Source organism: Rhizobium sp. LjRoot98, from assembly GCF_964252935.1.
Classification (GTDB): domain Bacteria; phylum Pseudomonadota; class Alphaproteobacteria; order Rhizobiales; family Rhizobiaceae; genus Pararhizobium.
In genome coordinates, this window is record NZ_CAXUPW020000018.1 from 1 (window position 1) to 48,013 (window position 48,013).

At 57.9% G+C, this 48,013-nt stretch carries 49 protein-coding genes; 9 read left to right on the forward strand and 40 right to left on the reverse strand.

Annotated elements, in window-relative coordinates; all coding sequences use genetic code 11:
• From ACSQ3J_RS28920 to ACSQ3J_RS28985, 14 genes are all read right to left on the reverse strand, one after another.
• Positions 1–729, reverse strand: a 729-nt coding sequence (locus ACSQ3J_RS28920; RefSeq protein WP_436040846.1) for an ATPase, T2SS/T4P/T4SS family, incomplete at its 3' end; no start/stop codon positions are given.
• Entirely contained in the window at positions 726–2,150 is a 1,425-nt protein-coding gene (gene virB10, locus ACSQ3J_RS28925; protein WP_436040847.1) for a type IV secretion system protein VirB10, read from the reverse strand. The genes ACSQ3J_RS28920 and virB10, both read right to left, overlap by 4 nt.
• Entirely contained in the window at positions 2,147–2,929 is a 783-nt protein-coding gene (locus tag ACSQ3J_RS28930; RefSeq protein ID WP_436040848.1) for a TrbG/VirB9 family P-type conjugative transfer protein, read from the reverse strand. Before ACSQ3J_RS28930 ends, virB10 begins: the two co-directional genes overlap by 4 nt.
• The gene (locus ACSQ3J_RS28935) at positions 2,929–3,663 is read right to left on the reverse strand and encodes a virB8 family protein (RefSeq protein WP_436040849.1); all 735 of its coding nucleotides are present in this window, start codon (positions 3,661–3,663) and stop codon (positions 2,929–2,931) included. The genes ACSQ3J_RS28930 and ACSQ3J_RS28935 overlap by 1 nt, the downstream gene beginning before the upstream one ends.
• Before the next feature lie 173 nt (positions 3,664–3,836).
• The gene (locus ACSQ3J_RS28940; RefSeq protein WP_436040850.1) at positions 3,837–4,208 is read right to left on the reverse strand and encodes a hypothetical protein; all 372 of its coding nucleotides are present in this window, start codon (positions 4,206–4,208) and stop codon (positions 3,837–3,839) included.
• Positions 4,209–4,222: 14 nt separating this feature from the next.
• A complete protein-coding gene (locus ACSQ3J_RS28945) occupies positions 4,223–4,501 on the reverse strand; it encodes a hypothetical protein (protein ID WP_436040851.1) in 279 nt (92 codons plus the stop codon).
• Positions 4,502–4,512: 11 nt separating this feature from the next.
• Positions 4,513–5,532, reverse strand: a complete 1,020-nt coding sequence (locus ACSQ3J_RS28950; RefSeq protein WP_436040852.1) for a type IV secretion system protein — start codon at positions 5,530–5,532, stop codon at positions 4,513–4,515.
• A 4-nt stretch (positions 5,533–5,536) separates the two neighbouring features.
• On the reverse strand, positions 5,537–5,710 hold the full coding sequence (locus ACSQ3J_RS28955; protein WP_436040853.1) for a hypothetical protein: 174 nt from the start codon (positions 5,708–5,710) through the stop codon (positions 5,537–5,539).
• Positions 5,711–5,716: 6 nt separating this feature from the next.
• Entirely contained in the window at positions 5,717–6,433 is a 717-nt protein-coding gene (locus ACSQ3J_RS28960) for a type IV secretion system protein (protein ID WP_436040854.1), read from the reverse strand.
• An 11-nt stretch (positions 6,434–6,444) separates the two neighbouring features.
• Positions 6,445–7,611, reverse strand: a complete 1,167-nt coding sequence (locus tag ACSQ3J_RS28965) for a transglycosylase SLT domain-containing protein (protein ID WP_436040855.1) — start codon at positions 7,609–7,611, stop codon at positions 6,445–6,447.
• Entirely contained in the window at positions 7,604–10,015 is a 2,412-nt protein-coding gene (locus tag ACSQ3J_RS28970) for a VirB4 family type IV secretion/conjugal transfer ATPase (protein ID WP_436040856.1), read from the reverse strand. The genes ACSQ3J_RS28965 and ACSQ3J_RS28970 overlap by 8 nt, the downstream gene beginning before the upstream one ends.
• The gene (locus ACSQ3J_RS28975) at positions 10,012–10,302 is read right to left on the reverse strand and encodes a type IV secretion system protein VirB3 (RefSeq protein WP_436040857.1); all 291 of its coding nucleotides are present in this window, start codon (positions 10,300–10,302) and stop codon (positions 10,012–10,014) included. The genes ACSQ3J_RS28970 and ACSQ3J_RS28975 overlap by 4 nt, the downstream gene beginning before the upstream one ends.
• A gap of 1 nt (position 10,303) precedes the next feature.
• Complete coding sequence (locus tag ACSQ3J_RS28980; protein WP_436040858.1) at positions 10,304–10,627, reverse strand: TrbC/VirB2 family protein; 324 nt, start codon at positions 10,625–10,627, stop codon at positions 10,304–10,306.
• A gap of 47 nt (positions 10,628–10,674) precedes the next feature.
• Entirely contained in the window at positions 10,675–11,232 is a 558-nt protein-coding gene (locus ACSQ3J_RS28985) for a lytic transglycosylase domain-containing protein (protein WP_060504445.1), read from the reverse strand.
• Between the two features lie 87 nt (positions 11,233–11,319).
• On the opposite strand from ACSQ3J_RS28985, the gene ACSQ3J_RS28990 reads away from it, so the two are divergent.
• Complete coding sequence (locus tag ACSQ3J_RS28990) at positions 11,320–11,937, forward strand: hypothetical protein (RefSeq protein WP_436040859.1); 618 nt, start codon at positions 11,320–11,322, stop codon at positions 11,935–11,937.
• A complete protein-coding gene (locus ACSQ3J_RS28995) occupies positions 11,927–12,436 on the forward strand; it encodes a thermonuclease family protein (RefSeq protein ID WP_436040860.1) in 510 nt (169 codons plus the stop codon). Before ACSQ3J_RS28990 ends, ACSQ3J_RS28995 begins: the two co-directional genes overlap by 11 nt.
• On the opposite strand, the gene ACSQ3J_RS29000 is transcribed toward ACSQ3J_RS28995, so the two are convergent.
• The 8 genes from ACSQ3J_RS29000 to ACSQ3J_RS29035 all read right to left on the reverse strand — a co-directional run bounded on the left by ACSQ3J_RS29000 (position 12,437) and on the right by ACSQ3J_RS29035 (position 21,447).
• Positions 12,437–12,643, reverse strand: coding sequence for a hypothetical protein (locus tag ACSQ3J_RS29000; RefSeq protein ID WP_060504448.1), 207 nt, complete (start codon positions 12,641–12,643; stop codon positions 12,437–12,439).
• A gap of 606 nt (positions 12,644–13,249) precedes the next feature.
• Positions 13,250–13,981, reverse strand: coding sequence for a helix-turn-helix transcriptional regulator (locus ACSQ3J_RS29005; RefSeq protein ID WP_436040861.1), 732 nt, complete (start codon positions 13,979–13,981; stop codon positions 13,250–13,252).
• 85 nt (positions 13,982–14,066) lie between these two features.
• Positions 14,067–14,729 (reverse strand): acyl-homoserine-lactone synthase, encoded by a 663-nt coding sequence (locus ACSQ3J_RS29010; RefSeq protein WP_436040862.1) that lies wholly within the window; start codon positions 14,727–14,729, stop codon positions 14,067–14,069.
• 276 nt (positions 14,730–15,005) lie between these two features.
• Complete coding sequence (locus tag ACSQ3J_RS29015; RefSeq protein WP_436040863.1) at positions 15,006–16,241, reverse strand: CapA family protein; 1,236 nt, start codon at positions 16,239–16,241, stop codon at positions 15,006–15,008.
• 69 nt (positions 16,242–16,310) lie between these two features.
• Positions 16,311–17,990, reverse strand: coding sequence for a dipeptide ABC transporter ATP-binding protein (locus ACSQ3J_RS29020; RefSeq protein ID WP_436040864.1), 1,680 nt, complete (start codon positions 17,988–17,990; stop codon positions 16,311–16,313).
• A complete protein-coding gene (locus ACSQ3J_RS29025; RefSeq protein WP_436040885.1) occupies positions 17,977–18,816 on the reverse strand; it encodes an ABC transporter permease in 840 nt (279 codons plus the stop codon). The genes ACSQ3J_RS29020 and ACSQ3J_RS29025 overlap by 14 nt, the downstream gene beginning before the upstream one ends.
• Before the next feature lie 56 nt (positions 18,817–18,872).
• Complete coding sequence (locus ACSQ3J_RS29030) at positions 18,873–19,844, reverse strand: ABC transporter permease (protein ID WP_060504607.1); 972 nt, start codon at positions 19,842–19,844, stop codon at positions 18,873–18,875.
• A 10-nt stretch (positions 19,845–19,854) separates the two neighbouring features.
• Positions 19,855–21,447 carry an ABC transporter substrate-binding protein gene (locus tag ACSQ3J_RS29035; protein WP_436040865.1) on the reverse strand — a complete coding sequence of 531 codons (1,593 nt, stop codon included), beginning with the start codon at positions 21,445–21,447 and terminating at the stop codon, positions 19,855–19,857.
• A gap of 319 nt (positions 21,448–21,766) precedes the next feature.
• Here ACSQ3J_RS29035 and ACSQ3J_RS29040 point away from each other — a divergent pair, with 319 nt between their 5' ends.
• The gene (locus tag ACSQ3J_RS29040; RefSeq protein WP_436040866.1) at positions 21,767–21,997 is read left to right on the forward strand and encodes a helix-turn-helix domain-containing protein; all 231 of its coding nucleotides are present in this window, start codon (positions 21,767–21,769) and stop codon (positions 21,995–21,997) included.
• Between the two features lie 162 nt (positions 21,998–22,159).
• On the opposite strand, the gene ACSQ3J_RS29045 is transcribed toward ACSQ3J_RS29040, so the two are convergent.
• Together ACSQ3J_RS29045 and ACSQ3J_RS29050 are read right to left on the reverse strand one after the other, a co-directional pair.
• Positions 22,160–23,398 (reverse strand): hypothetical protein, encoded by a 1,239-nt coding sequence (locus tag ACSQ3J_RS29045; RefSeq protein WP_436040867.1) that lies wholly within the window; start codon positions 23,396–23,398, stop codon positions 22,160–22,162.
• Between the two features lie 181 nt (positions 23,399–23,579).
• The gene (locus ACSQ3J_RS29050; RefSeq protein ID WP_436040868.1) at positions 23,580–24,650 is read right to left on the reverse strand and encodes a class I SAM-dependent methyltransferase; all 1,071 of its coding nucleotides are present in this window, start codon (positions 24,648–24,650) and stop codon (positions 23,580–23,582) included.
• 446 nt (positions 24,651–25,096) lie between these two features.
• On the opposite strand from ACSQ3J_RS29050, the gene ACSQ3J_RS29055 reads away from it, so the two are divergent.
• Positions 25,097–26,287, forward strand: coding sequence for an MFS transporter (locus tag ACSQ3J_RS29055; RefSeq protein WP_436040869.1), 1,191 nt, complete (start codon positions 25,097–25,099; stop codon positions 26,285–26,287).
• Positions 26,288–26,512: 225 nt separating this feature from the next.
• Positions 26,513–26,800: a DUF4143 domain-containing protein gene (locus tag ACSQ3J_RS29060; protein ID WP_436040870.1), complete on the forward strand. Its 288-nt coding sequence runs from the start codon at positions 26,513–26,515 to the stop codon at positions 26,798–26,800.
• Here ACSQ3J_RS29060 and ACSQ3J_RS29065 read toward each other — a convergent pair.
• The 6 genes from ACSQ3J_RS29065 to ACSQ3J_RS29090 are packed head-to-tail and all read right to left on the reverse strand — an operon-like array spanning position 26,762 to position 31,748.
• Positions 26,762–27,079, reverse strand: coding sequence for a hypothetical protein (locus tag ACSQ3J_RS29065; RefSeq protein WP_436040886.1), 318 nt, complete (start codon positions 27,077–27,079; stop codon positions 26,762–26,764). The genes ACSQ3J_RS29060 and ACSQ3J_RS29065 overlap by 39 nt on opposite strands.
• Complete coding sequence (locus ACSQ3J_RS29070; protein WP_436040871.1) at positions 27,076–27,291, reverse strand: hypothetical protein; 216 nt, start codon at positions 27,289–27,291, stop codon at positions 27,076–27,078. Before ACSQ3J_RS29070 ends, ACSQ3J_RS29065 begins: the two co-directional genes overlap by 4 nt.
• Positions 27,292–27,295: 4 nt before the next feature.
• Positions 27,296–27,793 carry a DUF4334 domain-containing protein gene (locus ACSQ3J_RS29075; RefSeq protein WP_436040872.1) on the reverse strand — a complete coding sequence of 166 codons (498 nt, stop codon included), beginning with the start codon at positions 27,791–27,793 and terminating at the stop codon, positions 27,296–27,298.
• Positions 27,793–28,692, reverse strand: coding sequence for a hypothetical protein (locus ACSQ3J_RS29080; RefSeq protein WP_436040873.1), 900 nt, complete (start codon positions 28,690–28,692; stop codon positions 27,793–27,795). Before ACSQ3J_RS29080 ends, ACSQ3J_RS29075 begins: the two co-directional genes overlap by 1 nt.
• Positions 28,693–28,715: 23 nt before the next feature.
• Positions 28,716–31,379 (reverse strand): DNA ligase D, encoded by a 2,664-nt coding sequence (gene ligD, locus ACSQ3J_RS29085; RefSeq protein ID WP_436040874.1) that lies wholly within the window; start codon positions 31,377–31,379, stop codon positions 28,716–28,718.
• Positions 31,380–31,439: 60 nt separating this feature from the next.
• A complete protein-coding gene (locus ACSQ3J_RS29090) occupies positions 31,440–31,748 on the reverse strand; it encodes a hypothetical protein (RefSeq protein ID WP_060504616.1) in 309 nt (102 codons plus the stop codon).
• 539 nt (positions 31,749–32,287) lie between these two features.
• Between ACSQ3J_RS29090 and ACSQ3J_RS29095 the strand changes: the two genes are divergently transcribed.
• Positions 32,288–32,788, forward strand: a complete 501-nt coding sequence (locus ACSQ3J_RS29095) for a YciE/YciF ferroxidase family protein (RefSeq protein ID WP_156397667.1) — start codon at positions 32,288–32,290, stop codon at positions 32,786–32,788.
• 78 nt (positions 32,789–32,866) lie between these two features.
• A complete protein-coding gene (gene catE / locus ACSQ3J_RS29100; RefSeq protein WP_436040875.1) occupies positions 32,867–35,056 on the forward strand; it encodes a catalase C in 2,190 nt (729 codons plus the stop codon).
• A 131-nt stretch (positions 35,057–35,187) separates the two neighbouring features.
• Here the strand turns inward: catE and ACSQ3J_RS29105 are convergent, their stop codons facing one another.
• A complete protein-coding gene (locus ACSQ3J_RS29105; RefSeq protein ID WP_060504618.1) occupies positions 35,188–35,868 on the reverse strand; it encodes a 5-formyltetrahydrofolate cyclo-ligase in 681 nt (226 codons plus the stop codon).
• A 120-nt stretch (positions 35,869–35,988) separates the two neighbouring features.
• On the opposite strand from ACSQ3J_RS29105, the gene ACSQ3J_RS29110 reads away from it, so the two are divergent.
• Positions 35,989–36,894 carry a LysR family transcriptional regulator gene (locus tag ACSQ3J_RS29110; RefSeq protein ID WP_436040876.1) on the forward strand — a complete coding sequence of 302 codons (906 nt, stop codon included), beginning with the start codon at positions 35,989–35,991 and terminating at the stop codon, positions 36,892–36,894.
• Between the two features lie 54 nt (positions 36,895–36,948).
• On the opposite strand, the gene apnL is transcribed toward ACSQ3J_RS29110, so the two are convergent.
• From apnL to ACSQ3J_RS29145, 7 genes are all read right to left on the reverse strand, one after another.
• A complete protein-coding gene (gene apnL / locus ACSQ3J_RS29115; protein WP_436040877.1) occupies positions 36,949–38,811 on the reverse strand; it encodes a D-apionate lactonase in 1,863 nt (620 codons plus the stop codon).
• Positions 38,808–39,842: a Gfo/Idh/MocA family protein gene (locus ACSQ3J_RS29120; protein ID WP_436040878.1), complete on the reverse strand. Its 1,035-nt coding sequence runs from the start codon at positions 39,840–39,842 to the stop codon at positions 38,808–38,810. The genes apnL and ACSQ3J_RS29120 overlap by 4 nt, the downstream gene beginning before the upstream one ends.
• Before the next feature lie 80 nt (positions 39,843–39,922).
• Entirely contained in the window at positions 39,923–40,987 is a 1,065-nt protein-coding gene (locus tag ACSQ3J_RS29125; RefSeq protein ID WP_060504621.1) for an ABC transporter permease, read from the reverse strand.
• On the reverse strand, positions 40,987–42,543 hold the full coding sequence (locus ACSQ3J_RS29130) for a sugar ABC transporter ATP-binding protein (RefSeq protein ID WP_436040879.1): 1,557 nt from the start codon (positions 42,541–42,543) through the stop codon (positions 40,987–40,989). The genes ACSQ3J_RS29125 and ACSQ3J_RS29130 overlap by 1 nt, the downstream gene beginning before the upstream one ends.
• A 1-nt stretch (position 42,544) precedes the next feature.
• Entirely contained in the window at positions 42,545–43,189 is a 645-nt protein-coding gene (locus ACSQ3J_RS29135) for a DUF2291 family protein (protein ID WP_436040880.1), read from the reverse strand.
• 74 nt (positions 43,190–43,263) lie between these two features.
• On the reverse strand, positions 43,264–44,205 hold the full coding sequence (locus ACSQ3J_RS29140) for a D-ribose ABC transporter substrate-binding protein (protein WP_060509872.1): 942 nt from the start codon (positions 44,203–44,205) through the stop codon (positions 43,264–43,266).
• Between the two features lie 81 nt (positions 44,206–44,286).
• Positions 44,287–45,114, reverse strand: coding sequence for a phosphogluconate dehydrogenase C-terminal domain-containing protein (locus tag ACSQ3J_RS29145; RefSeq protein ID WP_436040881.1), 828 nt, complete (start codon positions 45,112–45,114; stop codon positions 44,287–44,289).
• 560 nt (positions 45,115–45,674) lie between these two features.
• On the opposite strand from ACSQ3J_RS29145, the gene ACSQ3J_RS29150 reads away from it, so the two are divergent.
• On the forward strand, positions 45,675–45,809 hold the full coding sequence (locus tag ACSQ3J_RS29150) for a hypothetical protein (RefSeq protein ID WP_436040882.1): 135 nt from the start codon (positions 45,675–45,677) through the stop codon (positions 45,807–45,809).
• A 184-nt stretch (positions 45,810–45,993) separates the two neighbouring features.
• On the opposite strand, the gene ACSQ3J_RS29155 is transcribed toward ACSQ3J_RS29150, so the two are convergent.
• Positions 45,994–47,157 carry a polysaccharide biosynthesis/export family protein gene (locus ACSQ3J_RS29155; RefSeq protein ID WP_436040883.1) on the reverse strand — a complete coding sequence of 388 codons (1,164 nt, stop codon included), beginning with the start codon at positions 47,155–47,157 and terminating at the stop codon, positions 45,994–45,996.
• 208 nt (positions 47,158–47,365) lie between these two features.
• Positions 47,366–47,806 carry a hypothetical protein gene (locus ACSQ3J_RS29160; RefSeq protein ID WP_436040884.1) on the reverse strand — a complete coding sequence of 147 codons (441 nt, stop codon included), beginning with the start codon at positions 47,804–47,806 and terminating at the stop codon, positions 47,366–47,368.
• Positions 47,807–48,013: the final 207 nt, after the last annotated feature.

The following is a 48,013-nucleotide window of genomic DNA, read 5'->3' on the forward strand; positions in this document are numbered from 1 at the left end:
GAGCATCAACCGATCTGGACGCATCCTTAGCGAGGCTTCGAGAAGTTGCTGCTGCGTGACCTTGGCGCGGCCCTGGTCGCCTTTGGAGGCGAGTAGGGCAACGGTGTTCGGCGCGTTCGGTTTGAGTTCGCGCGTGTCCTCGATCGTGACAATGCGTTCTTCTTCCGGGATCTCCTTCAAGAGTGCATTGAGAAACGTGGTCTTGCCGGTGGACGTGCCGCCGGACACGACGATTGAGATCCGCAAGCGTACGGCGGTCCGGAGGAATTCCATGGCATCGACATCGCCTTGCATCATAGCGGCAAGCTCTTCTTCGGCGGCGGAGAGCGAGAGCTGGCGCCCGACGCGCGTATCCTCGAAAGCGCCGCGCTGCTGGTAAACGTCGAGGCCGATGTCATGAATGACCTGCTTGCGGATGGAGATGGCGCCGCCCTCTGGTGCAGCTGGTGGCAGCACGCATTGGAATCGCTCCCCCGATGGCAGCGATGCGGACAGGATCGGGTGCTCGTCATTGACGACCTGGTTGGTGGACCCGGCGACGCGCTCGCTCAACGTCCGAATCCAATCGGCCGTGAACTGCCCATCTTCGACCCGCTCCATGCTGCTCACCCCAAGGCGCTCGATGAACAGCTCTCCGGGGCGATTGACCGAGATTTCGGAGACGCGGTCATCCGAGAGAAAGGGCTTTAGCCGTTCAAGGGTTTTTTCGAGAAACGGGAACGCGCTCATTTGTAGACCGGTGCGATCGGATAATAAGGCGTGGGGTCGACATCCCGGCGGATCTGCCCACCGCGCTTCAGGCGCATCATCTCCTGGCGGACGGGATCAGCATAAAAATCGGAAAAGTCGAGGTCACGCCTGAGATAGACGATCACCGGCTCACCCTGAGCAACGTAGATCGTCGGCGGGATTTTCGAACTCTCCTTGAACGCTTCGTTAGCGATCTCCTGCAGCATGGATGAGGATTTCTCGGCGGCAATGGCGCGCGCCTCCGCGGCTGTTTGGCTGGGTTCGGTGGTGATCGTGGTGACGGCTCCGGTAACCGGATCGACGGTGGAGATGGAGCGCGCACTGTTGGTCGGAGCCTGGCCGAGGGCGGACACGTATTCCGCAGCACCACCGATCACCGAGAGCATGATCGCAGAACCAAACCGCTCCCAGAAATGCGTGTCGATGTCGCCGGTCAGGCCCGCGCGACCAAGCCGGTCGGCGCCGGGCGAGGCGATCTCGACCGACAGACCGTCGGAGCGGATCACCCGCGACCAGACGACGAAGATCCGCTTTTGGCCGCGTGCCAGCCCGGACTTGTATTCCCCGATCAGGCGAGAGCCTTTTGGGATGAGGATGCGTCCACCATCGAGCGAGCGGACGTCCTCGCGCACAACAGCGCGTACCATGCCGGGAAGATCGGTATTGATCGCCGTCTCCAGAAAACCGCGGATCATCGTCCCTTGAGCAACCAGTGCGTCGGTGCGGTCAAAGCGGGTCGCCTTGACGATGCCGGCCGTCTGCTTCTCCGATTGAGCCAAGAACGCCTTGTTTGCGTCGGTCTCGGCCCCTGGCACGCTCACGAGCTGGCCATCGTCAGCGATTGCGACCGACTGGTCGCTCGCAGGCAAACTCTCACTGTTTGACCCGTCGACAATGATTTGCTCGGAGCGCAGCCGCTCCCACCGGGCCTTTTCCTCGTCCTCGAGCCGCTTGGCTTCCAATTGCGCCAACCGCTCGTCTTCTTCCGCGCGCCGGCGTGCCTCTTCCATCCGGCGCCGCTCTTCCTCAGCAAGGCGGCGGGCTTCCTCGATCTGTCGCAGTTTTTCCAAGTCTTCACCTTGGTTGACCGTGACATCAACTGTCGCAGCATCAACCGGCTTTTTCACCTCGACCATAGGGATGTGCACGAGGTTGGGATCGGCTGCCTGTTCGACCGGCTCCTCCGGGAAATTACGAATGCTGGTATTCGATGTTTCGAAGGTTTCGGTTGCGCCCTCGTTGAGGCCGGGGTTCTGAGGACCTGTCGGCCAGTTGACGTAGGCGAGCACGCCCGCACCGGCGACGAGGAGGAGCGGAAGCGCCAGCTTTCCGAGACGGCCGTTGCGGGTGCTGGCGACACTGCTCTGACCATCGAGGTGGTCGAAATCGATCCTGCTCATCGCTGGCTGCCTTCCATGGTGTCAAGGTTCTTCGGACCATAGGCATCCTCGACGAGATCGAAGGACCGGCGGTTGGCCTGCCGGTTATACAGGCACAGCCATTTGTCGCCGGCGCGCAGCGTGAATTGGGCGGAGATCTTGTCGACCACGACGTATTTGCCCTGGGTGCGCAGGTTGACGAGCGACTCCTGGCGCTTGTCTTCGACGACGAAGATCGCCGGGATTTCATCCGGAAACTCGAGGTACATGTGGGTGCCGTCGTCGAAGGCGACGCGCGGCTTCAGGCTGGTGTCGCCCCGGAAGACATAGTCGTAGTTGAGCCGGCTCGGATCGAGGCCTTTCAGCAATGGATCCTTGGCACTATCCTGGGCAGCCGCCAGAAGGCGGGCGTTCACGTCTTCGTCGGGATATTTGAAGCGCACCTGGAACGCAGCTCTGAGATCGGCGGCGGCCGAGCCTTTCAAAAGAAGAGCATAGACCCGCTGGTTGGTGACGATGTTGACGTTGGTCTCGGCGTTTTCGCGCAGCGGTTTGACAAAGAGGATGCTTGACCCCTTCTTCGGCACGATCGACCAACTCGCCGTGTCGCCAGCCGAGATTGTCTCGATCACCTCGGAGCTCCCAAGCTGGATCATCGTCGACACGCCAAGCCCGGCGGGAACGGTGACAACGGCATTGTTGTTGAACGTGATGTAGCGGATGCGAGGATCGGCGGCCGCCAAGGGTTTTGCCGTGATCAGCAGCGACAGGGCGGCGAAAAACAAACGGGTTGTCTGCATCAGCGTGTCGCCTTATCGGCCGGCACGACTTCTGGCAAAGACTCCTGGTCGCGCCGATACTCGACGACCTGGAAACCAAGCGGGTTGTCGAAGCGATATTCGTTCTTCAGTGGCGCGGTCGTGTAGCGGAAGCGGACAACAGAGACCCAGTGCTCGCGCCGCAATGTGTTGTCGCGGCTGGTTTCCGTGGAAAAGCGCACTGTCGCCGTCGACGCATTGAGAAATGATACAGACTTGATCGTCACGGCGATGCGCGTGTCTCGGCCGAGCACCTTATCCCTCGACTTCGGGTTCGATGGCTCAAATTCGTGGCGCAGATCAACCGAGGCCTGTGCCGTCGAATAAAGCTGGGCAAGGTCGTAATTATCCTTCAGTCCTCGCGGATCATAGGTTTCGCGGGCTCTAATGTAGCGGACGATGTTGGCGGTCTTGATCGCATCGTTTTCCGAAAGCTTGCTCTCATCCAGCGAGCGTGCGACTTCGACGAAGCCGGTCGTCTTGTCAGCTACCACTACAACGGCCTCGAATTGCTTTAATGGAACGAGGAGATTGAGGGCTGACAGGCTGAGCAGCGTCGAAACGCTCGCGATCGTAGCGACCGTCCATGCGATTTTCCGCGATCGGCGTTCTTTGCGATAGAGTTCGGCCTCCCACGACGCACCCGCTTTCCAATATGCGCTCAGGTCAATGGGAAGGGTGGTGGTCTGTTGTTCAGGCGCTTCTGCATTGGCCATATCTGCTTCCAATCCGCGCGTTCACGGCGCGATAAAATATATTTAATTATGCGGGCATGGAGAGCCATGGGCCGATCTCCCCGCGTCGCTATGGTCGTGATCGTTCGGCTAGCAAATCAACGGTGAGAGCTCAAAAGCTGCCGCTGTCACGCGGGATTGCAAAAAGTTGAGCCTCAGTTGCACCACCGCATGAGTGTTCTCTCAAGCGCGGAATTGGAGAAATAGAAACTCTTGTCGTTTTCCACCTCGATCTCGACCGTATCGCGATCGCCATCAGCTTTGTCTGCCCCAGCCTCAATCCAGAGGACGTCGAGGACATAGGAGGCACCGTCCTGTTTGACGGATCTCACGGTTCCGGTGGTTTTGTTGGCGGCGATACCCTTATCCTCGATGTAAATGAATGCGGCCGCTGCTGCATCGCAGCCGCTGTCGGCTGGGGCATAAGCGCCAGTCATTATCGGAACGATCGAGCTTCTCGACTGGGCCATCGCTATGGCGGGAAACAGCATTGCAAACACTATGAGTGCTGCGGGAGTTTTGTTCATCAAGGTCTCCCAGTTTATAGGCCCAACATGCCGGTTATGCTGTGAAGGTAGCTGGTGGCAGAGCCGTACAGAGCTATGCAATATTCTCCGAACGGCTTGATGAGAACGACGGCGACGATGAAAAGCAGAAAACCGAGGTTGCCGCCTTTCTTCGACTCGGATCTGGCCCGTTCAGCCAATTCCTCGTTGACGCGCTCCTGTTCCTGGAGAGCCGCGGTATAGCGGCGATTGTCACCCCAATGTTGCACAATACGTTTCCTTCCATGCAAACTATATTTAACGATCACGCTCATTCTAGGCCAGCTTAAAGTTGAGCGTTCTTTTCTGTTTCTCGTTGAATGGCGCGGGCGCGGGCTGCTTGAACGTCGGCGGAGCTCCGCCGCCCCCCTAAACCGGTCCGCAGAATCCGCGCTCGCCCGGTGACCTGAAAGCTGGCACGACGCCACGATTCCTTCCCGCCCTGAAATGGAACGTCCCCTTGACCGAACGCCATGCCTCCGACGATGGCGCTGGAAAACGACGGGATAAATCTGAACACCACGATGCCGAGGAGGCAGACAATCACGAATGGCGCCACATATGACAGCTTGCTTTCCGTCGCGGTGTTATTGGCCGTGTTAATGGCGAGCTCTATAAGTTGGTAGAGGAACGCCAGAAACGACATCATCAGCGTCTGCGTCACCATCAGGTTGACCATGAGCAGCAGCCAGCCGTCGGTAAACCGGAAGGTCCAGCGATAGAGCGCCAAAATGATGAATACAGGCGCCAGCGCCAACGTGATGAACAGCATTAGCTTGGCCGCTAGGATCGCGGCGGCGGCTACCGCGATGAAAATCATTGCGACGACAAAGACCACGGCGCCAATCAGAGCGCCAACATATTCGAAGGTACCGGTCGCCACTTGCTCATAGACTTTGCCCGCCGTTTCAAACACCGCATCGAGGATTTTGACGACGCCGGTCGTATCGTCGGTTCCCCCGTCGAGGATCCCGCCTGAACCTGCAATCGACTCGATGATCGTGTCGGAAATGAGGTTCGGCACTGCTTGCACAAGCTGGTAGAGCGTGGCGGAAAAGGCGTCCCAGTTGGTCGCCATGTAATAGATGAAGAAGGCGCGCCCCAGCCGCCACGCGGCCTCCGGCACGGAAAATCCGTCCCGTCCGGCAAGAATCATGTAGCCCCACCAGATGACATAGAGTGTCAGCATCGACCCGAACAGGACGGTGACTTGAAGGGCCAAGCCTTCATAGGCGTTCGAGATAAAGGTCTCGCCGATATTGTCGAGCTTCTGGAAGATGTCCGAAATGATCGTGGTCGCCGCCATCTCGTTATTCCTTCAGGACGGACGTAAACACGTCATTGACCGGAAGGGCAGGGCCACACAAGTCCTCGGCCGGCCCATATCCGGAGATCGGCGGGCAGGGGGCGTTCTTCTCACCCTTTGTCTGGCAGCCGGCAACAAAGACCAGCCCTACCAGCATTGTCATCACGAGCAATCGCATGCGGTCTCACTTGAACGGGTTGATGTCTTTATATCGCAGCATCTTGGCGGTCTCGGATTGTTGCGTCAGTCGCATCTGCATCTCGGTATTGAGAGCGGAGACCGCGCCGTTCGAAACGCCGATCATCTCGTTGATGGTGCGCGCCGTCTCCAGCTGCATGCGGGTATTGGCATCGACCGAGCCCTTCACGTCTTCGGCCGAGCCGATCTGGCCAGTCGCCGACTGAAGCGACTGTTCCCTCTTGGAGATCCCTTGCGTCGCCTGCTGCGTCAGTGCCGAGAGCAGCGTGACTGTATTGACGGCGCCGGAGAAGGCACTGTTCATCGCGCCCGCATCTTCGCCGTCAACGATAGCCTTCACCTGTTTGACGAGCTGAAGGCCGTTGATCAACGTCGCCGCGATATTCTGGGAGTTGGCGTCGAGGCCGCCAAAGGACAGCGTTCCACCGTTCATGATGGATGAGAAAGATGGTGCTGCGGAAACTGACATATTTCCGCTTAAGCCGGTCGAGGAAATACCCATGGACCCGTCGCGACTTCCGGAGAGGGCACCAAGGATCGACTTGGTCTTTTCCAGGATGTCGGTATTTGTGTTCATGATTTTGCCAGTGTTTTCGGCATTCTTTCTGGCGATCGTCAGGTTGGCGTTGTCGATGACCGGAACGTCGGCAAACGCCGGCGTTGAAACGGCAAGTACAGCAGCGATAGCAAGTCTCGTTCTCATGATGAAACCTCTTAATCGGCCGCCTCTGCGGCAGTTTGGATGGACAGAAGATTGTCGGCGATCGCGCCGTCGGAATTGCCCGACGACGACCGCACCGACGTTTCCGCCTGCGCTTCCGCGATAACAGCGCAACGTGGCCAGTCGGCGCGCGGCACCATCATTTGCTCGAGAATGACGGGATCACAGCTATAGGGATTGACGGTGGGATCGGACTTCATGGCCTTAGCTGTCTCGGAGGTCTTTGACAGCTTCAGCTGCAGGCGCGCCTGCAATAGGTCGTTGAACAAGTTACGGGCAGTCATCAGGTTGTTGAGGAGCTCAGCATTGACGGCGCGCGCCTGCGTGTTGTCATCCCAGGCGTCCTGGTAGATTTCCGAGGCGCCAACCGATGACGACAGGGCTTCAATCCGTCGCCCGGCTTCCTGCACCCGGGCAGAGCTTCTATCGACACCGGAAACGGCTCTGTCGTTGGCGGCAACGGCTGCACCATTGGCGTTGCGCGACGCCTCAGATCCGTAATCGACAGTGGATTTGAAGGACGGCGACGAGATCTCCTCGATATTGGAGCCGCCAACGTAGGCGTTGAACCATCCATGGTTCCGGCCGACCTTGCCGGCCCAGTTCTTCTGTTCTGCCGCAGTCGAGCCATTGTACCAGGAGGCAAGGCAGGTATAGTCTGTCGTCCCGCACTTGTTGACGCCGAGACCCAGATATTTGACGCCGCCCTCGATATTTTCCTCGTTGATATCGCGATCGAGACCCATGCCCTTGCCGGTCCGCTTGGTCAACTGCATAACGCCCTTGACGCCGGTGGGTGAGCCCGAGCAGGTCGAAATCCCGGACTCCGCGTGCGCGACCGACAGCGCCAGGCCGACGGAAACATTGTATTTGTCGGCATAGTGCTTGATAAGCTCGACATTGCTGGTGTCTTCGCTCACTGCCTGCGCCGGCGATCGATACAAACGCCGGTTCTCTTCCTTCTGCGAGATATTGCAGTTGGTGACGGTCTGCTCCTCGAGCTGGTCGTCCTGCGTGTCATTATCGGTAGCCGAATGACCTTCTTCCTCGAAACGCTTGTCTCTCGCATCGTTATCAAGCACGGGCACATCCGCCCAGACAGAGGGTGATGGCGCAAGGGCAAGTCCTGCAGAGAGCAAAAGGATAACTGCTCTATGCATCGCTTGCGTCCGGTATCGTCCAACCGCAAAAATGCGGAAGCCAGGCGGCCGGCTCCTCGCCATACGTCTCTCGCAAACTCTCGCACTCGCGAACCGTTTCCGGACGCCCGGACAGCACCTTCACCAGGTCGGGCATGGCGGAGAGGTCGAGGCGGGCGATGATCGAGTCCTGCGCATGCTTGACCAGGAAGGTACGGCTTGCCTTATCTGCCTGCTTGATGAACCGAAACTCCTTCTCCGACAGTCCGAAGGCTGTGCGGTAACTCTCCTCATCGGCCGATGCGTTCGGGAAGAAGATGTTGGTCATCGTCTGCTCGATAATGGTGTTGCGCAGCTCAGAACGCACCACGTCGGACGCAGACTGGGTGCCGAAGCCGACAATGCCATTCATTTTTCGAATGGATTTTAGCCAGTCCTTGATGAAACCGGAAAACACTTCGTCGTCGAGCAGGCGCCAACCTTCGTCAAGAAAGATCATCGACGGCCGGCCATCGAGGATTTCCTGATTACGGTGAAACATATAAAGGAGGGCGGCCGATCGCGTGCGCTTGTCGGAGAGGATTTCTGTCATGTCGAAGCCGATCACCGAGCCTGAGAAATCGAGCTTGTCCTCGGCATTGTTGAACAGCCAGCCCTTGTCGCCGGTCGTCCATTCCTTCAACCGGTCCGCTAGATCGCCGATACCGGATCGCATTCGGCCCCTCAGCGCCTCCGCCAGCATATCAAGCCGACGCTGTGGCCGATCGAAGTCGGTATAGATGCTGTCGACAGCGGCGGAGATCACCGCCATCTCCTCAGCGTGCAGAATCCGGTCCGCCGGCGTGACCAGATAGGAAATCAGCGTCTTGCCGAAACTGCGATTGGCCGGTGTATCGTCGAGTTGCAGGGGCGCAAATCCGGTCGGCTCGCCTGGGGACAGCCGCTCGTAGCGTCCGCCCATGGCTCGCACGAAAATCTCAGCCCCACGGTCCTTGTCGATGAAGACGCAGCGCGGCCGCGGCTCGACGCGCATCCCTTGCGCAAGCAGGAAGGACAGCGCCACCGTCTTGCCGGAACCGGTTGGGCCGATGACGGTAAAGTTGCCGACGTCATCCTCATGAAAATTGAAGAAATAGGCTGTCTGGCTGGTCGTCTCCAGAAGCGAGACGGGTTTGCCCCAATGGACCTTATGGATCTGGCCCGACGGGAAATTGTGCGCAGAGAACAGACCCGCGAAATTGACGGACGAGATCAACCCTTGTCGCGCAACATAGGCAAAGTTTGCCGGCAATTGTGCCCACCAGGATGCCTCCTGATTAAGATCTTCGCGTACTGCGACAACGCCCATGCGGGCGAGCTCGGCGGTGACGTCGGCAACCGCGCGGTTAAGGCCAGCAGGCTCGCGGGCCAGCACCGCCACGGTCATATGGTGTTTGCCAAAGACGACTTCGCCGGAGGCAAGACGATCGCGGGCGGTCTCGACATCGTCCTCGACGGCCGTGCCGCCGTCGTCGGAATTGGAAATCTGCCGGCTGATCGTCGCGATCGCTTCGGTAACGGACGTGCGGTCTTCCGGGGCGAAGGAATGGGTGACGATGAACTCGTAGGGGAGACGGAGCAGACCGTCGAGTTGGCCCGGCGTCGTCATCGGCGGGTATTCCTTGATCGACACCATAGCGGCGACTTTGGAGGTGGCGCCGTCGTTTGACCAGATCTCCATTGCTTTGCGGCCAAAGAGGATGCGACCGGTCCCCAGATAGTCGGCAAGCGACATGCGGGGCAGGGGCATCAACCGCTCGTCGCCAGCGGCAAGAATCTTTGCGAAAAACTCCGCTGGCTCCGAAAAGATGCCACTCTCGCGCGTTACACAAGATAGCAGCTCCGGCCGATAGCTGCGGAAGTCGCCGACGATCCCCGAAACCATATCTTTCAGATCGCGCAGCGCTTCGCCTTTGGCCTCAACCTCATTGTCCGCCATGCGAAACACGTCGAACATGCGATCGACTTTGCCGGCACGGCCTGTCATGGGCCGTCGAATAACGGTCAGGTAAAGCTCGTTCACGAACATCGTCCGATGCTTCAGCCCATCCATGTAGCGGGCGTTCAGCTCATCGGCGAAGGGATTGTCAAATTCCCCGTCGATTTCAGGTACGATCTGGCGACGGATGATTGTCGCATAGAGCGCAAAGCGCGACGACCCGAGCGACCGGACCGTCATATTGCGGTTGGCAAGACGCGCGTTGATCTCCGCCTGGTCCATCGTCTGGTACGGAAGCCCGGAAAGCTTGATGACCTGCAGGAGCATACCGGTCTTGGTGACGATGGTCTCTTCATCGACATGACGCAGATAGGGAACATGGGTGCCGATGCCAATTTCGCGTGCGCGTTCGCGTCCGAAGTTTAAATCGTGATTGACGACGTTCACGGGCTATAGCTCCCCGCTCTCCAGAACCTCCTGTTGCGGATCGCCCTGCGCATCGACAAGAACACCTGGACCACGCGGACGATGTGGACGTCGCGTTGGCAAAGGTAGAGCCCGATAAAATGAGTGGGTAGGACGATGAGCGGCGCCAGGAAGCTCGACGTGGCTATGAAAAGGACGACCCCGAACAGTCCGTTGACGACGAAGACGATGATGTCGACGCCAAAATACATTGGCGGCCGGGTCAACGGCAGGATCAGCGGTTCAACGTCGGGAGCGTCCTCGCGCATGTTAAATGCCCGCCGACGACTTCATGGCATCGACGAGCTGGGCCGCGCCGAAGATGATTGCAATGCCGATGACGATGGAAATTGCCCCCTGCCACGCCATGCGGCCGGTCAGAAACAGAAAGCCCAGGAAGCACACGGCGATGATTGCCAAAGATCGCGCGACATTGCCTTGAAGCACGCCGACGAACCATTCGAGGATCCCTTCGACGGGACCGGCCGACTGCGCATAGGCAAAGCTGGGCGCGAGTGCCATCCCGGTTGTCAGAAGGGCAAGACCCACTGCCACCTTGAGACGGAAACGTGATGTGGCCGAAAGAATGGTCATGCGGAAGTCCTCTGTAAGTTGAAGGGAAAGTTTGGAAATCGGTCGATCTATTCGCCGTTCCAGACGTGTTCTTCTCGCCAGGGAGAGGGCGCCAGTGCCATCGTCCGTTTCTGAGCAGGGTGGTCGCCGGTGCGTCTTTCCCGAGCAGCCAACGCCTTGGCATTCAGCGTCCAGCGGTTCATCACCTTGACGACGTATTGGGCAGTTTCGTGGAACTCGGGAATGCCGCCCTTTTGGTAGACGCGCTCCGGACCGGCATTGTATGCCGCCAGCATCAACAGCGGATCATCAAACTCGCCATAGAGTTTCTTCAGGTAGCGGACGCCGGCGCGAATGTTTGCCTCTGGGTCGCAGCGGTCAAAAACGCCGTAGTCAGCGGCCGTGTCCGGCATCAGCTGCATGATCCCGACTGCGCCGGCGTTGGAGACCTGATGCTTTCCGCCAGCGCTCTCGACGTCAACCACAGCGAGTGCAAGCGCCGGATCCAACTGCTCTTCCGTCGCGATTGCTTTGACCATTGCGAGCGTACTAGCCGTTTCGATAGGGTCGCAGGCGTTGGCGGCATACGACGCTGAAAAGAGGAAGAGTAGCGCGGTCGTTTTCATGGGAAAGTTCCGGTTGCTGCGTCGTAGAATAAAATATAATTAATTCTAAAGGGATCCATGTGTCAATTCCAAATCGGAGAAATCTCAATGTGTGGACAACTTAAGGTCTTTGGCCTGGTAATCTCGCTGATGCTGCCCAGCGTGGCTTTCCCACGCGAAATGGGTGAACACCCGTATGCGGAGCCGGGGCCATCTTATCTTCGCAAGTTCGCCGAGGATGGCGAAAAGATCTTCGTCCTTGAGCGATTTGATGCCCGCGGAAGCCTGGTTGACCGCTCCATAGACCGGGTCAGCGGCGAGATCATCATTAACGGGGCAGTCGAGCGAAGAATTGCCGGGTACGACATTCAGCTACGAGGCCTGAACGGCTGCCCAGCGCTGACGGTGACCTACAACCGGGTGCAGACATGGACGTGTATAGACGCCGTTCGTGACTACGCCGGGGTGATCTATAACAAACGGGCGCACGTCATCCTCTGCAAGACCCTGATGCTCTCGACCGCGCAAGGCCAGGCTATACCAGCGTCCTGCTTTGCCCTCGTTGGTGGCGATGGCGAGCCCTACCGCACCGTCAATGACGATGAAAACATGGTGTTTCTCGGTCTCGCGGAGATCGGAAAGACGCCGGACGGTCGATCACGGCGTCCCGACCTCGAACAGGCACAATCGCTTTCTAAAACGATGGGGTTTCAAAATGCGGATTAAGGTAGGCTTGCTCTTTTCCCTCATGCTTGGGTCACAGGCTTTCGGGCAGGCGGAGACGATCCTGTTTCCCTTCGATGTCACCTTCGAAACTGGGGATGCCTGGAGCCACGAAGGCCGAAAATACAGGCTGTTCGGGGTTCAATCCTGCATCAGAGGTACTAATTTCCGTGCGCCGGAGGGGCCGGACGCAGATTGCGGGCTGCGCTCGCTCGCGTCTCTTGCGGCTCTGTTTACAACTGGCACAGTCGGATGCCAGCCGGTTGGAACCGCAAAGGATGCGGCGACTTTTGTTGTGTGCGCTGCCAACATCGATGATGCGACGGTCGATGTCGGAACGGCGCTTATATCCTCTGGTGCCGCTTTTGCCGCAACCCTATCTTCAGGCGCGCCGGTATCGGCCGCTTACGCGGTGGCAGAGCTGGCTGCAAAGGACAGCCGGAGAGGGCTTTGGGAAGGGTCCTTCGAGCACCCGGCCGATGTACTTTCAGGTGGGCAATAATCAGAGTTTCGTGAGGTCGATATCAAGGTTTTCCGAAATTGAGACAATCTCCCTAAGCGTCAGGTCTTCCCACTCCCCGGTTTGAAGTAGCTCCAGCCGGTCCTCTCCTACGCCGGTGATCTCAGCAAATTTGTGAGGTTGGGTTCCGCAACGTTGAAATTCCCTCGCAAGGATTCTGACAAGCTGAGGGGCACTTTTTATGGCCATTTGCGATCATCCTTTCCTTGCAAGGTCATCGTATGTTCAGCGGCGACGGTACTGTTTGCTCTGTCCATAAGCGCGACACGATTGCGGGGGTATCTTTGAGGGTGAAGGACAAGAAGCGAGCGAACCCCGCCTTGCATACAATCGCACGGCCTCGATACGAGTTAAGACTCCAGTTCGCGTGAACCATTTGTGGGCGGTGGAAACTATAAAAAATCTCTGCTCCCCCTCTTATCTGCGACCCAGGCATGAAATACCCAAGCCCGTTTGACATTGAAGCCTTCGGGGGAAATAGCTTGGTAACATACAAGAAGAAGTGCTGACGTGTCCTTTGCCAATGATTTTTTCCCACATCAAAATTGTCGGCGCGACGAAGTTTGAACTACTTATGCGTGTTCACAGCTAGCGATCTGCCTCCGGGTTCTGACAGTTGAAATGGCCTTTGCGTCAGACTCAGCCCGATGCCAGAAGGAAGTGGATTTTTCCATCGTCCGTTCTTCAATAGGTTGTGTGCTGGGGATGTTTCGACCAGACCCCTAAGCTCCAGCGCTATCAGCGCCATCGCGGAAAAGAGCCGTCCAACGCGGCGCGTTGGTATGCGGGTTTCGATCAAACGTGAATGAGTTCACCGGCTACCGCTCTTCCGATTGCCTGGGATGTCGTTGACACCCCGAGCTTGCGTTTTGCGGTCCGTAGGTAGAGGCGAACCGCACTTTCGGAAAGTTGGAGTTCTGCGGCGATCTGTTTTGCCAGTCGACCATTCGCGATCATATTGATGCATTGGAGCTCGCGTCGCGACAATCTCTTAACCGCTCCATTATTGCGAAACCCCGAGGTCGTGAGCGCTTTGTCATGCAAGTGGTGCGACAGAATTTGAAAATCGACCATGCAATCCGCGCGCAGGTGACGCCATTCGCTTTCGCGCAGGTTGGACGTCGCTGAAAACAACGAGCGCTCCCCTTGCGGACCACGCACGGGAAACGTCAGGCCAAATCGACCCACTCCGAACGAATGGGCTTGTCGGAAAAAGCGGCTGGTCTCACGACTGGCGTGATCGAGAAGTGACCAGTCGACAGGCAAGAAACCAGTTCGGCTCAAATGCACAACGGGATCGAGATCGAAGAAGTTTTCGCTGGTATAGAAATCCACCCATTCCCGAGAGTAGGTCGACAGGATCATTGGGTGCTTGCCACTGCCGGCCCCCAAGCTGACAACGTGAAAGACAAGGTGCGACAAGCCATAGCAATCCCGGATATGCGAAACCGTACCCTGCAAATCGTCCTCGCTCGATGCGGCATTGAGAACGCTGAGAGCGTGTTCTAGTAAAGAGCGCTTGGCCATTCCACAATCTCCCCGTGCTACTCCAGGCTCCCAGAGCCCTACCATAAGTGGAGTGATGAAGGGTGCACAAAATTTCGTGATGACGTCATCCAACACGACTAATCCTCGGATTCTTCCGAACGGATTTGTCGTTTTGCAGAGAATACTGAAATGCGAGGGTTTCAAGGCCGCACGTCTTCACCCGATTGCATAAGTGATCGCGGATGGTTGGATTGACGTCCCACAGGCCACAGGAGATTTTTCCAAATCGCGGCCACGAAATGGAAATCAATCTGGGCGACCAGCCGAGCCGCTTGTACACAGCCTGCATCGGAAGCTCATAGACGCCAACGATGCCTTCAATGTTAAATGCGTGCGCTAAGTCACACAAACCACACAGAAGTTGGAGGGCGATGTTCCTTTGTTTCGGCATCGTGTCACCCGGGTCGGCATGAACGCAAAACCGCGTGCACTCCCACACTGTCGGGCTCTCAATGTCCACCGGTTCCCGAAACATCGACGCGAATTCGTTCTTGAGCATTGTCGGACCCGTGGTCGGCAACACCCTCAAAGACCCAACGACGTTTCCTGTGTCGTTGAGTGATATCAGATAGAGGGGATCCCCGCTTCGATCGTACAGATCGAATTCCTTGCCGTCGATGACGTCAACATCCCAGTTCATCCGGTCGCGGAAAACCCTCGCTCTCCCGCGCAGCATTTCGTTGTAGGATGGATCCTGTTGATCACGCTTAGTCAGTAATTTTAACATCTTGCCCTCACCGTCAGCGCAGAGCGGTGAGGGTGCCGATGTCTGTCACAATCGACAATCTAACAACTTTGATAGATTGACCGCACCAGCCTTCGTCATTCACGACACGCTAAAAGCGGCGGTCCTTTTCAAACCTAGCGTACAAAGGTGTTGTGGAACGCCGTCGAGAACTAGCGGCGATCCGTCGCGAAATGCCGGATCGCGGCAATGCTCTTCGAAACTCCAACAACCACAAAGGAATGCCCTGTAGTTCCAAGGTCCTTCACTTGGGCCTGCCTAAATTTTCCAAACGGCAGAGTTGCCGGATATCTCGATCTTAGTACCGACCTTCGCTGAATGCTCTTGAAAGCGCATCAATATTCTCTCAGCATCATCACCACGGGCAAGTTCCGGCGCGAGGCGTTGCTCCAAAGCGTCAGTCCGTGACTGTTCGGCGCCGCCGATAATGATCGGATGAAAGGACATTCCGACGAGCTTGCCATCGTCGCCGAACGAGCATAGCCCGATCACACTTTCCCAGACCTCTCGAGCCATCCAGGGCGATTTCTCGGATCTCACGTGGAAGATGAAATTGCCCAGGCTGTAGAAGATTGGCCGTTGACGGTATATTTCGACCGGTTGGAGAACGGGAGCACCGTGGCTGACGAACATGGCCGCGCCGGCATCGATGCATTTTTTCGCAAACGCGCCCACCCATTCGGGAACCTGATACCAGTCCGAGGCCCAATGGTGGTGATGCAGGTAGGCGATGACGAGGTTCCCTCCCTCCGCCGCAGACGAGATTGCGGCGAGGTGGCGCGCTGTGTCGATCTCATCGACCGTGATGTTTCGTCCGACCTTATCGGAGCGTCTGAAAATAGCGCGGGCGATACTGATTTCCGCTTCGGGATCAACGTGAGGCGTATCGTCGGGTTGGCTGTCGTTGCCGAGATCCATCCGCGTGTAACCGACCTTGTCACGGACCCTTCGCAATTGTTCGAAAGCGTTGTCATCCACGTCGACAACCTTGGTCACCCTCAGCCGGTTCACCCCCGGACGTTCGGGACGACCAGGAGCGGCATCTCCCGCATACATAAAATCCGGTCCCGGACCTCCATCCATGGCCACGAGCGCCACATTCCTGCCGCCAAACGACCCTTTGCCGGGGCGCCCCGCCGCTGTGTGATTGCGCCCGATACCAGCGTGAAGGAAGCCGCGCCTTTCGACCTCTTCCGAAGTTGAGAGAATCCCGGACGGACCGAGATCGAATGCATGATTGTTCGATAACGAAAGTGCCTGGAATCCGAGAGCCTGAAGGGTATCGAGAACAACCGGCTGGCTGCATCCGAAGAACGATCCTTTCATCGGCCATCCGCCATGGCTTCCAAGGATCGTGCTTTCGAAGTTGGTGAACGAGAGATCCGCTTGACCAAGGATCTCACGCGCCTTTCGAAATCCTGGCGTATCAACACCGCGAATGTCGTGTTTGATAAGAGATTGCCCGGTTACGGCGATATTGAATGTATTTGTCATGACAGACTTTCCTTCGCAGCGGGTAGCCGCCGCCAGAATGTGGATGGTGTTAGGTAAAACTGGCCGCCGTCAGTGCGTAAATCGCCTGGGGCGGGCATCGATCAGGCTTCGTGTGTACGGGTTCTTCGAATGTGTGAAGATGAACTCCGACGAGCCCACGTCTTCGACCCTGCCATCCTTGAAAATGTAGATCGAACTGCAGAGCTCCTGCACGAGGGCAAGATCGTGCGAGATGAAGAGCATTGAAATGCCCTGCTCCTTCACATTCTCCCTCAAAAGCTGGACGATCTCTGCCTGTACGGACACGTCAAGGGCTGAGGTCGGTTCGTCGGCAACGACGATGCTCGGGCCCGCGAGAAGCGCGCGGGCGATGCATATGCGCTGCTTCTGCCCGCCCGAGAGCTGATGGGGATACCGGGGGAGGAGGCTTCGCGCCAACCCGAGCCGATCCATCATTGTCCCCACCATCGACAGTTCATTCTTGGTGGTGGTTTCGCCGAAGCGGACACTTTCTCGCAGTGTCTCACTGATCAACATTCGCGGGTTCAACGACATCGCCGGGTCCTGGAAGATCATCTGCACCTTTCCAAGTAGGCCGCTGCGCGATCCAGACCGCGCGGGATCGAAACAGGTGTCATCGATCTCGATCTTTCCCTCGCCAGCGGTTTCCAGGCCGGCAATGATCCGTCCTATTGTGCTCTTGCCGCTGCCACTTTCGCCAACAATTCCGGTGATCATCCCACGTTCCAACTGAACGCAAACATCTTGCAATGCGGGTGTCTGGGACCCCTTGCGCAACAGCGCGAACCCGCGACTGGAAAAGTACTTCGTTATTCCCCGTGCCACGAGGATTGGGTCCCCGCCGGGTTGCGCAGAACTAACGTGCAAGGGCGGGTCGTTCAGATGCTCGGTGGGTTCCTCGCTCTCCCCGGCGCCGGACACCCGCAGTCTTGGGACCGCGGCCAGAAGGCTTCGGGTATATTTCCGTTGCGGTGCGTCGAGGATGGATGACGTGGACCCCTGCTCGACGATCTCCCCATTTCTCATCACGATCACACTGTCCGTAATTTCCGAGACGACGCCCATGTCGTGGGTTACCAGGATGATCGACACATTGGTTTCCTCCACAAGTTCGCGGAGGAGGTAGAGGATTTGCTTTTGAACGGTTGCGTCGAGCGCGGAGGTCGGCTCATCTGCAATGATAATATCGGGTCTGCCGGCAAGCGCGATGGCGATGACGGCACGCTGGCGCTGCCCCCCGGAAAACTGATGAGGGTAATGGTGATATCGTTGGTCAATGTCCGGAATGCCGACGCGGGTCAGCAATTGGATAGCCTGGTCGCGCGCTTGCCGACGTAAAATGGTGTCGTTGGTGGCCATGATGGTTTCCTCAAGTTGGGAACCGATGGCCATCAGCGGATCGAGCGATGCGGTATGATCCTGGAAGATAGCTGATATCCTGCGCCCTCGGATCGTGGCCCATTGGCGTTCGTTGTTACCGTCGAGCGGTTTGCCATCGAAGAGGATGGTACCGGTCGTCCGTTTGAAGTCGGGCGAGAGCAGGCCGAGGATGGCATTGCCAAGGGAGGACTTTCCCGCTCCGGATTCGCCAATGATCCCAAGGATTTCTCCGCGCTGAAGGCTGAGGCTGACGTCGCGTAGGATCGGGGTACTGCTCGTCGTTGCGCGATGCATCAAGGTGAGATTTCTCACCACCAGCAAGGGGGCGTGTGGGCTATCGTGCGTCATAGGATCGACTCCTTGGATCAAGGCTGCGCCGGACGTCCTCGCCGACGAAATTGATGCTTGCGATGAGGCCGAACAGGGCGAGGCCGGGGAACAGACTGATCCAGTATTGACCGGTCATCAGGTACTGGAAGCCGTTTGCAACGGTCGAGCCAAGCGAAGGCTTGTCGACTGGAACGCCCAGCCCGAGAAATGACAGGGTTGCCTCGAGTGCCACAGCGTGCCCCAATTCTATCGGGATCAAGGTAATGGCCGGCGCGATACTGTTGGGAAGCAGGTGGCGAAAGATGACCCTTCTCTTGGGGAGCCGCAGGAGGCGCGCTGCATCCAGATAGGGCTTGCCGGTTTCGCTCAACGCAACACCTCGAATGACCCTGGCGTAGGTTGCCCACTGCACGATGATGATCGCCAGTATGATCCGATCGATTCCCGGTCCGAGTGTAACAATGGCAATCAGGGCCACCAAGATGGTTGGAAGGCTGAGCTGGAGGTCGACGATCCGCATGATGACGACATCGACCCACCTGCCGAAATACGCAGCACTGACCCCCGCGGTGAGTCCGATTAGTGCAGCGATAACGGTGCTGGTAATGGAAACGACGAGGCTGATGCGCAGGCCGTAGAGGATGGTGCTGAGTATATCGCGCCCCAGACCGTCGGTCCCGAGCAGATAAAAGTACCCGGCACCTCCCATGGTCCCCGGAGGCGACGACGCTTCCCATCCATAGATCTGTAATGGATCGTACGGATTTTGTGGCGCGATGAGAGGCGCTGCCAACGCCAGCAGAACGTAGGCTGCGAGCAGGAGCCCGGGTAGGCTAATGCTCATTCCCCTGTGGCGTTTCCAAAGCGTACGGAGTGTATTGGCTTTCATGGAATTTCCTTTCATGTGGAAAGGCGCACGCGCGGATCGAGCATGGCGTAAATCAGGTCAACGAGCGCATTGAGCCCGACGAAGGCGAGGGAAACGAAGGTCAAGGTTGCCATCACGACTGGCCGGTCGAGCAGTTGGATGGAGTCGATCAACAGCTTGCCTATTCCCGGCCAGGCGAAGATGGTTTCCACCACGACAGCGAAGGCCAGCATTCCGCCGAATTGCATGCCGACGATCGTGACGATGGGAATACTGATATTCGGCAGTGTATGCCGAAACAGGATGCGCCTCGGTGAGAGGCCCTTTGCCCGGCAGAAGCGGACGAAATCCTGGCTTTCCACCTCGATCGTTCCCGCCCGTGCAAGCCGCGCGATAAGCGCAATGTTGGGAATGGCAAGCGCCAATGCGGGCAGTGTCAACCGCCGTACGCCCTCCAACGTCAGGAAACTCCATTCCTGGCCAACCAAGGAGACCGTTGGTCCGCGGCCCCCTGACGGAAACCAGCCCAAAGTGATCGCACCGACCAGGATGAGCACCATGCTCAGCCAGAATGACGGAATGCTGAGTGCAAAGACGCTCGCTTTGAGAATGGCGCGATCGATTGCGCCACCCTGTCTTCGGCCTGCCAGCAGCCCGAGCAAGACGCCGCACGGAGCTGCGATCAACATGGCCATCGAGGCCAGCTCAAGCGTCGCAGGCAGCTTGCTCATCACCAGATCAAAAGCAGGCAGGTGGTAGATGTACGACGTTCCGAAGTTTCCGGTGACGACATTGCCCATGAAGAGAAGATACTGTCGCCAGAGCGGTTGATCCAATCCCAGCGCGATCGTTGCGTTGCGAATATCCTCGAGGGTGGCTGTTTCGATATTGACGATGTTGTAAACGGGGTTGCCGACGCTGTGGATGCCGACAAACCCGATCACCGACATGGCGAGTAGAAGGAGGGCGGCTTGTGAAAGCCTTCCAACGATGGTGGTCATCATGGGCGTGCCCTCACTCTTCCGAGGGAACGGCCTGCATTGCCGTCGTCCATCCGCGCGGATGCACCGCGTAGGAACCCACTTTTTGCCCATGCCCTACGATCAGGTGGAAATGATAAAGAGGAAGCATCGGATAGTCGGCCATGGCCAGTTCCGTTGCGCTGGCGATTGCCGCGCTCCGATCCGGACCATCCTCCATGGACATGGCCTTCTCCAGCATCGTGTCAAAACTTGGGTTCTGGTATTTTCCATAGTTGAGTGATCCGGCCCCCGTTTTCGCATTCGGAGAGCCCAGAACGGCTCGGAGGCAGAAGGTTACTGCCTCGCCGGAGCAGCCGCCGTACCACACAGGGTAGGCGCCATCTGACCTTTGCGTGGCGAAGACCGAAAACGGCGCTACGACCGGTTGGGCGCTGACACCTATTCTCGCCCAGTTCTGCGCGATGGATTGCAAGGATTCGCTGTCGCCGGGATATCGGCCGGCAGGCCCAGCGAGCACGACCTTGAAGCCGTCTGGAAAACCTGCCTCTGCAAGCAGGGCTTTTGCACCCTCATAGTCCGGCGGTGCTACCGTGAGGTTGGCCGACGTTCCTGACAAGCCGGTCGGAAAGAGCTGCGCTGCGGGCGTTCCGTAGCCGAGGAGGATCTTCTCGGCGAGGAAGGCACGGTCTGTCGCCATCGTCAGGGCCTGGCGCACGCGCTTGTCCCGGAAGGGATTTTGAATTGCATTTCCCGATTTGTCGGTTATGCCCGGTGGCTTTTCCCGGGCGATATCAAACTGCAGGAAATTGGACCGGGCAGCGCTCGTGCTTTCGACCGCCAATCCGCGGTCCTCAAGCCCTTCGACGTCACGCGCCGGTACGTAATCGGCGAGATCGACATCCCCTGTCGTCAACGCGGCGACGCGCGCCGCGGGACTTTCGATGACTTGGAAAGCCACCTCTGACCAGGCAGGTGTGCTGCCCCAATAGGCCTCGTTGCGCGTCAGGCTGAGAATTTCACCGGATTGCCAGCTCTGGAATTTGTAGGGTCCGGTCCCAACGGACTGCTTTCCAGAGTTGACATCCTGAGTGGTCGCAAAGTCTCCCGACTTGTGACCCATGATGAAAATGGAAGTCATAGAAAGCGGGAGGGTCGGGACGTCGATGGCCGTCTCGATGACTACAGTCATTGGATCAGGCGCCGTGATGGATTTGATCGCCTGCGTATAGGTCTGGAACCCGCCGCTCGGCGGCTTCAGGAAGTCCTGGATGCGCTTGATCGAGTAAATGACGTCCTCGGCAGTGAAGGGCGAGCCGTCATGGAAGCGGACGCCGTCGCGCAGCTTGAATTCCCATTGCGTCGTTGACAGACGTCTCCAGGAAGTGGCAAGGCTTGGCTGAGGGTTCAGCTGCCGGTCCTGAACCACGAGGCGTTCGTAGATATGGGATAGCAGCGAGTTGTTCTCATTAAGATCGGCGTAGTGCGGATCGAGAGTCATCAGCTTGAGCTGTGTCCCGATGCGCAGATCCTCCGCCATGGCCGAGGTTGCGAGAAACCCCGCCGTCGCAGTGGTGGCAACAGCCGCGGCGAGCAGGGTTGAGCGGATGTGGTACAGTAGTGTCATTACGATGTTCCCTCCTGGATTTTTTTTTGGTGCCACGCCGCCGCGACTAGTTTTTCGCCGCGCAAGCGTCAGCCGGCGCGAAGCGATAGACTCGTCGTTTGAAAGGGTGGGTCTGCCGTACTCGCAAGTCGGGAGAAGTTTGTATGGATGATGCAGACAAAGTTCTGCTATTCTCAGAATCAGCCATGATCCGAGCTCCTGACAGCTTGATTGTGGTCAGGCTGGATAGCGTGCTCTAACACGCCATCCAGCCGATTGCAGAACATGACCTACAGGAAGTACCGATGCCGCGCAACAAAAATCACCATCCTGTGGTGATATGAAATCCATCCAGTGCAAGTTGGCCCGCACGGCATTGGGTTGGGGAGTCGTTGACCTTGCGAAGGCGGCTAAGGTTTCGACGCAAACTATTGTTCGCCTCGAGCGCGGAGAAGAATTGCGCGATACTACACTCACTCGGATACGAGAGGTGCTCGAGAACGCCGGGATAGAGTTCATTCCTGAGAATGGTGGCGGTGTCGGCGTTCGCTTCAGAGACCGAACCAAGTAACACCGCGAGTTTCGCTAATGAGCGTCCGTAAATGGTCGCAAACTTAACTTATGCGCTCCACCCGTCACGGAATTTCCCGACTTTTGTGGAGCGACTGCAATAAATGGATCGGCCGACAGCGCTAATAAAGTGATTGAAAGCGACTGGATTGCCCGTCACGCATCAAAGACCGGACCACCGCCACTCATCTGACGCGCGGGTGATCTCGCCTGCGGCGATGTGTCCGGACAACTTCGCCCAGATAGAGTCCGTCGTAAAGCTGGCAAGTTCGCCACTGGCATCTACCAACGGCATCTCCGCGTAAATTGCTAAAAGGGGCAAAACGCTATGGGCACGCTCGATTTCTTGAAACGGATAGCCGCCGGATGGTCTCAGGACGCGGTGACCCCATAATCCGGGTCGTTCGTCTTCCCTGAGTGCTTTCAGGAGATTGAGATCGCCTGATCGTTCAATACAGAGTGACGCCAGATACCGCATCAGCGGAAAATAGACCGTCTGGCGGCAACCCCCGAGCACTCTCACCCCCGGTAGGATTGAGGATACCAGAAACGCCGTGAACAAGCTGGGAAGGACCGCGCGTTGACGAAGAGCCGTCGCAAGGCTGCCCGGGTTGAACCCAACTTCGAAGCTATTTGAAGACCCATCAGTTCGCAGTATGCCCGCATGTAGGCGCAACGGGACAACTCTGTTTTTTTCCAGGCGCCAAAAGAAGTCTGTTGTTCGGCGAACCCAGCCTCCCCACGCGGAAGCGTTCAGGCGGTCGATTTCGCTCAATATAGATTCAGCGCCGTCGCCGTCGCCCATCAAATGCGCCGACATCCATGATCCCTCATCACTGAGATGGTCAGCAATTAGGTCAGCAATGTCGAAGTCATCGAGTTGAAGCAGCTTTACTGACGCGGGGAACTTGCGGCGCCAGAGAGTTTGATTGGCCGTCCTGATCGCTTCGGCTGCCGACGGAAATGCAGCGGACGGCAATTCTTCAAGGAGCCGAGCCGCAGAAGTATTCGGTGCGACTTCGCCTCTGGAGTTCGAAAGTGCGAAACGGTAGGTGCCGTTCGAGCAAGCAATGCTGCTGCCGTCCATTCGGCTTCGCGGAAGGCCGAAGAGGTTGAGCGCTTCACCCTCGAGATGGAGCCAGCCAGGGCCCTTCTTTGCTTTTTCCTTGAACGCCGATGTCGAGACAAAATAGGTGACATGCCATTGTCGGCCATGGGCCATCAGACCGAGCAGGCTGAACAGATGTGTGTAAAAGGCGTCGGGTTCGAGTATTAGCAGGCAATGCGGGCCGGTCTGCAATACAGGCGATGCGAGTAGCTCAAGACTGGCGCTTCGAGCTTCGTCATCACTAAAGCCGGACCTGCGCGCTGCCCTTTCGATGCAATTGCGAAAGAGATCCATTGCATGGTCCCGCGTATGGCTGCCGGGCCGATAATGCTTGACGTCGTAAAGGGTGGACGCATATGCGCGCAACGGACGCGCCCAGTAGGGGGCAAGGTGGGGCATCAGATAGGATAATGAACGTCGCACTTCGGCCGCGCTAGCGTGCTCGCCTGATTCAGCAGATGGGCCCGTGTTCATTTCATGACGCCGGAGGTCGTTTTGGAGCGAGCACCGTCATCGTCTTGGCCCTGCGCCACGAGAGAGCCGCGGCGAGTGGGTCCGACTCCGTATCGATAAGCACAGTTGGGAGTTTTTCGTAGCAATAGGCGGGAGGGATCGCCGGTTTCACCATCAACGATACGAACTCCAGGATCGACGCCCGGGAATTCGATGAGACGATCGTGTAGAAATTACCGCTGTTCCAGGTCAGTGCGCAGTAGCGGAAAAACAATCTGAGAGCGGACACTGTGGTTTTTAAATCGACTTGGCAATTCGCCATCGTACCGAGGATCTCAGCCTTCTTCTCGGATATCTGACTTAAAGTGAAGTACCGGCTCTTGAACAACTCATCCTTCTGGCGTTCGCGCTCGTCGTAGGCATCCTGGTCTTCATTCGCGAGTTTTTGGACCTGCACGAGGATGCCTCCGTGCCGAATGCGTGGCGCGATGAACGCCAGTTGCTGCGCTCGATCATCATCGTACATTTGAAACGTCGTGTCTTCGACCAGGACGTCGAATCCATCGCGAAATGGCAGAAGATCCGGATCGGTCGAGTAGCGGTTGCTGTCCAGATCAAAAAACGGCCCAAGAAAGAAATGCGCGTGTTCGCTTCCCCGTTTGGCGAAAAAAGCCTGCCGATTGGCGGGTGTCGGACTGCAGGCGAGAGTCTGAATCCGTCCGTCGCCAAGAGTCGCGATGGAGCGTGCGAGGCAGCCCGTTCCAGCGCCCAACGTATAAACCGTCGCCGGTAAGCCGGTCCGAGCCCAAGCTTGTAAGGAGAAGGTGAAAATGGCGGCGCCGAGACGGCACGTTTCTTCAAGCCTATAGGGAATGCTGGCGTGATAGTGGCTGTCGAAGTTGCCAAAGAGGCGTGTGTGCGTATCACCATAGGCAGCACAGTCGAGATCGAAATCAAGTAGACTAAGATCCGGTTCAGGTCGTCCAAGGTCCGGGGCCCCTCCCTGTCCGCTCGCAGTTCTTTCGAAAAAAGTGGAGAAAGTTGTTAGCCGCGGGGCGTTACGCCACCGTTCGATTATTTGCGGGTCAACCATAATAGCGTCCTCCAAAATCGGTGGGAGCGGTTCGTCCGACGATTCATCTGGATGCTTGTGTGTAAATTCCGCCGCACCCGCCAGTCGTAAGATGGGCGCTGCCGAGTGAGCCGACAATCTAGCGATTTTGGCAGCTTGATGCGCCCGTGGAACGGCGTACGAGATAGAGTTAAGCGTAGCTAGGGGTGCGACCGCCACTCCAGATATCGATCAAATCGGGGCGATTTGCCTCGGCAACTGCGATGATTGGTCGTGGCACCGAGCTCTTACGTTGCCAACCGAACGTAGGTGTTCTGTGTTCCGCAAGATCGACCACAACGTAAAATGAATACCTGGCCGACACTGTTCAGGTGCAAACCAAAAGGCATGTGAATCCTCTCAGTTCGCCACGCCCTAGCTGCTACGGGCAGTGTTCCTGAGACACTTCAAGCAAGGGGAGGGGCGAGATGGGCGAAGGACACACGAACCCGCATGCTGCCCTATTTCTCGTTATTGTGGCGGGCCTCGTCAGTATCGCCCGTGCGATGACCTTGTCCTTTCTCGCAATAAAACTCCAGCAGACCTTCGGCCTCGGTCCGGCCACGATCGGCTTTTTGTTGGGCCTCGGCCCTTTGATTGGAGCCGTGGCTGCGCCTTTCGCGGGATCGATTTCGGACAGAGTTGGACGCAGGTTTGTACTCACGCTAACCTTGATCTTGATGGCGTGCGCCATGATCGGCATGGGGCTGGCCGAAACGGTGTTTTCGTTTTGCCTCGCGCAAAGCGGGGCCTATGTCGCGATCTCGGTTTATGGATCAATTTCACGCGCGCTGATGAGCGACATATGCGCCGAACCCGATCGACTGAAATACTTCTCTTGGCGATACACGGCATCGAACATCGGATGGGCGGTTGGTCCGTTGATCGGTGTTTGGGCGGGCATCGCCTCGACCGGCCTCTTTATCGCCGCCGGTACGCTTTACGCGACGCTCGCAATCGGCTTGCAGCTTTTGAGGCTCCCAGGACGTGAACGCGCCGACTGTCAAGCATCGAAACAAGTATCTCTGATCAAAAGCGTTATCGCCGCGATGAGCGACAGACAATTGGCGTTCTTCATTAGTGGCAGCACGTTGCTGATTGCCGTTTATGGTCAATGGACCGCCACGCTGGCTCCATACGTCACGCAGAATGTAACGGGCGGGGTAGAAATTTTCGCCTATCTCGTGTCGATAAACGGTGTGGTTGTCCTGACTGGAAACCCGATCGCGCGGCGTCTCATCGGACGCGCTGGCCCATTGGGCGCGCTTTTGGGCGGCTGCGCGCTTCTTTGCTTCGGCCAGGTGGGTTTCCTGGCGTCCACGGGATTGACGGGGTTCGCGGTTTCGATGGTCATCTTCACGGCCGGCGAGATTCTCGTGGTTCCTTCAGAATACATAATGGTTGATCGGATTTCGTATGCGCAAAATCGGGGCAGCTATTTCGGGGCCCATTCGCTCTCGACTGTCGGCGGTTTCCTTGGGCCGGCCGTGGGCGGTGCCACACTCGGTGTTTTTGGTGGCCCTGCCATGTTCGTCATGTTTGCAGGGGCTGCAGCCTTCGGCGCGTTGTTCTTTATTTTGGGCACAAACATAAAACCGCAGCCTGGTGAAAGCCGCTAGCCGCCTCGCCAAGGGATTAAGGACCGCCGATCGTCCCGGCGGGGAGTGTGATACTCTAACTTTGCCAGAATGGGACATTCTAAGTTTGCTGTGAGTTCACGCTGAACCGCGACCTGTGGGTTTCGAGAGCTAACCGGCGCTTGTCCTCGAGCGGGACGTGCGCGACATCGCAAATCTTGACAGCTTGATAAGCTCCCGCGCTTAACACAGCTTCTTTCGGAACAGGTGGGACAACTTGTCAATCATCAAGCCGTCGCAACAGCGCTTGGTCTTTCGATCCCAACAGTTCAAAAGTATGTCGCGGTCCTGGATCGCCTCTTCCTCGTGCGATCACTTTCCCCCTGGTTCACCAATCGCCGGTCGAGGCTTATAAAGTCGCCAAAACTCCACACGCTGGATAGCGGTCTGCTAGCAACTTTGCGCGACGCCGACCCAGAAGCGATCCGTTCCGACCGGACACGTCTAGGGCCTCTGCTAGAGTGCTTTGTCGTCGGTGAGTTTCACCTGGAGTGAGAGATACGTTACTCCTTCACATTTCCCGACGCGGAACAGGACGAAGTCGATCTCGTACTCGAGGATCGGAGGGGCCGGATCGTCGGCATCGAGGTTAAATCCCCAGCGACGCTGCGATCGAAAGATTTTTCCGGCCTGCAAAAATTTTAGGAAGCGGCGGGCGCCAATATGTTCGAGAAGCCCGTCACAATCCTCTTGGGCCTCGGTATCCCAACCGAGGTCAAATCGGTCATGCGTGCCTACCAGATCCTGATGGATTGGCGGAGGGCGGCAGATCATTCGGGCGAATTGGTGCTCAAAGCGTGCAGGCCGCGATCAACGGTGAAATCGAGGTGCAGACGGCCCGTGCCGTTTTTGTCGCGTTCGCTGAGCGGCACGATCTGCTCGCGCCGGGAGTTGACAGTTTGGTCGCCCAAAGTAGCGAGCGCAACAGCGACCCGCATGTTCGATGAGCTATATAGCTTTATGCGGCAGGTTAAGTCCTGCCGCATCGGTTCACACCTCTTCAACGCGCTCGAGCTCGAAGAAATAGACGCGGTCGTCGCCCTCGATCACCATAGCTCCCATGACGCGATTATCATCGACCTTACGGAAATAGTCGACGATGGGCTGGGTGTCATAGACCATTGCAGCACTTAACACCCCGTGAAACGGGACGGCCTTCAATGATGCTACCGGACCCTTGGCTCTCAGCCGGCGCAGCAAATAGGAAAACAGGTTGGCCGCGGCTCGGGTCTTGCCGAGCTTGTGGAAACGGAGTGCAGGACGGAGCGGAATCCGGGCCGGATCGATGGCGACCAGGCGTTTATCGCCTCCGTGGAACAACAGCGCATCAGCACGCATCTGAGCCGAGAACCGTTTGCCAAACCACCCGAGGTTTTCGAGCACGCCGTCCAGAGGGTGACCGGACGAAATACCCCGCCCCGTCCACAGTCCAATCATCTCACCCGGCTCCACAGGTGGAAGCCTTTGAAACCTTTCCATCTTATCCATCACTTGTCCCCGCTCAACAGGTTCTGCAATCGGACGTCGTCTCCCTGCCGTCTTAGCTCGGCGCGTCGTTTCGACCTGGCTTTCTGCCGGGCAGTCCGCAGTTCTTCGAGATCCGGCACCCACCAGCCGCGAGCCACTTCCCGCTCGCCGGGCGGCGTTCGGGCTGGCCAGGTCGCGACCAGTTCCTCAAGAGACCCCGGCCGCCAAGCCGCCCAGGCGTGTTCCCCGTTTGGCGGTGGTTGAAAATAGAACGCAGACACAATTTCCGGATCTGCCAGCTCGCCATGTGTCTCGGTGAAGATAACGACGCCCGCATGCGTACCGATGGCACGATCGAATGGGGGCATGTCATCGACCGGTACGGGATACCGTTTCCGGCGGCGCTCACTGGTTCTCGCCTTGGACGCTTCCTCCTCCTCGGTGCCTTTCAAGGCCTCACGCCGCGCCTTTCGCACATCCGGCTCGTTGCGCTCGGCCGCCGCTTCGATCGCTGGCCATCGTCGGCGTAATTCATCCAGTGATCGGTAAGGAACAGTCCACAGGCGGCGGTCCGCATCCCAGCGCGCCAATGGAATTTCCCGGATTTCGGTGACGATTGCGCGCGAATAGGGCGTCCGGATTTGCAGGCCAGATAGGGCAGCTTCGAGATAGCGGCTTTCGATCGGTTCGAACGCGAACGCATCCCTGCCCTTTTCGTCGGCAAAGGCATCGGCCTCGGCTTCCATTTCCGCTAGCCAGCGTCCGATGCGCTTGCCTGCAGTGCGGCCCGGCACGAACCAGGCATTCAGCCTATCGCTCCACCGGGCACGGGGAAACGTTTCACGAAACCGTTGAACCGTGACGCGATCATGAGGAAGGTCCGTCGTCGCTCCGACGGGTGGCTCGGTCTCTCTATCCATTGCTTAATCGCTTATTGCCATCCTCAAGCCGCAGCTTTTCGTGTTTTTGCAAGCCGCTTGATGGCCTGCTCCAGCGGTCTCTGCCCGTCGCAATAGTCCTGCCACGCGGTGCTCTTCTTCAACAGCTCGGGCACGGTGCGGATGGTGAACCGCTTAGGATCCAGGTCTGTCTTCACCTGGCTCCAGTTGAGCGGCATTGAAACGGTCGCACCTGGACGGGCGCGCGGCGACAATGGCGCAACCGCCGTCGCCATCCGGTCGTTGCGCAAATAATCGAGGAAGATGCGGCCCTCGCGCTGGTTCTTTGCCATCTTGATCAGGTAGAGCTCCGGATTGTCGCGCGCCATATCCTGACAGACGTCGTGCGCGAAACCCTTGGCTTCGTCCCAACTGAGTTTCTTTCCCTTCGGCACGGCCAGGGGCGTGACCACATGCAGGCCTTTGCCGCCGGTTGTCTTGCAGAAGCTGACTAACCCGAGTTCTTCAAGGCGGTCACGGATTTCCCGTGCGGCCTCGACGACAGTCGAGAATTCAACATCCGGGCCTGGATCAAGGTCAAAGACCAATCGTCCGGGCACTTCTGGTTGCTTGGGCTCGCAGTTCCAGGGATGGAGTTCGACGCCGCCGATCTGGGCAATCGCAGCAAGCCCTTCGACACGGTCGATCTGCAAATACGCCTTCTTGTCGCCAAAGACGGTGACAAGTTCGAGCAGGTTCGACGTTCCGGGCATGGCATGGCGCTGGAAGAATTGCTCGCCGCCGATGCCATCGGGGGTGCGAATGATCGAACAAGGTCGCCCCTTGATATGGTCGATCAGCCACGGCCCAACCGCTTCATGATAGCGCGCCAGATCGACCTTGGTAACCGGTTCGCCATCGCCGGCATCCGGCCAGAGTGGCTTTTCGGGACTGGAGATCATCACACCCATGACTTCGGCCTTCGCACCCTTACGGAAACGCTTGGGAGGCGGCTTGGCGGTTTCCGGATGGGGAACCTCGTTTGCGACGGGAGATGCCGGCGTCTCGGCTTCCACCTCGTTGGCTGGTTTATCTTCCCTCAGACCCTTGAAGGCCGCCTGCCGAACCTGGCCGTCACCCGTCCAGCCGGCAAACTCGATTTCAGCCACGAGTTCTGGCTTCAGCCAGACGATGTCGGACGATTTTTTTGGCGCACCGATGCCAGTGAACGGTGACTTCGAGGTTTCCATTTCCTTTAGCTTCGGCAAGAGAGTTTCAACGACCTTTGCGCCATAACCCGTACCGACCCGCCCGACATAGACGAAATGGTTACCACGATTGACACCTACCAGCAGCGAGCGGAACTTGCCATTTGTGGTGGCGTAAGCGCCGATGACCACTTCATGACCGGCGCGACATTTGGATTTCGCCCAAGTCTCCCTCCGGCCGGACCGATAGGGAGCATCAGCCTGTTTCGAGACGATACCTTCCAGAGACAGGCGGCAAGCAGACTTAAGCACCGCATCGCCGCCTGTCTCGAAATGCTCAACGAAGCGGAGCCTGGGATCGTCGCCGGCCTCGGACAAGAATGCAGCGAGCCTGTCCTTTCGCTCGGTGAGCGCCAATTCGCGCAGATCCTCGTCGCCGGAGAACAGGAGATCGAACGCGAAAAAGACCAGGTCGTCCGTCTTGCCTTCCGAGAGCGCTGCCTGCAACGCCGCGAAATCAGGAGCACCGTTTTCGTCGAGTGCGCAGATCTCGCCGTCGATGATGCAGTCGGGAAGCTTAGAGGCCGACGCAGCAATGGCCGACCATTTTGCCGTCCAGTCCAGGCCCTTTCGGGTCTTGAGAGTGACCTCACCGTTCTCGACCCGCATCTGGATCCGATAACCGTCGAACTTGATTTCATGGATCCAGCCATCGGTAGATGGCGGACGCGCCAGGCTCTCGCAAAGCTGCGGCGCGATAAAGTCTGGCATCGAGGATTTTCCACTTTTGGAAACCGTTAGCTTTTTCGCTGTCTTAGCCACTGTCTTTATACCAGCCTTGCGCTCGTCGGCGGCAAGACCGTGATTGCTGTCCCAAACCGCATCGGCTTCGACCGCGCCGCCTTGCAGCATGAACGGTTTCGGCTTCTTGCCTTTGCCGGACGCGATAGCCTCCATCGTCCGGCCGGACGCCACCGAGGTATCGTTCTCTTCAAGCACGGCTGCGCCGCTCTCCTCGACCGAAAACTCGTCGTGGTGCTTGATCAGCAACCAGTTTGTGCGTTTGCCGCCATCGCGATCATTCCGCATGCGGACAAGCACGAAACTGCCATGTAGGCGATCACCCTCAAGCGTGAACTTGAAATCACCCTTCGCAAGAGCCTCTTCCGGCGTCTTCTTCCCCTCAGGCTCCCAATAGCCGCGATCCCAGAGCATGACCGTGCCCCCGCCATATTGGCCTTTGGGAATGGTGCCTTCGAAATCGCCGTAATCCAGCGGATGGTCTTCAACTTCCACCGCGAGGCGTTTGTCGCCAGGATCAAGCGATGGTCCTCTCGTCACCGCCCAGGACTTGAACACACCGTCGAGCTCCAGCCGGAGATCGTAATGCAGCCGGGTCGCATCATGCTTCTGGATCACGAACCGCCGACGGTTGGACGTGGAGACCTTCGCCTCTCCGCTGGGCTCGGCGGTCTTTTTGAAATCGCGTTTGCCGCGGTATTTCGAGAGATTGTCGACCATGGTTTATCATCCTGCCGCCAAGAGAAACGGGGCCAGCGTCAAGGCGGCCCCCGTAAATTGCTATTTGCCCGAAACGCGGATTGCTCCGGCATCTCCGAAGCTTCGCTGGACGGCTGCGATTTGATCGGCGGCGATATCCGCGGAGACTTCAATCTCGCCTTCTATTGCCCCATCGTGGCGAGCGCCGCCTTCATGCGAGGCATCGCCACCGGACGGCCTGGCGCCGGCTGTGTTTTCGCCACTCGCAGACTGAATGAAAATGTCAGGCCTAGAAATGCCATGTTGCTGAACAAGGTGTTCGACCGCGAGGTCAGCCGCCGCACGTGTCTCGAAAATCGCTCGTATTGTCGTGGTGCTGTCGTCTGCCATTAGGACCTTCTCCTTTTCTGTCACAGCACAAACGCCGCAAGTACCCCGCTGGTTTCCTCCAATCGTTGTTCGACAGCACGAATGTCGAAATAGCGGATGATCGAACCTGCACGACCGGGGAGCAGGACCGCGCGCTCGGCGGGCAAGGCCCGCCCGCTTGGCCGCTGAGTCTCCAAGATGCCACACCTCGTCATCAGGCAAAACTCGGTCGTTCCGGCTCGAGATCAAGGCAGCATCGTGGTCAGGCATAACTTCGCAACGCCAGGCATTCCGACGTCAAAGAGTTTCGGTGATCATCGACTAATCGGGCCGGCCGCAGGAACAAACCGCGCATGCCAGTGTTGACGGCTTAGAAGACAACTCATCGCTGAAGGACATGGAAAAGGCGAATATCTAGCACGGTTCGTCAGCTAAAAATGGTTCCACGCAGAGATCAAGGGGCACTCTCGGCTATCGACAATTGTGGGAGGCTCTGGCGCAGGAACATTTGCTTGATCGGGACGTTGAGCGGCGTGAACAATGTCCCCCAAAAGGAGAAGATAATGGCCGAGAAAACATTGGACGATCTGTTTCTTGATACACTCAAGGACATTTATTTCGCCGAAAAGCAGATCTTAAAGGCACTGCCGAAAATGGCCCGCGCCGCCCAGTCTGAGGAAGGCAAAGCCGGCTTCCTGCAGCACCGCGACGAAACGCAGGGCCAGATCGAGCGCCTTGAGCAGGTCTTTGAATTGCTTGGCAAGGCTGCGCGCGGGAAAACCTGCGAAGCCATCCAGGGCATCATCGCCGAAGGCGAAGAGATCATGGAAGAATACAAGGGGTCGGTCGCCCTCGACGCGGGCCTGATTTCCTCGGCGCAGGCCGTCGAGCATTACGAGATCGCCCGTTACGGCACGCTGATCGCCTGGGCCAAGCAGCTTGGCCTCGAGGAGGCAACCCCTCTTCTTCAGGCAAATCTTGCAGAAGAAGAGGCAACCGACCAGAAGCTGACGAAGCTTGCTGAAGCTTCCGCAAATCCCAAGGGCACAAAAGCCGCCTGATCATTCCGCAGTGTCCCAAGAGGCCGCCTCACGAGGGCGGCCTTTTCCCTAAATTCCAACAATCAAGAGGATCGACAGATGGTCAAGAAGTCGACACCGTCGAAAGTCGCAGCAACTTCGCCCAAAACGTTAGTGGCGAAGGCCCAAAAACCATCGGTGGCCGACACCGTCACGATCCATGACCAGAAGCTCCATCGCGGAGAAGGCGGTGAGCTCCACCAGTTCGCTGAGGAGGGGCGTGAGGTGTTGACGACCGCCCAGGGTGGTCCAGTGGCCGACGATCAGAACACGCTACGTGTGGGTGCCCGCGGCCCGGCGCTCATCGATGACTTTCACTTCCGTGAAAAGATCTTCCACTTTGACCATGAGCGTATCCCGGAGCGTGTGGTGCACGCGCGCGGTTACGGCGCTCACGGCTTCTTCGAAACCTATGACTCGCTCGCGGCCTACACAAGGGCCGATTTATTTCAGCGGCCAGGGGAAAAAACACCCGCATTCGTTCGGTTCTCCACGGTCGCCGGCAATAAGGGCTCTGCCGATCTCGCCCGTGACGTCCGTGGTTTCGCCGTCAAGCTTTACACGCAAGAAGGCAACTGGGACCTGGTCGGCAACAACATCCCGGTATTCTTTATTCAGGACGCCATCAAGTTTCCCGATGTGGTCCACGCCGCAAAGCAGGAACCAGACCGCGCCTTCCCACAGGCGCAAACTGCCCATGACAATTTCTGGGACTTCATTTCGCTAACGCCGGAAAGCATGCACATGGTCATGTGGATCATGTCGGACCGCACTATTCCGCGCTCCTTCCGCTTTATGGAAGGGTTTGGCGTACACACCTTCCGGTTTGTCAATGCCAAGGACCAGTCCACATTCGTCAAGTTTCACTGGAAACCGAAGCTCGGTCTGCAATCGGTCGCCTGGAATGAGGCGGTCAAGATCAACGGCGCCGACCCGGACTTTCACCGCCGCGATCTCTGGCAGTCGATCCAGTCCGGGAACTTTCCCGAATGGGAACTGTGCGTCCAGCTGTTCGACCAGGAGTTTGCCGACAGCTTCGACTTCGACATCCTGGATCCGACAAAGATTATTCCTGAGGAAATCTTGCCGGTTCAGCCGATCGGCCGGCTGGTGCTCGACCGCATGCCGGACAACTTTTTTGCCGAAACCGAGCAGGTTGCGTTCATGACCCAGAACGTGCCGCCGGGCATCGACTTCAGCAACGATCCGCTGCTGCAGGGCCGCAATTTCTCCTATCTCGACACGCAGCTGAAGCGCCTCGGCGGACCGAACTTTACACACCTTCCGATCAATGCGCCGAAGTGTCCGTTCCACAATTTTCAACAGGACGGCCATATGGCGATGCGCAACCCGGTCGGCCGAACGAACTATCAGCCGAATTCGCGCGATGAAGGACCGCGTGAGTCGCCAGTGAAAGGCTATCGGCATTTTCCCTCAGAAGAACAGGGGCAGAAGGTTCGGCTCCGTCCAGAAAGCTTCGCCGATCATTACAGTCAGGCTCGACAGTTCTATATCAGCCAGACCCCGCCCGAGCAGCGCCACATCGCCATGGCGCTGACCTTTGAGCTCAGCAAGGTGGAGGCGCCGGTCATCCGGGAACGCATGGTGTCACATCTGATGAACATCGATCAGACACTGGCAACGACCGTTGCGCAGAAGCTTGGCTTCCAGGCCATGCCGAAGCCGGCCGATGCGGCGATGCCGACGCGCCAGGACTTGGCGCCATCGCCGGCACTCAGCATCGTCGAACGCGGGCCTAAGCGTTTCGAAGGTCGCAAGCTTGGCATTCTGATCACTGACGGGGTCGATGCCAAGCTGCTCAAGGACCTGACCACGGCGATCACCAAGGAGAAAGCCGTATTCGAATTGATCGCTCCAAAAGTCGGGGGCGTTACGGCATCCGACGGTTCGTGGATCGAGGCGCATCACATGATCGACGGTGGGCCATCGGTGCTCTTCGATGCCGTGGCCATTCTCACGTCCACCGCCGCGATTGATGATCTGGTCAAAGAAGCGACTGCCCGGGACTTCGTCGCCGACGCTTTTCAACACTGCAAGTTCATCGGTCACGATCAATCGGCCTTGCCGCTGCTCGAAAAAGCCGGGATTGCCGGTGACGTCGACGAGGGTGTTCTCGTATTACCCGGAGAGGATGGCTTGTCCGCATTTGTTTCGGAGCTCGGCAAGTTGCGTGTTTGGGGCCGCGAGCCGTCGGTAAAGCTTGGCAAGGCTTCCCCACCGATCAAGTAGGCTATGGGGGCGCGGTTTTCCGCGCCCCAACTCTTTCAAAACCATCGGATGGCATCAGTCGACAGATCAATTCGCCAGCCGAAGTGCGCAGCGGATGTCGCTCTGCCGATATGGGTCGGCAAAACGGACTTTCATCGATATCGCACGCCCGCGTCTGTCACGATCACATCCATGGGAATGTCGTGGGGGAGGGGGTGGATGGTCCGGATCCTTTGAGTTGCGAACCCGACGCCAATCGTCAAGGGTTTGCGGTCGAAGCTGGCGAGTGTTCTGTCGAAGAACCCGCCACCGTAACCCAGCCGGAAGCAATCGTTATCGAAGCCGACAACGGGCGCGATGACGATATCGGGGACAGCTTGCTTCCCTTCTGCCGGCACTGGGATGTTCCACACACCGCGTACCAGCGGCTCTCCCGTTTTCCACGACCGGAAGATCAGAGGCTCACGTTTGGCAACCACGACAGGCAGCAGGCATGTCGCATCGCGCGCGCTAGCGTTGGCCATCCATTCCCGCAGATCGGGCTCGCCAAGGAAAGGCCAGAACAGGCTGATATGTTTGCCGGCAAGGTCGGTGATCACCTGATCGAGATGGATCGAGATTAATCGGCCGAATTCCTCACGGTGAGCAACCGGTAGGGATTTGCGTTCCTCGATCAATCTTTGGCGTTCTGTCCGCCGCCATGCCGCATTGTCAAAAGTGGCGGCGGTAGCTGCCGGCGGCAACCCCATATATGCAGGATCCACCTCGTGCATCAGGCAGGCAGGCGAAGCCAATTCGCGGGGTCCGTCATCCGCTTCTTGCTCGTCCGACATGACTATCCGCCTTTCCCAGTCAACACCGCGCAGCCAAAGGCTGGTATTCGCTTGAGCGACGTTCGTGATTTTCCTATAAAGAACTATAGGGCCTCTTAATTCAGGAATCGAGATTTTTCGTTGGACCTGTCCTCTGTCGAAATATTCCTCGCTGTTGCCAGCGAACGCAGCGTGACGAAAGCGGCAAAAGCCGTCGGGCGCGTGCCGTCTAATGTGACGACACGGGTCCAGCAGTTGGAGGAGGACCTTGGCGTCGTGTTGTTCAGCCGTGATGGCAAGAAGATGACGCTGACACGGGAGGGCGAGACCTTTCTTGCCTATAGCAACCGTCTCGTGGCGCTCGCCTTGGAAGCGCGGCAGGCGCTGCGGCCTGTTGTGCCATCTGGAACGTTGCGGGTCGGCACCATGGAAAGCACGGCGGCAAGCCGGCTGCCGGCCGCGCTGACGCAATTCAACCAGATGTGGCCGGAGGTTTCTCTCCGCTTGACGATGGGCGCGTCGCGCGATCTCGCGCGCGATGTTCTCAATGGCGCGCTGGATTGCGCGTTCATCGCGCGTCCACCCGCATCGATGCTGGAGCAAGATGTGGCGTTCGATAGCGAACTTCAGTCACTGGAAGCGGAGCGGGTTTTTATTGAAGACCTCCTGATCGTCCTGCCGTCCGGTCACCCGAAGATCACGTCTGCCGCCGACCTTCGCGTCGGATCGCTGGCCGCACTGGAGGCTGGATGCACCTATCGTCGGATTGCCGAGCATTGGGTCAGTCAGTCGAGCAGCTTGCCGACAACTGAACTCGGCTCCTATCATGCGATTCTGGCTAGTGTTGCGACAGGAGACGCGGCCGGTGTTATGCCCGGATCAGTTCTTGACCTGATGCACTGGCCGGCCAACGTTCAGACGCATCAGCTCGGGCCTGTCGAGACGCTGCTGATCTATCGTAAAAATGACCGTCCAAGCGCATTCAACGCATTTCAGGAAGTGCTTAGTGCGACAAAGGTCAGGGATGCGAGGTTGGCAACGAATTAGCAGTGTGCGCGCCAACCACATCAAAAACGGGCATCATCATTACTCCATTTCCAGTCAAAACGCGATGGAGGTTACTTCAAATGGAGCGAGCTGCGTTCGTAGCGTACGGGTGCCGAGTTGCGTCGTGTCTATCGACTGCTCCTCGCCTGTCAGATTGATGATCCAAGTCGTTTCGCCCGCCGCTGTGTCGATCGTAAACGCCATTACCTTGCCCGGGACGGAGGATGTGACGTTTCGCCATTTTTGTCCGGCAACGTCTGCCAGCTCTTTGATGATGGCATAGAGTGGACGCTTGCCGCCTTCTGCAACCGGTTCATTGCTGCCGGCATAGAGCCCGAACGGACCGGTCAGCGCCGACAAGGTCAGCGTTTCGAGACCGGCATCCAGTACCCACGCGGCATAACCGGCAGCGAAGGCACCTGCAAACTGGCCGTTGTGGCGGGGGTCACAGTCGGCCATCGGGATACGGGCGCCGTCCGGATTGTCCATCGTGCGGCTGCCATAGGGATTTTGACGCATGGAAATGGTCGAGGGACCGATACGGTAGGGCTTGTTGCCGTAAATGGCGCGCACGGAGCGGGTGATGAATGGCAGGGCTTCGAGTGTCTGCATGACGCTGATATCGTCGGCTGCGTGGACGATCGGATTGGTACAGTGGCTGATAAAGGCGAGGTTTTCGCCCGGCACGCGCTTGCGGTTGAGCTCGGTAAAATAGGACAGCATGCCACCACCGAGACGGACGCCACGAAAGGCGTTTGCCGCTGCCGCATACACGTCTTCGAGCCGCGGACAATCAGGCCATATGCTGCCAGGCGGGGTGGATTGCCGGTCGATGGACGGGCAAACCATGATGGCATCAGGCGCAAAACCCGCACGACGCATCCATGCGGCGATTTCCTGTAGTTCTTCGCTCAGAGTACGCTGGCAGGGGACGGCGATTTCGATCGTGGTGGTGCCCGCGTGAAGAGCGGCGATTTCGGCGAAATCCTTGAAAGCCGACCCGTCATGGCCGGCTGCCGGGTCGAAATGGAAAAGCAACTCCTGAACCCCAGCCGCATCGGGTTGCTGGAGAGCCGCGAGGCTGGCTTTGGCCTCCTCAGGCGTAATCAACAGGCCGATGGCGGGCATAATGCCGGCAACTGCTCCGGGAGTGAGCTGGATGATGCCGTCGTTGTCGGCGGAGACGGGAGGATTGCCCGAGGCGGCACGGGTGTCTGTTATGGTCAGGGTGATCCGCTGGGAGACCGGTTCGTTTGCCGGGATCTGGTAGGGCCATGGCAAGGCGAGTGGGCGAACATAGGTCTTGTAGGAGGCGTCCGACCAGTTGCGCTGGTCTTCCATCTCGAACGTGTCGCCTTCCATGCGGCATTCGACCGTGACGCCGGGAAACGCGGTGTGCGTGATGGCGCGCATGTCCTTGAAGGGTTGCCAGGGTTCGATCAGTTCAGGCAGCCTCGTGTCTTCAATAGAGCCATCGGCATGCTCGATGGTGACCGGTGTGCCGGCAACACCGACGATAGGATGCAGGATGCAAAAGCCGCAGCGATTGGTTTCGAAGCCGTTCGGGGACCGGGCGGTACCCCCGAAGGTCAGCCCGCCATCGGCGTTGCCTTCGATTGCGGCGGACACCTCCAGAAGGGAACCCTCCGGGCCGGTACAACTGGCGGTGTACGCAATGGCGAAGCCGGTTTCCGTTTCAGTGACGGTGAGATCGGATAGCGTGGGGTCGTACGTGCCCCAGTCACGATCGCGGACCAGGTAGGAGATCGCGCGCAGCACCTCGACGCCGTCATAGGTGATATTCCGCAGATTGCCGCCTGCAAGATGTGCGCTCAGCTTCCCGGCTTTCAATTTGCGCGGGGCTGGCTCGGCCTGCCTTGTGCCGTAGAGCGTGAAGGCGAGGTCCGCGTCCCTCATGTCAGCATCGTTCCGATATCGACGGTAGTTTTGGTCGCGGCACTTTCATAGGCGGCCTCGACCAGAGCGAAGGTCTTCAGATTGTCGGTGCCGGAGGTAGAGGTTTCTGTGCCCGCTTTCAGGCTGTCCGCCCAGTGCTGCTGGATGACGAACACGCTTTCCTGGATATTGTGCCACGGGCGCGATGCCCAGGGGAGAAGTGTCGGCGCGACGTCGGTGTTGACCGTACCGCCGGCATTGGTGACTTGCAGCTCGTAACCTTGGGACAAGCGGATCGAACCCTCAGTTCCGTCGATCTCGATCAGTGTTTCCGGAAAAGGCTCTATCGACTGTTTTGTCGCATAACTCACGTCGACGATGGAGGTTGCGCCATTGTCGTGATCGAGCAGGATGGTGGCGACGTCCTCGCCGTTGATCCTGGGGTTAACGCGCTTGGTCCGGGCGGTCAGCGAAGTGACGTCGCCGAGAATGTAGCGCGCGATATCCAGCGTGTGGATGCCGAGATCTTCGATGATGAAGCGTTTGCCTTCGGCGAGGTAGGGCTGGCCGGAGAACACATCATAACCAGAGCGGAACGAGAAGCGGCCCCAGAAGGGCGAGCCAATCGCACCACTCTCCAGCGCCTTGCGGACGGCTTGGATCGGCGTTTGCCAGCGGAAATTTTCGTGGATCATTAGCGGAACGCCGGCAGCCTTGCAGGCCGCGACCATAGCCTTGGCATCGGCAAGCGTCGGGGCAAACGGCTTTTGGCAGATCGCCGGGACTTTGTGCGTGGCGGCCATTTCGACGAGGGGGCGGTGGCTGTTCACGGTCGTGGCAATATCGACGAAATCAAAGCCGCCTTCGGCAAACATCTGGCTTGCATCGGTATATCGCCGTTCGATGCCGAACTGGTCCCCAACTATTTTCAGACGTTCGGGATCACGGTCGCAGATGGCAACGATGGCAGCGCCTTGAACGCCGTTCCAGCCGTGCATCTGGTTGACGGCGAAGAAGCCGCAGCCAATCAGGGCGCCTTTGAGGTCTGACATGTGGTTTCTCCGCATTTAGAAAAAAGAACCCGTCCCGAACCCTCTTCGCAAAGAAAAGGATTGGGGAGGGGATTTAAATCTTAGCCCTTCTTCGCCAGCTGCATCAGTGTCACCTGCTGCTGCAACCTGCGCTGTGCCTGGTCTACCACCACGGCGACGATGATGACGATACCCTTGATGACCATCTGCCAGAAGGAGGAGACACCCATCATCACCAAGCCGTCGGACAAGATGCCGATGACGAAGGCGCCGATAATGGTTCCACCGATTGTGCCGCGGCCGCCGGACATCGAGGTGCCGCCGAGAACGGCCGCAGCGATCGCATTCAACTCAAACGAATTGCCGGTTGCCGGGTGCGAGGCCATCAATTCGGACGAAATGACGATGCCAACGATGGCTGCGCAGAAACCGGAGAACATGTAGACGAACATCTTGACGCGATCGACGCGGATGCCGGACATCCGGGCGGCACGCTCATTGCCGCCGACGGCAAAGATCTGGCGGCCGATCGGCACGTATTTGGCGACATAGGCAGCAGCGAGCGCCACGACGATCAGGATCCAGATCGATACCGGCAGGCCGATGATACGGCCGGAGCCGAGGAAGCCGAAGCCGGTGGTGGCAAGTTCCGGCTTGCCGACAAGGTTGGGAAAGGTCTGTCCATCAGACGACAGCAACGCAAAACCGCGAGCGACATAAAGCGTGCCGAGCGTGGCGATGAACGGGGCGACGTTGAGCTTGGTGATCAAGAGGCCGTTGACCGCGCCGATGAGGATGCCGACGACAAGCGTGATCAGGCACACTTCAACGACGTTGAAATACATCGTGTAGCCGATCTGCAGATCGATGCCGTTGAGGATCAAGCCACCGGCGACCATGCCGCAGAGGCCGACGATCGAGCCGACCGACAGGTCGATGCCGCCGGTGATGATGACGAAGGTCATTCCCATGGCGAGGAAAGCGTTCAGCGCCACGTGCTTGGACATCAGGATGATGTTTGCGGTCGACAGGAAGTTCGGCGCAAAGATCGAAAAGAAGGCGATGACGGCAAACAGCGCGATGAAGGTCCTAAGCTTCATCAGCGTCAGGAGGATGGAGCCGCTATCGGCCGCCGGGGCTTTTTCGGTCGAGGTTGCAGTCGTCATCACGCAATTTCCCTTGTCGATGTGTGGCCGGCCGATTTGTGTCCCTCGGACGCAGCCTTGACGATGAGTTCTTCAGTAGCGTCAGCCCGGTCCAGGATCGTCGTAATCTTGCCATTGCTCATGACAGCGATCCGGTCTGACAGCGCCATGACCTCTTCGAGGTCGGAGGTGGAAAACAGGATGGCGAGGCCTTCGCCGGCGAGCTTGCGCATGGTGCGAAAGACATCGGCCTTGGCGCCGACATCGATGCCGCGGCTCGGTTCGTCCATCAGCAGAACCTTCGGATTGGTCATCAGCGCCTTGCCGATCACCACCTTCTGCTGATTGCCGCCGGACATCGAGGTGACGTCGAAATCCGGGTTCGGCGCCTTGATCGAGAGATTGCGGACCTGCTCCTTGACGGCCGACTGCTCGCGGTCGCCGGCAATGTGGAAGCCGAATTTTACAAATTTCTCAAGGCTCGCCAATGTCAGATTGGCGGCAATCGACAGGACCTGCACGAGGCCTTCGCGCTGGCGGTCTTCCGGAATAAGGGCGAGGCCCTTGCGAATGCGGGTGGAGGTGTCCTTGGCGGCGATCTCTTCGCCAGCGACAAAGATCTTTCCGGTCGAATGTGCATGCTGGCCGATGACGCATTCGAAGAACTCGCTACGGCCGGCGCCCATCAGGCCATAAATCCCCAATACTTCACCGGCGCGAACCGAGATCGACAGGTGATCGACGGCAAAGCCGCCAGTCTTGCGCGGCAGGCAAATGTCCTCGGCGCGAAAGGCCTCATTGCCCAGTTTGTGATCGAGCGGCTTTGCGAAATCCTTGGCATCGGAGCCGATCATCGAGCGGACGATCCATTTGGTGTCGATATCCTTGACCATCGCCTGGCCGGTAATCTGACCGTCACGCAGGACGGTGATGTAATCGCCGATGCGCATCAATTCTTCGAGGCGATGCGAGATATAGACGATGGCGACACCTTGAGCCTTCAGCTCGCCGATCACCTTGAACAGAATGTCGACTTCGGCAGCCGAAAGCGCTGAAGTCGGCTCATCGAGAATAAGGATTCGGGTATCGAGCGAGATCGCCTTGGCGATTTCGACCAGCTGCTGCTGACCGATCGGCAAGTCTTCCACCATGGTTTCGGCGCTGATGCCGGCATCGAGCTTGTCGAGGAACTGGTTGGCTTTTTGAACCTGCGCCTTGTGGTCAATGCCACGAAGACCGCGGGTAATTTCACGGGTGGCGAAAATGTTTTCGGCGACCGAGAGATTGCCGAACAGGTTGAGTTCCTGGAACACCATGCCGATGCCATGCTTCTGGGCGTCGGCCGGAGAGTTGAACTCGACTTCCTTGCCTTCGAGAAGAATACGGCCAAGTGAAGGCTTTTCGACGCCGGCGATCATGCGCATCAGTGTCGACTTGCCAGCACCGTTTTCGCCAACGAGAACATTGACTGCGCCGCGCCGCAGCTCGAGGCTGGCATGCTTGACGGCGACGATGCCGGAATAGACTTTGGTGACATCGTCAAGCTTCAGAATGGTGTCGTGGGTTTCAGCCGCCATGTCAGCCGCCGATCGTGATGGTGGCGGGTGTCAACAGTGCCGGCTGGCCGCTGGATGGCAACGGGTAGGCGCCGAGCGCCTCGACCTTTTTGCCTTCCAGGCCCTCTCTGGGCAGCTTTTCCAGCGTCAGGCCGTTAATGTGGACATTGAAGGCCTTGCCGAATTCGGCCCACTGGATCTGGTTCTTGAAGTCGTTGAAACTGACGAAATCGAGACTGTCGCGGATGGCCGTGCCTTTGATGACCGGGCCGATCTGGATGCGCACATCCGCCTTGCCGTCGCCATCGATATCAGTATCGAGATAGGCGGCGCGCGATGCTGTTTCGGCTTTAATAATCGTGCCGGAGACTTTCGCCGCGAAGGTCCAGGGTGCGCTTCCCTCCTTTTCCTTATGGCCGTATTTTGCCGCGGCGGCATTGAGATCGGATTTTGATAAGGCGTTGACCTCTTGGAACGGGCCTGCGCGTGTCTCGAGAAACGGTATGACTTTGCTGTCCCAGATGTCGGCGACCTGGCGAGCGGGATTAAAACCACCGCTTGCAGCTTCGGCAGCTTCTTCGGCTGTCGGGGTCTTGATGATCTTGCAGCCGCTGAGGGCGAGAACGATGACCAGCGGGATGGCGGCGGCAGCCCGGAAATTCGGCATAAAAGTCACTCCGTCAAATGGCAAAAAACGCACAGGGCAGAGTGTATCTGCCCTGTGCGCATCCTTGGGGAGGATTAGTCCTTGAGCGCGAAGGTTTCGAGCTTGGCGGCGTTGTCAGCGTTGATCAGCACGCAATCCATCAGCTGCTTTTCTTCCGCCGGACCTTTGCCAGTCTTGATGTACGTGTCAGCCTGTTCGACAGCCATCTGAGCCTGGGCATAGGCCGGCTGCAGCACGGTTGCCTTGATGCCGCCCGCTGTGATCGAGTCGCGCACATCGTTGGAACCGTCGAAGCCGACGACGATGACGTCCTTGCGGCCAGCTGCCTGGAGGGCGGCGATCGCACCCATGGCCATCGTATCATTGCCCGAGATCACGCCCTTGATATCGGGATTGGCCTGCAGGATGGTTTCCATCTTGGAGTAACCTTCCGTCTGGCTCCAGTTGGCCGACTGCTGGGCGACCATCTTCAATTCCGGATATTCGTCGATGATGTCGTGATAGCCCTTGGAACGAATGCCGGCATTGAGATCGGCTTCTCGGCCGAGCAGCTCGACATAGTTGCCCTTCTCGCCCATCAGCTTGACGAACTCTTCCGCACCAAGCTGCGCGCCCTGATAATTGTTGGAGACGATCTGCGAGACGGCAACGCCGGTGGCGTTGATTTCGCGGTCGATCAGGAAGGAGGGGACGCCTGCATCCTTGGCCTTCTGGACAGCAGCGATCGAGGCTTCCGAGCCCGCATTGTCAAGAATGATTGCCTTGGCGCCGCGGCCAATGGCGGTGTCGATCAGCTGGCTCTGCTTGTTGGCGTCATCGTCATGGACGAGAACGAGGGTTTCGTAGCCAAGTTCCTTGGCCTTTGCCTCAGCGCCGACGGCTTCCGCCTTGAAGAAGGGGTTGTCGTGCGATGGGGTGATAATGGCGATGAGGTCGGCAGCGAATGCCGGCATGGCGACGCCCAGTGAAAGGGCGCCGGCGAAGGCGGCAAGCGTCAGTCTGCGTGTCAGTTTCATGTGTTTCCTCCCGGTTAAGTTAAGGATGCGGCCCCGTTCCCGGCGGAGCCGCAATGTCATAAGGCAAAGGCCCTATCTTGATCAGGTGATGCGCCGGATGCTTTCGGCGATCTCCTCGGGTTCGAAGACTTTTTTCCAGTCGTCGCGCATCAGCGCGGGGATGCCGAACTCGATGGCCTTGTTGCAGGCATCGGAAAACACGCCCTGGACTTCGCCGAAAATGACGGCGCCGAGCACGTTGAGGTGGCCGAGCAGGAAGTCGCGGGCAGCTTCTTCCGGCACGCCGCGCTTCACGCACTCATCCATGGCCTGCTTCATGACGACGAGCAGCGAGGCGGCAACGGTTTCCGACAGTCCCGGTTCCAGCATCGCCATCTGATCGACAGTGACGCGGTGCGAGCGCATGACCGGTGCCCAGATGGTCTTGGCGATTTCTTCACCGAGGCCATAGGCTTCTTCCGGCCCCTGCATCAGGGCGGAGACGATGTGTTGCTTGGCAAACAGGCCGCCAAAATGGTCCTTCTTGGCCTGCATATCGGTCTCGTCGTTGAAGATCGGCGGATGGCAAGGATGAGTGACGAAATAGGTGAGGTCGGCACGTTCGGGAAAATGACCCGCAAAAGGAGCGGCCGCATCAAGCGCCACAACCATGGTGCCAGGTTTCAACTTGTCCGAAATGCCGGCTGCAACCTTGCCGATGGCCGTGTCGGGAACGGCGAGAATGACCACGTCAGCGCTTGAGAGCGCTGCATCGACATCGACGCAGGACAAGCCGAGATCATTTTGAAGCCGTGCCTTGCCGGCGTCACTTACTTCCACGTGGCGTACGTCGAAACGTGAGCCCTTAAGGTTCTTGGCAAGCCGGTAGCCCATTTTGCCGCCAGCACCGAAGAGTGCGATCGAAGTCATGTTTCCTCACCTGCGTTAGTTTCATCATTGTTTATGTCAGCTGGTATAATGAGTCAATCAGTATCTCACATAGTGAGGTGAGGTTTGAAAACTTATCTGCCTTGTCGTGCCCTAGCCCTTCAGGAACTCAAGCCTGACCAAAAATATCCAGGTTTCCGCGGCGTTTCAGACGATCCAAAAGGACTTTCGACCAGTATCGCTGGTGGACCGTGGGCGGATTTGGCGCTCGCACCAGTCAAGCCGTTCATCTCACTCTCACCAAATGCACCTTGCTCGGAAACGGTCCGGGCACGATGGCTTGCTAGCTTATAAAGCGAGATATTGTTCGACTTCTCAAACGTCAGCCGGGTGGGTTGCACCGCTTGAACTTCAGCTTTCGCGTCGGGTTTTGATGCGAGATTTTGCGGGCACATGCCGGACCACCTGCAGAAATTGAAAAACTTCTCCTGCGCCGTTGCGTTTCGTTGCGGCTCATTCGATGGACAAACGTGTCCAGGCGAGCGGCGGTGTCGCGCAGATGACGCCAGGTCTCCTGCCAAAAATGGCTGGAACTGTTTGCCGTGACACTAACCAATCTGGCCCGGAATATTGGCGAGGACTTGGTTTATGGCGACAGCAGGACGGTTCACGCCAAGCTGGCGCTTGCACTATTCTACCATCTGGCCGGGGACGGCCCGATCGTTAAGCGCTCTTAAACGCGGATGGTCAGGCTGGATTGGTTTTTTTAAACGCTGGTTCGTATTGCTGTCTTGACGCGTGGAAACTGCTTCTTCCATTAGGAGTTCGAAACATGTCCTGTGGATTGTCCGCCGCGATCATGTCGAGGATCGCCGACGATGGGAGAGTTTATGCCGGGCGCTAAAGATTACCCTTGCCGAGTTACCTCACTGACATGGTATTCACGGTGTTCGCAAACGACGCGCCTTGGGATACAGGCGCGACGGTCGTGGCCACAAGCGAAGAAAATTTGCGAATTTCAGCGAGCGACGAGTTGGCAACGTAGATCAGGTCGCGATTCCTAATCTTGAAGCTCTTCAAAATGAAGAAACCGTTGGGGTCTTTCAAATCCACTTGGTAGATGACATTGACGGTTCCGTCAGCTTGCACTGGACCGGCGTTCGGGGCGAACGCCCGAACGATTGCGGCGGGTTCTCGACGATAAATAAACACGGCTCTGGCGTTTGCTTTATCATCGTTCAGGCCACCTACTTTAGCCAGTCCTTGGTTGAGGTATAACTGGGTCTCATCGAATTGTACGGAGGCATTGGCCATAGCCGCCCCGAAGACGGTGAAACTTCGAGGTTGTCGAATAAGCGTGATCACATCGTTGGGCTGAACGTAGACATTCTCTCGAGGATCAGAAATCAGTTGTTCCATTGGGATGGTTTCGGATCTTCTACCTCGCGTGATCTGCACCGCCAATTGATGCGATTCAACCCGTGGACCTCCGGCATCCGCAATAACGCCAAGCAGACGATTTCCACCAGGTGTGAGCGGAATGCGGCCGCTTGCCGCCACTTCCCCGGTTACTGTTACTGCGTTGGAGTTGTTTTTCACAACACTGACAAGCGCCTGAGGCTGCACGGCCATTCTGGCCAAGGCCTTTTCAATGGTCAATTTAACAGCATCGGGGCTTTGGCCCACCACCCTCACATGCCCAGCGAAGGGGACGGAAATGGTTCCACCTTCAGTCACAACTTGCGGGGGGATTTGAGTTGAACTTTGGGTGCCGGTCGAGAAGAGCCCTTCCTTCGAGGCTTCCCAGATGGTCACACTGACGGCATCACCGACCCCAATGCGCGACATACTTTGTCGGCGGGCTGCACCGAATGCAGCCGACAAGGGCTTTTCTTGTTCTCGCGACAGCAGGTCGGCAAGTGCAGGGGTGACAGGAACAAGCTTATAGGGGGTTACAGCCGCTTTTTCACCCGATTGAATTGTCCCCTCACTGGGGCCGTAACCAGGAAGCCCGCTACAGGACGATAAAGCCAGGACCGATGATGCCGCGGCGGCTAGAAATAGGAATCTCACAACAGGTGGCATTCACCCAACTTTCACCCGACTGCTCCTAAATCCAGAGCGTAGTTCGTTCGATTTGGATGAGACTTATGACAAATGGTTTAAGCAATGCCAACCGTTCCAAACGTTTTTGATTTTTGTTTGGCCAAAGCTTCAAGTTCTTATTATCCGCAGGCACGGCAACCATTCCTCGACGCACTCCGGATCAGGCGTCGAGAGTTATGGTGTCGAGTTACTCAGCGATCACCGCGCGCAAACGAGCCCAGAAGCCTCTTTTCCTGTCTACATGCTTTGCCCGCAAGTAACAGGCAGTCACTCCAGCGCTGACAGTCGCGCCGAAATGACAATTGCAGACAATTCTGTGCAAATGCCGGTCGGGCAGCTCGAAAAATCGCCGTGCCTCGCCATAGGTATCGTTTTCCATCCCGGCAGCCCGTAGAACCGGATCGTCGTAGGCGACGGAGATAGCCGAGTCGTCGCAGCGCAAGAGTGCGCGGACCGCGTCCGGTTGATATTCAGTTTGCTGTAGTGTCGATAGGACGCGGTGCGGATCCCGGTCGAGAAGTTCCACCCAGCGTCGAAGGCGTTCGGCGCGAGGCATGATTTCTTGATGCGGGTAAGCTTGGTTGATCTTCGCGAGTGTTTGCAGTCGATTGAATTCGTGGTGCTTCATTTCGGCCTCCATTGAGACGATTGATGCTCCGCAGTTACAACCCTAGTACCCTGGCTCTTACAATGGATAAAGTCCAATCACGATTGAATTGTCGCTTCCACTTCCCAGGGACGAGGAGAATAGAAAAGGCGTTTGCGAGCCATTCTAGGTCCTGTTGACAAAGTGGGTTTGCAAATCACCTGAAGCATGATTCAACGCTGTCTTTTA

Coding starts and splice junctions, on each gene's coding strand:
- ACSQ3J_RS29005 (WP_436040861.1), bottom strand. CDS start 13,981: ATGGCCAAGCGCTCTTTACTAGAACACGCTCTCAGCGTTCTCAATGCC.
- ACSQ3J_RS28955 (WP_436040853.1), bottom strand. CDS start 5,710: ATGCGATTGCTCGTGATGACAATGCTGGTAGGGCTGGTCTTTGTTGCC.
- ACSQ3J_RS28990 (WP_436040859.1), top strand. CDS start 11,320: ATGTGTGGACAACTTAAGGTCTTTGGCCTGGTAATCTCGCTGATGCTG.
- ACSQ3J_RS29160 (WP_436040884.1), bottom strand. CDS start 47,806: ATGAAGCACCACGAATTCAATCGACTGCAAACACTCGCGAAGATCAAC.
- ACSQ3J_RS28980 (WP_436040858.1), bottom strand. CDS start 10,627: ATGACCATTCTTTCGGCCACATCACGTTTCCGTCTCAAGGTGGCAGTG.
- ACSQ3J_RS29065 (WP_436040886.1), bottom strand. CDS start 27,079: ATGATCTGCCGCCCTCCGCCAATCCATCAGGATCTGGTAGGCACGCAT.
- ACSQ3J_RS29140 (WP_060509872.1), bottom strand. CDS start 44,205: ATGAAACTGACACGCAGACTGACGCTTGCCGCCTTCGCCGGCGCCCTT.
- virB10 (WP_436040847.1), bottom strand. CDS start 2,150: ATGAGCAGGATCGATTTCGACCACCTCGATGGTCAGAGCAGTGTCGCC.
- ACSQ3J_RS28940 (WP_436040850.1), bottom strand. CDS start 4,208: ATGAACAAAACTCCCGCAGCACTCATAGTGTTTGCAATGCTGTTTCCC.
- ACSQ3J_RS28975 (WP_436040857.1), bottom strand. CDS start 10,302: ATGCGCGAGGACGCTCCCGACGTTGAACCGCTGATCCTGCCGTTGACC.
- ACSQ3J_RS29090 (WP_060504616.1), bottom strand. CDS start 31,748: ATGGCAGACGACAGCACCACGACAATACGAGCGATTTTCGAGACACGT.
- ACSQ3J_RS28935 (WP_436040849.1), bottom strand. CDS start 3,663: ATGGCCAATGCAGAAGCGCCTGAACAACAGACCACCACCCTTCCCATT.
- ACSQ3J_RS29040 (WP_436040866.1), top strand. CDS start 21,767: ATGAAATCCATCCAGTGCAAGTTGGCCCGCACGGCATTGGGTTGGGGA.
- ACSQ3J_RS29035 (WP_436040865.1), bottom strand. CDS start 21,447: ATGACACTACTGTACCACATCCGCTCAACCCTGCTCGCCGCGGCTGTT.
- ACSQ3J_RS28930 (WP_436040848.1), bottom strand. CDS start 2,929: ATGCAGACAACCCGTTTGTTTTTCGCCGCCCTGTCGCTGCTGATCACG.
- ACSQ3J_RS29130 (WP_436040879.1), bottom strand. CDS start 42,543: ATGGCGGCTGAAACCCACGACACCATTCTGAAGCTTGACGATGTCACC.
- ACSQ3J_RS29155 (WP_436040883.1), bottom strand. CDS start 47,157: ATGCCACCTGTTGTGAGATTCCTATTTCTAGCCGCCGCGGCATCATCG.
- ACSQ3J_RS29055 (WP_436040869.1), top strand. CDS start 25,097: ATGGGCGAAGGACACACGAACCCGCATGCTGCCCTATTTCTCGTTATT.
- ACSQ3J_RS29070 (WP_436040871.1), bottom strand. CDS start 27,291: ATGCGGCAGGACTTAACCTGCCGCATAAAGCTATATAGCTCATCGAAC.
- apnL (WP_436040877.1), bottom strand. CDS start 38,811: ATGAGGGACGCGGACCTCGCCTTCACGCTCTACGGCACAAGGCAGGCC.
- ACSQ3J_RS29050 (WP_436040868.1), bottom strand. CDS start 24,650: ATGGTTGACCCGCAAATAATCGAACGGTGGCGTAACGCCCCGCGGCTA.
- ACSQ3J_RS29000 (WP_060504448.1), bottom strand. CDS start 12,643: ATGGCCATAAAAAGTGCCCCTCAGCTTGTCAGAATCCTTGCGAGGGAA.
- ACSQ3J_RS29075 (WP_436040872.1), bottom strand. CDS start 27,793: ATGGATAAGATGGAAAGGTTTCAAAGGCTTCCACCTGTGGAGCCGGGT.
- ACSQ3J_RS28945 (WP_436040851.1), bottom strand. CDS start 4,501: ATGAGCGTGATCGTTAAATATAGTTTGCATGGAAGGAAACGTATTGTG.
- ACSQ3J_RS29020 (WP_436040864.1), bottom strand. CDS start 17,990: ATGACGCACGATAGCCCACACGCCCCCTTGCTGGTGGTGAGAAATCTC.
- ACSQ3J_RS29145 (WP_436040881.1), bottom strand. CDS start 45,114: ATGACTTCGATCGCACTCTTCGGTGCTGGCGGCAAAATGGGCTACCGG.
- ACSQ3J_RS29015 (WP_436040863.1), bottom strand. CDS start 16,241: ATGACAAATACATTCAATATCGCCGTAACCGGGCAATCTCTTATCAAA.
- ACSQ3J_RS28985 (WP_060504445.1), bottom strand. CDS start 11,232: ATGAAAACGACCGCGCTACTCTTCCTCTTTTCAGCGTCGTATGCCGCC.
- ACSQ3J_RS28995 (WP_436040860.1), top strand. CDS start 11,927: ATGCGGATTAAGGTAGGCTTGCTCTTTTCCCTCATGCTTGGGTCACAG.
- ACSQ3J_RS29120 (WP_436040878.1), bottom strand. CDS start 39,842: ATGTCAGACCTCAAAGGCGCCCTGATTGGCTGCGGCTTCTTCGCCGTC.
- catE (WP_436040875.1), top strand. CDS start 32,867: ATGGTCAAGAAGTCGACACCGTCGAAAGTCGCAGCAACTTCGCCCAAA.
- ligD (WP_436040874.1), bottom strand. CDS start 31,379: ATGGTCGACAATCTCTCGAAATACCGCGGCAAACGCGATTTCAAAAAG.
- ACSQ3J_RS29105 (WP_060504618.1), bottom strand. CDS start 35,868: ATGTCGGACGAGCAAGAAGCGGATGACGGACCCCGCGAATTGGCTTCG.
- ACSQ3J_RS29010 (WP_436040862.1), bottom strand. CDS start 14,729: ATGTTAAAATTACTGACTAAGCGTGATCAACAGGATCCATCCTACAAC.
- ACSQ3J_RS29045 (WP_436040867.1), bottom strand. CDS start 23,398: ATGGATCTCTTTCGCAATTGCATCGAAAGGGCAGCGCGCAGGTCCGGC.
- ACSQ3J_RS28965 (WP_436040855.1), bottom strand. CDS start 7,611: ATGCATAGAGCAGTTATCCTTTTGCTCTCTGCAGGACTTGCCCTTGCG.
- ACSQ3J_RS29030 (WP_060504607.1), bottom strand. CDS start 19,844: ATGATGACCACCATCGTTGGAAGGCTTTCACAAGCCGCCCTCCTTCTA.
- ACSQ3J_RS29025 (WP_436040885.1), bottom strand. CDS start 18,816: ATGAGCATTAGCCTACCCGGGCTCCTGCTCGCAGCCTACGTTCTGCTG.
- ACSQ3J_RS29080 (WP_436040873.1), bottom strand. CDS start 28,692: ATGGATAGAGAGACCGAGCCACCCGTCGGAGCGACGACGGACCTTCCT.
- ACSQ3J_RS29135 (WP_436040880.1), bottom strand. CDS start 43,189: ATGCCGAATTTCCGGGCTGCCGCCGCCATCCCGCTGGTCATCGTTCTC.
- ACSQ3J_RS29125 (WP_060504621.1), bottom strand. CDS start 40,987: ATGACGACTGCAACCTCGACCGAAAAAGCCCCGGCGGCCGATAGCGGC.
- ACSQ3J_RS28950 (WP_436040852.1), bottom strand. CDS start 5,532: ATGGCGGCGACCACGATCATTTCGGACATCTTCCAGAAGCTCGACAAT.
- ACSQ3J_RS28960 (WP_436040854.1), bottom strand. CDS start 6,433: ATGAGAACGAGACTTGCTATCGCTGCTGTACTTGCCGTTTCAACGCCG.